Annotated in this window: 40 protein-coding genes and 9 pseudogenes (1 of these 49 running past the window's edge); 31 read left to right on the forward strand and 18 right to left on the reverse strand. The window is 58.9% G+C overall.

Features of this window, described 5'->3' with window-relative positions; all coding sequences use genetic code 11:
* The 4 genes from ACVIIW_RS36030 to ACVIIW_RS36045 all read left to right on the forward strand — a co-directional run.
* On the forward strand, positions 1-563 hold a 563-nt coding region (locus tag ACVIIW_RS36030), incomplete at its 5' end, for a Fic family protein (protein ID WP_456705373.1).
* 515 nt (positions 564-1078) lie between these two features.
* Positions 1079-1636, forward strand: a complete 558-nt coding sequence (locus ACVIIW_RS36035; RefSeq protein ID WP_456705374.1) for a hypothetical protein — start codon at positions 1079-1081, stop codon at positions 1634-1636.
* A 67-nt stretch (positions 1637-1703) separates the two neighbouring features.
* Positions 1704-2828, forward strand: a complete 1125-nt coding sequence (locus ACVIIW_RS36040) for a patatin-like phospholipase family protein (RefSeq protein ID WP_456705375.1) — start codon at positions 1704-1706, stop codon at positions 2826-2828.
* 1102 nt (positions 2829-3930) lie between these two features.
* Positions 3931-4497, forward strand: a complete 567-nt coding sequence (locus ACVIIW_RS36045) for a hypothetical protein (RefSeq protein WP_456705376.1) — start codon at positions 3931-3933, stop codon at positions 4495-4497.
* Between the two features lie 669 nt (positions 4498-5166).
* Here ACVIIW_RS36045 and ACVIIW_RS36050 read toward each other — a convergent pair.
* Together ACVIIW_RS36050 and ACVIIW_RS36055 are read right to left on the reverse strand one after the other, a co-directional pair.
* Positions 5167-8439: an adenylate/guanylate cyclase domain-containing protein gene (locus tag ACVIIW_RS36050; protein ID WP_456705377.1), complete on the reverse strand. Its 3273-nt coding sequence runs from the start codon at positions 8437-8439 to the stop codon at positions 5167-5169.
* Between the two features lie 539 nt (positions 8440-8978).
* Complete coding sequence (locus tag ACVIIW_RS36055; protein ID WP_456705378.1) at positions 8979-9389, reverse strand: hypothetical protein; 411 nt, start codon at positions 9387-9389, stop codon at positions 8979-8981.
* On the opposite strand from ACVIIW_RS36055, the pseudogene ACVIIW_RS36060 reads away from it, so the two are divergent.
* Positions 9376-9675, forward strand: a pseudogene (locus tag ACVIIW_RS36060) (Mu transposase domain-containing protein); the annotation flags it as partial. The gene ACVIIW_RS36055 and the pseudogene ACVIIW_RS36060 overlap by 14 nt on opposite strands.
* Positions 9675-10535 (forward strand): IS21-like element helper ATPase IstB, encoded by an 861-nt coding sequence (gene istB / locus ACVIIW_RS36065; protein WP_456701697.1) that lies wholly within the window; start codon positions 9675-9677, stop codon positions 10533-10535. The pseudogene ACVIIW_RS36060 and the gene istB (ACVIIW_RS36065), both read left to right, overlap by 1 nt.
* A gap of 1007 nt (positions 10536-11542) precedes the next feature.
* Here istB (ACVIIW_RS36065) and ACVIIW_RS36070 read toward each other — a convergent pair.
* The 3 genes from ACVIIW_RS36070 to ACVIIW_RS36080 all read right to left on the reverse strand — a co-directional run bounded on the left by ACVIIW_RS36070 (position 11543) and on the right by ACVIIW_RS36080 (position 15240).
* Positions 11543-12007: a lipocalin-like domain-containing protein gene (locus ACVIIW_RS36070; RefSeq protein WP_456705379.1), complete on the reverse strand. Its 465-nt coding sequence runs from the start codon at positions 12005-12007 to the stop codon at positions 11543-11545.
* A gap of 211 nt (positions 12008-12218) precedes the next feature.
* Entirely contained in the window at positions 12219-14762 is a 2544-nt protein-coding gene (locus tag ACVIIW_RS36075) for an ATP-binding protein (protein ID WP_456705380.1), read from the reverse strand.
* 340 nt (positions 14763-15102) lie between these two features.
* Positions 15103-15240 carry a hypothetical protein gene (locus tag ACVIIW_RS36080; protein WP_456705381.1) on the reverse strand — a complete coding sequence of 46 codons (138 nt, stop codon included), beginning with the start codon at positions 15238-15240 and terminating at the stop codon, positions 15103-15105.
* Between the two features lie 686 nt (positions 15241-15926).
* On the opposite strand from ACVIIW_RS36080, the gene ACVIIW_RS36085 reads away from it, so the two are divergent.
* On the forward strand, positions 15927-16391 hold the full coding sequence (locus ACVIIW_RS36085) for a hypothetical protein (protein ID WP_456705382.1): 465 nt from the start codon (positions 15927-15929) through the stop codon (positions 16389-16391).
* A 646-nt stretch (positions 16392-17037) separates the two neighbouring features.
* Here ACVIIW_RS36085 and ACVIIW_RS36090 read toward each other — a convergent pair.
* Positions 17038-18195, reverse strand: coding sequence for a winged helix-turn-helix domain-containing protein (locus ACVIIW_RS36090; protein WP_456705383.1), 1158 nt, complete (start codon positions 18193-18195; stop codon positions 17038-17040).
* 164 nt (positions 18196-18359) lie between these two features.
* Here ACVIIW_RS36090 and ACVIIW_RS36095 point away from each other — a divergent pair, with 164 nt between their 5' ends.
* The 5 genes from ACVIIW_RS36095 to ACVIIW_RS36115 all read left to right on the forward strand — a co-directional run bounded on the left by ACVIIW_RS36095 (position 18360) and on the right by ACVIIW_RS36115 (position 28013).
* Positions 18360-18572 carry a DUF1127 domain-containing protein gene (locus ACVIIW_RS36095; protein ID WP_456705384.1) on the forward strand — a complete coding sequence of 71 codons (213 nt, stop codon included), beginning with the start codon at positions 18360-18362 and terminating at the stop codon, positions 18570-18572.
* A gap of 836 nt (positions 18573-19408) precedes the next feature.
* A complete protein-coding gene (locus ACVIIW_RS36100) occupies positions 19409-19873 on the forward strand; it encodes a hypothetical protein (RefSeq protein WP_456705385.1) in 465 nt (154 codons plus the stop codon).
* A gap of 206 nt (positions 19874-20079) precedes the next feature.
* Positions 20080-23301 carry a CHAT domain-containing protein gene (locus tag ACVIIW_RS36105; protein ID WP_456705386.1) on the forward strand — a complete coding sequence of 1074 codons (3222 nt, stop codon included), beginning with the start codon at positions 20080-20082 and terminating at the stop codon, positions 23299-23301.
* Positions 23302-23849: 548 nt separating this feature from the next.
* Entirely contained in the window at positions 23850-27086 is a 3237-nt protein-coding gene (locus tag ACVIIW_RS36110) for an adenylate/guanylate cyclase domain-containing protein (protein WP_456705387.1), read from the forward strand.
* A gap of 669 nt (positions 27087-27755) precedes the next feature.
* A complete protein-coding gene (locus ACVIIW_RS36115; RefSeq protein ID WP_456705388.1) occupies positions 27756-28013 on the forward strand; it encodes a PilZ domain-containing protein in 258 nt (85 codons plus the stop codon).
* Between the two features lie 452 nt (positions 28014-28465).
* On the opposite strand, the pseudogene ACVIIW_RS36120 reads toward ACVIIW_RS36115, so the two are convergent.
* Together ACVIIW_RS36120 and ACVIIW_RS36125 are read right to left on the reverse strand one after the other, a co-directional pair.
* A pseudogene (locus ACVIIW_RS36120) lies at positions 28466-28633 on the reverse strand (transposase); the annotation flags it as partial.
* 31 nt (positions 28634-28664) lie between these two features.
* Complete coding sequence (locus ACVIIW_RS36125) at positions 28665-28949, reverse strand: hypothetical protein (RefSeq protein ID WP_456705389.1); 285 nt, start codon at positions 28947-28949, stop codon at positions 28665-28667.
* A gap of 250 nt (positions 28950-29199) precedes the next feature.
* Here ACVIIW_RS36125 and ACVIIW_RS36130 point away from each other — a divergent pair, with 250 nt between their 5' ends.
* From ACVIIW_RS36130 to ACVIIW_RS36150, 5 genes are all read left to right on the forward strand, one after another.
* Positions 29200-29388, forward strand: coding sequence for a hypothetical protein (locus ACVIIW_RS36130; RefSeq protein WP_456705390.1), 189 nt, complete (start codon positions 29200-29202; stop codon positions 29386-29388).
* 584 nt (positions 29389-29972) lie between these two features.
* Positions 29973-30356: a CidA/LrgA family protein gene (locus tag ACVIIW_RS36135; protein WP_456705391.1), complete on the forward strand. Its 384-nt coding sequence runs from the start codon at positions 29973-29975 to the stop codon at positions 30354-30356.
* Positions 30357-30369: 13 nt separating this feature from the next.
* Positions 30370-31068 carry an LrgB family protein gene (locus tag ACVIIW_RS36140; protein WP_456705392.1) on the forward strand — a complete coding sequence of 233 codons (699 nt, stop codon included), beginning with the start codon at positions 30370-30372 and terminating at the stop codon, positions 31066-31068.
* Positions 31069-31581: 513 nt separating this feature from the next.
* Positions 31582-32361, forward strand: coding sequence for an SDR family oxidoreductase (locus ACVIIW_RS36145; protein WP_456705393.1), 780 nt, complete (start codon positions 31582-31584; stop codon positions 32359-32361).
* A 330-nt stretch (positions 32362-32691) separates the two neighbouring features.
* Positions 32692-33666: an ABC transporter substrate-binding protein gene (locus ACVIIW_RS36150; RefSeq protein WP_456705394.1), complete on the forward strand. Its 975-nt coding sequence runs from the start codon at positions 32692-32694 to the stop codon at positions 33664-33666.
* Between the two features lie 571 nt (positions 33667-34237).
* On the opposite strand, the pseudogene ACVIIW_RS36155 reads toward ACVIIW_RS36150, so the two are convergent.
* The 3 genes and pseudogenes from ACVIIW_RS36155 to ACVIIW_RS36165 all read right to left on the reverse strand — a co-directional run bounded on the left by ACVIIW_RS36155 (position 34238) and on the right by ACVIIW_RS36165 (position 37004).
* Positions 34238-35290: pseudogene (locus ACVIIW_RS36155) on the reverse strand (IS110 family RNA-guided transposase).
* A 400-nt stretch (positions 35291-35690) separates the two neighbouring features.
* A complete protein-coding gene (locus ACVIIW_RS36160) occupies positions 35691-36098 on the reverse strand; it encodes an ester cyclase (protein WP_456705395.1) in 408 nt (135 codons plus the stop codon).
* 141 nt (positions 36099-36239) lie between these two features.
* Positions 36240-37004 carry a helix-turn-helix domain-containing protein gene (locus ACVIIW_RS36165; protein ID WP_456705396.1) on the reverse strand — a complete coding sequence of 255 codons (765 nt, stop codon included), beginning with the start codon at positions 37002-37004 and terminating at the stop codon, positions 36240-36242.
* 807 nt (positions 37005-37811) lie between these two features.
* On the opposite strand from ACVIIW_RS36165, the gene ACVIIW_RS36170 reads away from it, so the two are divergent.
* The 3 genes and pseudogenes from ACVIIW_RS36170 to istB (ACVIIW_RS36180) all read left to right on the forward strand — a co-directional run.
* Positions 37812-38318 carry a lipocalin-like domain-containing protein gene (locus tag ACVIIW_RS36170; RefSeq protein WP_456705397.1) on the forward strand — a complete coding sequence of 169 codons (507 nt, stop codon included), beginning with the start codon at positions 37812-37814 and terminating at the stop codon, positions 38316-38318.
* A 204-nt stretch (positions 38319-38522) separates the two neighbouring features.
* Positions 38523-40119, forward strand: a pseudogene (istA, locus tag ACVIIW_RS36175) (IS21 family transposase).
* A pseudogene (gene istB, locus ACVIIW_RS36180) lies at positions 40016-40731 on the forward strand (IS21-like element helper ATPase IstB); the annotation flags it as partial. The pseudogenes istA and istB (ACVIIW_RS36180), both read left to right, overlap by 104 nt.
* Positions 40732-41047: 316 nt before the next feature.
* Here the strand turns inward: istB (ACVIIW_RS36180) and ACVIIW_RS36185 are convergent.
* On the reverse strand, positions 41048-41266 hold the full coding sequence (locus ACVIIW_RS36185) for a hypothetical protein (protein ID WP_456705398.1): 219 nt from the start codon (positions 41264-41266) through the stop codon (positions 41048-41050).
* 201 nt (positions 41267-41467) lie between these two features.
* On the opposite strand from ACVIIW_RS36185, the gene ACVIIW_RS36190 reads away from it, so the two are divergent.
* Complete coding sequence (locus ACVIIW_RS36190) at positions 41468-41695, forward strand: hypothetical protein (protein WP_456705399.1); 228 nt, start codon at positions 41468-41470, stop codon at positions 41693-41695.
* A gap of 288 nt (positions 41696-41983) precedes the next feature.
* Here ACVIIW_RS36190 and ACVIIW_RS36195 read toward each other — a convergent pair whose 3' ends face one another.
* The 5 genes and pseudogenes from ACVIIW_RS36195 to ACVIIW_RS36215 all read right to left on the reverse strand — a co-directional run bounded on the left by ACVIIW_RS36195 (position 41984) and on the right by ACVIIW_RS36215 (position 45366).
* Positions 41984-42592, reverse strand: coding sequence for a hypothetical protein (locus ACVIIW_RS36195; protein ID WP_456705400.1), 609 nt, complete (start codon positions 42590-42592; stop codon positions 41984-41986).
* A gap of 114 nt (positions 42593-42706) precedes the next feature.
* Entirely contained in the window at positions 42707-42970 is a 264-nt protein-coding gene (locus ACVIIW_RS36200) for a hypothetical protein (RefSeq protein ID WP_456705401.1), read from the reverse strand.
* Positions 42971-43961: 991 nt separating this feature from the next.
* A pseudogene (locus ACVIIW_RS36205) lies at positions 43962-44374 on the reverse strand (IS110 family transposase); the annotation flags it as partial.
* A 442-nt stretch (positions 44375-44816) separates the two neighbouring features.
* Complete coding sequence (locus tag ACVIIW_RS36210) at positions 44817-45035, reverse strand: PRC-barrel domain containing protein (RefSeq protein WP_456705402.1); 219 nt, start codon at positions 45033-45035, stop codon at positions 44817-44819.
* 22 nt (positions 45036-45057) lie between these two features.
* Positions 45058-45366 (reverse strand): hypothetical protein, encoded by a 309-nt coding sequence (locus tag ACVIIW_RS36215; protein ID WP_456705403.1) that lies wholly within the window; start codon positions 45364-45366, stop codon positions 45058-45060.
* A 416-nt stretch (positions 45367-45782) separates the two neighbouring features.
* Between ACVIIW_RS36215 and kaiC the strand changes: the two genes are divergently transcribed.
* The 10 genes and pseudogenes from kaiC (at position 45783) to ACVIIW_RS36265 (ending at position 57247) form a co-directional block, all read left to right on the forward strand.
* Positions 45783-47477, forward strand: a complete 1695-nt coding sequence (gene kaiC / locus ACVIIW_RS36220) for a circadian clock protein KaiC (protein ID WP_456705404.1) — start codon at positions 45783-45785, stop codon at positions 47475-47477.
* A 3-nt stretch (positions 47478-47480) separates the two neighbouring features.
* Positions 47481-47768: a circadian clock KaiB family protein gene (locus ACVIIW_RS36225; RefSeq protein ID WP_456705405.1), complete on the forward strand. Its 288-nt coding sequence runs from the start codon at positions 47481-47483 to the stop codon at positions 47766-47768.
* Positions 47768-49255, forward strand: a complete 1488-nt coding sequence (locus ACVIIW_RS36230; protein ID WP_456705406.1) for a sensor histidine kinase — start codon at positions 47768-47770, stop codon at positions 49253-49255. The genes ACVIIW_RS36225 and ACVIIW_RS36230 overlap by 1 nt, the downstream gene beginning before the upstream one ends.
* A 280-nt stretch (positions 49256-49535) precedes the next feature.
* Positions 49536-52103, forward strand: coding sequence for a PAS domain-containing protein (locus ACVIIW_RS36235; RefSeq protein WP_456705407.1), 2568 nt, complete (start codon positions 49536-49538; stop codon positions 52101-52103).
* A gap of 179 nt (positions 52104-52282) precedes the next feature.
* A complete protein-coding gene (locus tag ACVIIW_RS36240) occupies positions 52283-52684 on the forward strand; it encodes an amidohydrolase family protein (protein WP_456705408.1) in 402 nt (133 codons plus the stop codon).
* A gap of 697 nt (positions 52685-53381) precedes the next feature.
* On the forward strand, positions 53382-55253 hold the full coding sequence (gene ligD, locus ACVIIW_RS36245) for a DNA ligase D (RefSeq protein ID WP_456705409.1): 1872 nt from the start codon (positions 53382-53384) through the stop codon (positions 55251-55253).
* A gap of 35 nt (positions 55254-55288) precedes the next feature.
* Positions 55289-55471 (forward strand): annotated as a pseudogene (locus ACVIIW_RS36250) (IS630 family transposase); the annotation flags it as partial.
* 782 nt (positions 55472-56253) lie between these two features.
* Positions 56254-56565: a DUF736 domain-containing protein gene (locus tag ACVIIW_RS36255; protein ID WP_456705410.1), complete on the forward strand. Its 312-nt coding sequence runs from the start codon at positions 56254-56256 to the stop codon at positions 56563-56565.
* A gap of 134 nt (positions 56566-56699) precedes the next feature.
* Positions 56700-57006: pseudogene (locus tag ACVIIW_RS36260) on the forward strand (type II toxin-antitoxin system RelB/DinJ family antitoxin).
* Positions 57003-57247, forward strand: a pseudogene (locus ACVIIW_RS36265) (type II toxin-antitoxin system RelE/ParE family toxin). The pseudogenes ACVIIW_RS36260 and ACVIIW_RS36265 overlap by 4 nt, the downstream one beginning before the upstream one ends.
* 222 nt (positions 57248-57469) lie before the next feature.
* Here ACVIIW_RS36265 and ACVIIW_RS36270 read toward each other — a convergent pair.
* Positions 57470-57671, reverse strand: the 3' portion of a protein-coding gene (locus ACVIIW_RS36270) for an RHE_PE00001 family protein (RefSeq protein WP_456705411.1). It continues 935 nt past the right edge of the window; 202 of the gene's 1137 nt are visible here — the last part of the coding sequence; the start codon falls outside the window, past its right edge; the stop codon is at positions 57470-57472.

Raw genomic sequence — 57671 nt, forward strand, 5'->3', positions numbered from 1 at the left:
TCTGGTTTGTGACCATCCACCCATTCGAGGACGGCAATGGACGTATCGCGCGTGCCATCGCCGACATATCGCTTGCCCGCTCCGAAGGAATACCGCAACGCTTCTACAGCATGTCGGCTCAGATACGGCGCGAGCGCAAGACCTACTACGACTTGCTGGAGACCACGCAGAAAGGCGATCTCAACATCACACCCTGGCTTGAGTGGTTCCTGGGCTGTCTCGACCGCGCCTTCAGTGGCGCCGAGAGTACCCTCGCAGCCGTGCTCGAAAAAGCCGACTTCTGGAAGCGGCACTCCACGGCTCAAGTCAACGAGCGGCAGCGCGATATGCTGAACCGTCTGCTGGACGGGTTCGAAGGCAAACTGACATCGAGCAAATGGGCAACGATTGAAAAGTGCTCGCCCGATACGGCCCTGCGCGACATCCAAGGTCTCGTAAATCAAGGTATCCTCGTGAAGGACGAGGGCGGCGGGAGGAGTACGAGCTATTCCCTCATGCCCCTAAGCGCCGTTGCGCCGGGACGTGCAGCACATCGTCCTACTGGCGACGACGACCCATCATGACCCCTACCCAGCCATAAGCTGGATAGGAAGTGCCTACCTGATCAGGTACCCCTCCCACCGATCAGATGTAGCGCGCTCGCCCGGGTTCTAGGGACAAGTTGTATTTATCTATAAACGCAACTTTAAGGTTTGACAATATAACGGAATTGCATTCAGAGCTGGGAACAGAACCGTCCGTCAGAAAGTGACGTAGTTCTGCATCACGGGCGAGTGCTTCGATCTCGAGAAGTGATTTCTAACAGGGGCCATATTTGTGCGAACAATCCTCGTTCTGTTCGGACTCACCGGCGAACTCTTCGAGACTCTTCACGGTCGTCTCATCGGTTATGAGCGCGACTGCCCGACGAGCCAATCGAAGCTGATGTTCAAGCTGCGCAAGTTCGGAGAGGTGATCGATCAACGCACTTTGTCATTCGGCTTGCAATATTGACCCCGCATTGCCTCACCCAGAATGTTACTGGACAACTTCTCGCCGATGATTGGGTCGGTGCCATCGAAAACGTTCGGTGGCGTCTATGGCGGGAAAGATCAGCATGGGCGCGCGGCGCGAGGTGGTGTCGGCGGTAACGGAGCGTTACCGGTCGGCCGAACGAGCGGAGAAGGGACGGATCCTCGACGAGACGTGCGCGACGACGGGCTGGCATCGCAAACATGCGGTGCGCGCGCTCCGGCGACGCGAGACGGTTCGACCGGGCGAGGTCGAGGCAACAAGAAAGCGAAGACGCAGATATGGCGCGACGATCAAGGACGCGCTGACGGCGCTGTGGGAGGCGTCGGATCGGGTGTGCGGCAAGCGGCTCAAGGTGATGATCCCGACCTTGCTGCCTGCCCTTGAGCAACATGGCCGATTGCAGCTTGGCCAGTCGGACCGTGATCGTGTTCTGGCTATCAGCGCCGCCACCATCGATCGCCTGCTCGTCGATGTGAAGATCGCGGCGATGAAGGTCACTGGTATAGCGAAGGGCGCATTTCGAGGCATCGCCACCAGCCGCGGCGCCGGGATCGCCTGTCGCCTTCCGACTCTGAAAAATATGGGCGAGCGTCGCGTCAGCTGCCGTCTATTTGTGGTATGAACGCTCATGTGACTCACATCGATCGACGTAAGTTTCCGCACCTGCAATCTTTGTTATTGAATGCTTTGTGCATGCGCGCGATCAGGGCGACGGTTCGGCAATGGAAGAAACATCGGAGCACAAGTCGGCGGAAACGCCTGGGGCCCCTGGGAGAGCCGGTCACGAACCGGCATTCTCCAACCTGGTCCGGACCACCAATCTGGCCCTCCAGGGCGGCGGAGCGCATGGTGCGTTTACCTGGGGTGTACTCGACCGATTCCTGGACGAGAAAGACCTAGCGTTCGAGGGGCTCAGTGCAACCAGCGCCGGAGCAATGAACGCGGCGGTCTTTGCCTATGGGCTTGCGATCGGGGGTCGCGAAGGGGCACGCAAAGCGCTTACGGACTATTGGAAGCGCGTCAGCGACGCGGCCAAGTTGGGACCGTTGCAGCCAAGTTTCATCGATCAAATTCTGGGGGATCACAAGCTGGCCTGGTCGCCTGCTTTCTCCCTTATGGGGTTCGTGACGCGCGTCCTATCGCCATATGAGTTCAACCCTTCAGACTATAACCCGCTTCGTGAAGTGGTCGAGCAATCGATCGATTTTGACGTGTTGGGGCGTCCGGACTGTCCGGTCAAGCTCTTCCTCTCTGCGACAAACGTTCGTACCGGCAAGGTAAAGGTCTTCGCCGGAAAGGAAATTTCAATCTCTGCCGTGATGGCTTCAGCATGTCTTCCCACGATGTTTCACGCGGTAGAGATCGACGGCGAAGCTTATTGGGACGGCGGCTATATGGGAAACCCGGCGCTCTTCCCGTTGATCTACAACTGCAACAGTACCGACATTGTCATCGTCCATATCAATCCGCTGATTCGTACTGAGGTGCCGCGCGCCGCTGTCGATATTTTGAACCGCATCAACGAGATCAGCTTCAATTCGTCGCTAATGCGGGAGATGCGGGCGGTCAGTTTCGTCACCAAGCTTGTCACACAAAAACGAGTCGATGGAGGGCTCAAGCGTGTGCTGATCCACAGCATCGCCGACGATGAATTCATGGGTGCACTTAGTCCCACAAGCAAATATAACGCCGATTGGAACTTTCTCATTTTTCTTCGCGACCAGGGGCGAAAATGTGCGGGCGACTGGCTTGCGAAAAACTTCGCCAAACTGGGCGTAGAGTCGACGGTAGACATCGATAAATTCTACCTCTGAATCCGATTATCGACCCCGAGGGGGGTCTCGGTCTACCACGGCCGGGATTGTCAGTATCCCCGAATTGGGAGCGAGAGGCTTCCTTCCAAGAGTAGCGGCCGAGATGACGGCCCCCGTCCTAGCCTATGATCTGACGCCGGTTATGAACATGTCGGATCTCGCCGCACGGCGCGGTAGGAACGATCGCTGCGCCTCGACAGAATGCCCCATGTTGTAGCCGGCGGGGCTAGGACCCCCCCCCGCTCCGATGCAAGAAGAACCCGGCCAACGATGTTGACCGAGTTAGTCATGGGGAGGGACCACTATGTCATCGATGTCCGGCAACTAGACGTATTCTCAGCCGTTCCTTGCGAACTGCTGCTCTCGCTGAGTTCTTGAAGATTTGCTGATGCAGGTTAAGGGCTAAGCTGGCGAGGAACGGTCATTGCGTCAGTGGCTTGGTTCTGTCGAAGACCACGCAACGCACCGCCGACCTGGTGAGCGTTGCAAGGTCGCAACGGCTGCGGTCGCGTTCCCTATGCTGCCCGGAGACAGGCAGATGATTGACGCTTTGATGCACTACCTTGAAAGAGCAGTTGCCTTCGAGCGACTTGCTGCCGGTGAGAACAATAGTGCCTTGAGAGCCGATCTTGAGCGTCAGGCAAGTGCGTACCGACAACTTGCTGCGATGCGGGCGAAAGGCATGGGCCTCCCCGCACCTAGTCAGCCATCCCAGCCGCCACATCCCTGACCGCCATGCGGATCAAGAGACCCATGCCGTCATCGCGTTCTGAGGCTCCTAGCCGTCCCAAACCAGTTCCCCGCACTGGCATTTGTAGACGCGAGCAAAGCGTTTGGTCGTTTGGTCTCCATGTTCCAAGTCTTGTCAGCCTGACTTAGCGGCTGACGACACTTAGGACAGCGATAGAGGGCGGGTGGCGCAGTCCTAAAAAACAATCAACAGGGTCGAACCGTTCCTAGTTCGTGCGACTGCATGAGCCTCGCACGATGGGAGTGCCAGAAGGACCGACCAAAGCGACACGCGGCCGGCAGAAAAGTATCTCCGGGAGAAGAACGAAGGCTGAGGTCCGCTGTTAGACAGCAAACCCTGCGAGGTATGACCATGCGTCGTTCAGATTTCGTCCTTCCGCTGCTCCTGGTTGCGAGCCTGTATCCCATCACTGCATCTGCTCAGCAGAGCGGAAGGGACACAAACCAGTCTCAAACCGAAATCAAAGGGCAGCTTAATCCGCAACCAAACCAAGCTCAAATTCAGAACACTCCGGTCGATACTGATCGGATGCAGCGGCGTTCCGATCAAAATCAAGCTCAGAACAAGCCCGTTCAGCCTGAACGATCACCACAGCAATCAGACCAAGCTCGCGAGCGCGATCGTCAAAGCGCTGAGGACACCCGGATTAATCGGGATTGGACTACGCGGCAGCGCGGCGAGGACCGGATGGACAGTGACCGAATGCGCCAACGCCAGATGGGCCCTATGATGGATCGAGATGAGGACCATCGAACCATTGGGCGCAACTGGCATCGGGACGACGATGACATGGATCGCGGCCGTGGGTATGCGGAGCAGAACGAAGGACGCTACTACTATGAGGTACGTCCCCGTCCTCGCGTGAAGACCTGCGTCGAGTACGAGAACGGGGATGAGTTCTGCCGGTATCGGGATTGACTGGCTGCGACGGCAAGGGACGCTCCACTCCCTACATGCGTCACAGCACTATCGACAGGATCGCGATCAGGCCGACGACGGTCAATCCCCACGTCAAAGTGTGCAACATCCAAGGCTGCATCATAGCGCCCACTCGGTGTCCTGCCGTTGGCAAGCAACACCGATGCGCGTCATTCAATAATTAAGATAGATCAAAAGCCGAAAAGGAGAGCGACGGATGCTGCCACAGTGAAGACACCGGCCCCGACCACCAGAACCTGCAAAGTTAGCTCTCTGCCCATACCCCAAAATATAACTTGGGTTAATGCCGAGAGCATCTGCAAATTATGACAGACGGATAATTTGCGGCCCGGCAAACGCTAATGGCACCCACGAACATAGGGTCAATTGGGAATCGGCAGAGCTGCCGCATGAGCGTGGACCAGCTGCTGTATCTCGTCCTCGAGCATTTCGGCCGCCGGGCCCCGCTGCGGGATAAGTTCGAGATCAACGGAACGCCCTTCTTCGGTGAGGAGAATTGGCGCGCTATGTTGTCGATCAAGTTGTGCTCCATGGGTACTGCTGGAGGGTCTTGGGTGCGAATATTTCTTATCAACTATGGGGATGCACTACAGCAGCGGACATCGGAATGGGCCACTAAGACCTTCCGCTTTGGCCCAAGAGCTGTCGTCAGCAGAGTGGGTCTGCCCGCGTGCGTCCTTCTCGTTGAGAAAGTGTTGCCAGGCTCTCGGCCGCCATCAGTTCGAAGGATTTCGCCATTTGTTGTTTCGCAACGAAGAGTGACCGCTCGAAATGAGCCTGCGCTTGCTGGACGTTCGGCGGTTCGAACGCCAGCGCCACCTCTCCGGCGATGCGATGTGCTTCAGCCTCCTGCCAGCACTCGCCACTTTCGCGGATACTCAGCAACGCGTCTTGACTACAGCGTTGCGCATCACCAAGCCGTCCAACCCGAGCGTATGTCGCTCCCAAAGTGCTGAGATACCACGGCGCATAGGCTGTCGCGCCGGTCGATCGCATGACCGAAATCCCGGCCTCGATCATCTCAGCGGAAGCGCAGTCATGCCCCTCGAGCGCGAGTACTCGGCCGCGCAGCAGCTTTCCGTAAGCGTTCCAGAAGCGTGATCCCTTTCCGTCCGCGAGCTGCATAAGCTCGTCGGCGAACTCGGCCGCGGAGTCTAGCTTGCCCATGTAGATCAACGTGAGCGACACATGCGCGAGCGCATACATCAGCGTGGCAGCGTGACCAAACTCGCGCGCTTCGCGGATCGCGCGCTCCACATCGGCCGTCACGACATCGGTGCGACCCAATGCCCATTGTGAAAAGGCGCGCCACGCCAAGGCGGAGACGAGAATATCGTGGCCAAACCGCATCGCCAGCGGGCGGTGTTCGGCTTGATGATACAGCGCCACGGCGCGATCGAGCTCGTGCGCGCCGGCCGTCAGGTCCCCGGCGAGCACAAGGGAAATTCCCATCAAGAGGTGCCCGATCATCATTGGTGTACCTGCCTGACGCTCGTCGGCGAGGGCCTGGAATTGGGCGGCCAGCTCCCGCGTCACATCGGCGTGGAACGACATACGGCTCGCCACCCAGAAGCCATAGAGTACCGAAAAGAGCATGATGGGATCGTCCGTCGTATCCCCAAGCTTCTCCGCGTGTTCGATCAAGGCGCGCGCGTGATTGAAGGCCGCTCTTGTCTCGGGGGCAGCGTGCCCTTTGGTGTGGATCAGGGCGTTGGCGAGCTCGATCTGTAACGCGATTCGCTCATGGCGCAACGAAGCAGTCTCGGGCGACGCGGCGATCAGGTCGAGGGCGCGGGCGAGCTGTTCCGCCGCTTCGACGAGCGCCGATCGGGAAAGCGAGCGCTTTCCGGCCTTGCTCCACAGGTGTGCGGCCTTTTCGAGGAGGCCGGCTTCCGTGCAATGCCGGGCCAGCACTTCCGGCTGGCTCTCGGCGATGTCGCCGAAATCGGTTTCTATGGTCTCGGCGATTACAAGATGGAGCTCGCGGCGCTTCTCACGCAGGAGCGTGCCGTAGGCAGCCTCCTGGATCAGCGCGTGATTGAAGACATAGTTCAAATCTTGTGGCTCGCCCTGGCGAAACAGCAACCCCGCATCGACGAGACGGTCGAGTCCGCGGTTCAGCTCGGACTCCGCTAGTGGCACGATGGCGGCGAGCAGCGCATGGCTGAAGTCGCGACCGATTGCGGCCGCCATCTGTGCAACCTCCTTGGCGGGACCGAGCCGGTCCAAGCGGGCCATCAGGGACGCGTGAAGGGTGGCCGGCACCGGGCTTGCAGCGGCAGGGATTGCTCCGAGGAAATGCGTTTCGGAGCCTGCCTCCAGCACAGCCTTGGTCATCTCCTGGACAAACAGGGGTATTCCGTCGGCGCGATCGATGATCTCCTTGCGCATGTGTGCCGGAACGGGGTGCTCTCCGATCACCTCATCGAGGAGAGCTTCGGTTTCGCGCGCACCAAGGCGGGCGATCATCATTGCCGTGATATGAGGCCGATCGGCCCAGGGCAGTACAAACTCGGGCCGGAACGTCGCAACCATCAGCACGGGCAGTGTGGCAATCGCCTCGATGAGCTGGCCAAGCAGTTCGAGGCTGGTCGGATCGATCCAATGCAGGTCCTCGAATATCATGAGAACAGGATTGGAGCGAGCCTGGCTCTCGATGTCCAGCACGATCGCTTCGAGCATTCGTTGGCGGCGCTGCGCCGGCGTCAGGTCGTCGGTTGAATACCGGCCGTCATTGGCGAGTTGGAGCAGGTCGGCAAGCGCTGCCCTGTGTGCGATAGGTGTGGATGAACCGCCGAGCGTCGTGTCAAACTTGTCAAGCCTCGTTTTCGGATCATCCTCGCGCGTAAAATTCGCGCGCCGTTCCATCTGCTTGGCGATCGGATAAAGCGCCGAATTGGTGTGCTGCGGAGAGCAGTAGTAACGCAGCTGCGTCGGCGCATCCGCGGCCACCCGCTCCAGAATGGCAGCCACCAGGCGCGATTTGCCGATGCCCGCCTCTCCGGCAATGAGAACGACTTGCCCGTCGTTCGTTCGAGCTTTGGACCAGCTCTGCTCCAGCACGGCACATTCGCCCTCGCGTCCGACGAGGCCTCCCAATCCGCGACGATAAAGGGCTTCGAATCGGCCATCGATGGCGTTGGCGCCTTGGACGGCCCAGGCCTGAACCGGTCCAGTGAGGCCCTTGAGCTGTTGTGGCCCAAGACTCGTCAGCACAAATAGATCGCCGAGCAGCCGTCGCGTTGCGTCCGCGATCACGACCATTCCGGGCCCTGCGACGGCCTGCAGACGGGCCGCCAGGTTCGGCGTTTCGCCGACAACGCCGCGTTCCTGCGCCTCTCCAGAGCCGACGATGTCTCCGACAACGACCAGTCCCGTTGCAATCCCGACACGCACTTCCAATCGGCCGGGGGCCGCCGTTTCGAGTTTTCCGACTGCAGCAACGAGCCCCAGCGCTGCCTGCACAGCGTGCTCCGCATCGTGCTCGTGGGCCCGCGGGTAGCCGAAATACACCAGCACGCCGTCGCCCATATATTTTGCAACGAAGCCGCCGTTCTGTTCGACAACTCCTGCGCAGGTCCGATGGTACGCACCGATAATCTTCCGCAAGTCCTCTGGATCGAGCTGCGTTGATAGGGCCGTGGAGCCGACGAGATCGCAGAACATGACTGTCAACTGGCGCCGTTCGGCCGCATCTGGGACCGATTCGGGAGACGTCGCGGAGCGTGCGATGTTGTCGGAGGCGTGCAACTCACGAATTGCACGCATGAGCTTCTTGCGATCGCCGAGGACGATTCCCAGTTCCCGGAGGTCTTGGTCGTTAAGTTCACCCAGGACGGTGGTATCGATCCGATTTTCGAGGAACAGCTGGGCATAGCCAGACATGCCTAGTTTCTCGAGCCACTGTTCGATCTGCTGCATTTCGATCCTCAATCGCGCGGCAATCTGGCGTAGGGTTGTCGCAGGATCAAGCCGGAAATCTTCCAGAACTAGCATCGACCTACTGGATTTCCTTGGGGCGATGACGGCCCTATTGCCTCAAAAAGCAGTCGGTTAACGAATTCACCTACCAAGTCCGCCTCGGCCTTAGATCCGGACGTGGTTTAGGTCATCTCTCCGGAGGTCAAGCCTCCACATGATTTTCTTATCAGTCGGTGAGCTTCCTCCGTTTGCGACCAAACCTTATAAGCTCGCAGATTGCCGCCATTTGCCCATTTCTCGAAAGCTTGTCAGTGGAGGACTGACTCCATTTGGGACCAAAACCTTATCATTCCAGCTACTTCACTCGGCGCCATCTGACGTTTTCGAATGTTCGCCGAAGGTGAAGGCAATCCCGCGAGGCGACTTCTGCGGGTCAACCAGGAAGATAAGAGGCAAACGTTACCGCCCACTGGTCCATATCGTTGCGCGCATGAGCTTCCAAGATGGAGTGATATTGAAGTCGCTCACAATCGCGAACTTCACATCGTAAGAGAAAGAATGCCTCCAGACCCCAGCGCTGGACCTTTCCCGTTCGGGTTGCTTCTTGAGGACTTCAGATAGGCGCTAGTCTCCGTGGCGGCGGCGGCAATCTCAAGGGTGCGATAGGCGGCGAAGATGGATCCATTGTCGGTCAGCCATTGCACCTTGCGCGGAGCGCGGATGTCGGCGAACCGCTGTTCGACACAGTGGACCATCATGTCCCGGATCATCTCGCCGGAGATCCCAGCCGTTGTGGCCACCCAGCTGATGACCTCGCGGTCGTGGGTGGCGACCACCGGATCAGCGAACACCGTACCCCATTCGGCAACGCTGCGGTTCGAGGTAATCAGCAGTGCTGCTCGGCCCTCCAGGCGTAGGTAAGACGCACTTGTCGGCGTCGAGATCGACACGAACAGCTACTCAGTGCCGTGGCGCCTGATTGGCGAGCGCGTGGCGGTAACGATCGCGGCCGGGGAAGTGCGGATCCGCCATGGATTGCACCAAGTTGCGATCCACAAGCAATCGGATGGACGCCGGCTGCGGATCATCGACACCGCTCATCTCGATGGTGTTGCTGGTCGCAATGGCGCGGTCCGCCGGGCTGAGATCGCGGCGGCGGTGCTGGCGCCGTCCTCACCCCCGTCGTTGTTGCGCCCTCTTGCCGAATACGAAGCCGTGGTCGGAGGAAGCTTCTGATGGCACGGGCAAAGAAGATAATGGAAGCAACGGCCGATCCGCTCGATGCCATGCTGGCGCGACTGCAGCTCTCGGGTATCCGCGATCAGCTCGACACCCTGCTCGACGAGGCGGCGCGCGCGAACCTGTCGGCGCGTGAGACGCTGATCCTGCTGTGCGAGCGCGAGATCGCACGCAAGGACCATCGCCGCATAGAGATGGCGCTGAAGCTCGCACACTTCCCGGCGGTGAAGGAGCTTGCTGGCTTCGACTTCGAGGCGCAGCCGTCAATCGATCCAAAGCAGATCCGTGATCTTGCCGCATCACGTTGGATAGCCAACGGAGAAAACGTGCTGCTGCTCGGGCCGCCAGGCGTAGGTAAGACGCACTTGTCGATCGCGCTCGGGCGAGAGGCGATCCTGGCCGGATACACGGTGCAGTTCACCACGGCGACGACGCTGGTCGCTGGCCTTGCCAAGGCGCACGGCGAGCGACGCCTGGACGAGAAACTTCTCGCGCTGTCGAAGCCAAAGCTGCTCATCGTCGACGAACTCGGCTACTTGCCTCTTGAACCTGACGCGGCCCATCTGTTCTTCCAACTGGTCAGCCGGCGATACGAAACTGGCGCGATGCTGATCACGTCGAACCGCAGCGTTGCCGAATGGGGTACGGTGTTCGCCGATCCCGTGGTCGCCACCGCGATCCTTGACCGGCTCCTGCATCACAGCCACGTGCTGACCATCCGCGGCGACAGCTACCGACTTCGCGCCAAGCGCAAAAGCGGCCTCATCAAGACGCCGACCGCCGGTGACGGCCCTCCGGTCGGCTCCGCCTCCCTCCGGCCCGTCACCGGCGGAAACAACCTTCAACCGAGATCATAATCCGATGGTGGGGGCAGTTCTTCGTGACGCAAAGGGGGCAGTTCCGGAAGGCGTTTGACAGAATTTGCAATCGGCTGCCAACTATCTTTTGGCGAAAGACATACCCACTCACGACCGGGCCGCATTGAGTGGCCGCATCTCCCTCGCGTAATATGTAATTGCCGTCAGCGAACTGCTTCAACTTAATGGGTAGTCCAACAGTTGATCGCGCTCGATTGGGGACAAGCCATTAACAGCCTGCAAGCGGCCGATCAGCCTTCCGAGTGACATCTTGTAGCCCTACCTGAAGTTCAGGGGATTACCGTCTTGCTCCGCTAAAGCAAGGAAGCACTAGCAGCCGCGTGACTCCAATTGCGCCCAAAATTGTTCCGACCTGGAGGCATTGCCGGGATCGCCTGGGCGGTTCTCAACAAGGGACGCGCCTTCGAGTGCGTCAAGACTGAGGAGACGGCGTCCTGATGGCCCGACCCTCGCGCCGTGCTCGGGGCCCTCAAGGCGCAGCCTGGCAGCGTAGAGCAAGACGTCAGGACACCACGACGGCCGGCCTTGACGGCCTCTTGCGCGCGGCGCGTCTGCGCGCGCAGGCCCGGACGAAGGAACGACCGCCAGACACGAACAAAGGAGCAGCGCGAAGTGAGCAGCTATCGAGATGACGTAACCAACATCCCTCACCCGTCGAGGTCTGCGAGAGGATGACACGACGATGGAAGATCGGTCTTCCCGGCGCATGCGAACACTGGTGACCGAATGGCCCGTTCGAGGCCTGTCCGCCAATCAGCTCGAATGCGCCCTGATATCCATGATGGCCCGGGGCGTAGCTCGCTCCAATCAGAGGCGGGATACATTGATGCAAGACCGCCATCTGACAGGTTGACGAAATCTCTTGCAACGCGGGGCCGGACCAGTTGGGTCAAAACCGACGATCGAGGCTCCTGCGAGCCTCTCCGGTTTCCCCGACGGCCCGCCCCGGGCCAATCGCGGACCTTGTGTTGAGTTGAAGAGAAGACCTAGCGTGCACGCTTTGCCCGCTCGAAGATCGTTGTCGCCACCCCACCGCCCGATGAGTGCGGGTCTGTGAAGTGCAGCTCATCACCCCTGATAACAAACGAACGTTTCGTGTTCTTGCCGTCCCAGTTGGGAAATGTCGCACGCTCGACTTGAAACGTGAAGCTCTTGTCCACCTCGTCCACGACGTAAGTGCCGCAATGGGCGAAGCTTCCCGAAACAACAGCATTGCTTTCATCTGCCGTCGGGCTGGAACGGCTGTCCGACGCAAAATTCGGGAGGCCACTGGAAATAAAGATGATTGAATATCGCCCGATCGGATCGAACACCAGATGCCCCTTAGCGTTTGGGCCATAAGTATCCAATCTTTCGCCGTCCCGCTTGGTTACGACGGAAACGAGCGTCCACGTGCCTTCCAAATCCTTCGGATCGTGGCTAACTAAAGGGGTGGGTTCCGAATTGCGCATGGGCAATCCTCCTTCCTTGTTCTGGAAAAGCATTCCAGTCAGGCACGATTTTGATTTAAGGGAACGCCTTGCGGCAGCAAAGGCACCGACAATCTAAGGCATCAAATAGATCGAAAGTTGAACTAGCGCATAGGCCGGTCAAAGCGGGCTGATGTCCGAAGTAGGTCAATCGCGGCGGTTGGCCCGATCGACGCCGCGTATGCTTTACCACTCATCGTCGACATCGATGCACCGCGCCCAATTTGTCATGGGCAGACATAGTGCGTGCCTCCGAGAACCTTCCGATTGCTTTCGTAGTTCCGGACGGGATTTGCGTCATATGGTGCAGAAGCTCGGCAGCCTGAAACGGCTTGATCAGCACCGAAATATCCTGTGCGATTATCGCCTCGACGGTCTCCGACCTCATGTCGCCCGTCATGATAATGGCTGGAACGTTCCAGCCGAGCGCGGCCCGCAGCGCCCCGATGCTCTCGACGCCGTCGATCGAGCCACGCAAATTGTAGTCGGACAGCACCAGATCCGGGCGGACGCTCTCGCTGTTCACGAGCGTCAGCGCTTCATCCCCCGTCGCCGTGACGACCGCCTCGATCCCCTTGGCTTTCAGGAATCTGGCGACCGCCGTTCGCACCGACGTCTCATCCTCGATGATGAGGACCTCACGTGCCGGCAGCAAATCAACTTCATTTGCCGCACTCCGCGGCACCTCGGGTACATCGCTGCGCGCTTGCACACGCGGGACTTCGATGGAGAAGCGCGTACCCTTGCCGACTGTGGAGCTCACATGGATTCGATGGTCCAGCAAAGTCGCCAGTCTCCTGACGATCGCAAGACCCAGTCCGAAACCGCCACGCTGCAGGCCCTCCGCACCCTGATAATATTCCGCAAAGATGTCTGGCAGTTGATCAGGCCCGATTCCGACGCCACTGTCCCAGACTTCAATGCGAATATTATCGCCGCTGCGGCGGCACCCCAGCAGGATCCTGCCTGCATCGGTATACCGGGTCGCGTTCGACAGCAGGTTGCGCAGCATTTCCTCGAGCATGCGTTTGTCGCTGCGGACCATCGCTCCAGAACGCACCAGGCACCATCGCAGACCTTTTTCCTCGACCGAGCGGGCAAAGTCGACGGCAATCGAATCGAATATGTCGTTGAGCGTAAACTCGCTCAGCGATGGCCGCACGCTGCCGGATTCGAGCTGATTGACGTCGAGCAAACTCGACAGCATGCTGGACATGGTGTCGAGCGAACGGCCCATATCGGTGACGAGCTTGCGCCCTTCGCCATTGGAATGATGCTGCTCGAGCAAGCCTTGCAGGAATCTAAGGGTTTGCAGCGGCTGCCGCAAATCGTGGCTTGCCGCAGCGAGAAAGCTGGACTTGGCGCGGTCGGCCAACTCCGCCGATTTACGCGCGAACGAAATCTCCTGCTCGGATCGTTTACGAGCGGTAATATCAGCCGCGAGACCATGAATGTGCGCAAGCTTTCCGGCTGCATTGAATTGGGCGACGGCAATTTGCTCTAGCCACACTTCGCCGGCGCCGTCGGGACGCCGATAACGGAACGTCACCGCAAGCGATGGCGCATCGGGACGCGCGCCATCCGCGCATTCGATCATCCTCGGACGATCATCGGGATGGATCTGTTCGAGCCAGACTGAGCTATCGAGGGACTGCCTCGATAGAACACCGAGAATTTGTTCGGCATTCGAGCTGTACCGAACCTCGCCTGCGGCTACGTTCCAGTCGAATGTCATGACTCCGCCGGCGCGAAGCGCTTCCTGCAGCCGAAGCTCTCGTTCCAGAATGCTGGTCTCGTGAAGCCGCCGTTCGCTGAAGAGCGCCGCCAAAACCAGCGCGCCGAACGACGCTGCCAGAATCGTCGCCTGGGCGGACAGGATGCGTTCTTCGACCGGCAAACGCGGATCGCCAAACACACCGACCGCAAAGGTCGTTGTCCAGACGATCGTGATCGCACACATGAACGTTGCCGCAGCGGTGAAGGCGGGCCGAAGGCGAGCCGCGATCCAGACAACAAGCGGGCTGAGGGTGGCAATTGCCAGCTCAAACGTCCACGGCTGGTTCGGCAGAAAGACCATGCCCGCGCACAACATCGCGGCCAATGTCAATGCCACGCCTCCTTCCGTGACTTCGCGGCGCGGTGGAAAGTCGCGTATCAGCGACGCGACCCCGATCGCAAGTGGTGCAACGGTCACGGCGCCCAGCGCGTCGGACGTAAACCAGTGAAGCCAGATGGTCGGGATCGATGCGTTCGAGGTGTGAAACAGCACAAAGCCGAGCGTGCCGACGAACCCGGAGAGCGCCGTTGCGGCGATCGTGGCCGCGAACAATCCAATAACGCGCTGCAGCCGATCGAGCTCGAATCGCGAGCCGTGGAAGTGCTCGACGAGGGCGGCGATAATGACGGCCTCTATGGCGTTCGCGAATGCGAAGAAGATGGAGCTCGACAAATTGCGATCGCCCGACAGATTAGCGACGAGCGTCGCCGCCACCACGCCGATGACAACCGGCCACCGCGCGGCCGAACCCGCCCCGATCAGGATACCGGAAGCAACCCCTGCGGCCGGCCAGAACACGGCAACGCCGTCAGGTTCGGCGAGCAGGAAGAGGCTCAGGCGCGCAGCAAGAAAATAGGCAGCAGCCACGACAAAGATGACAGCCACGTAGACTGCCCATGCCGGCTGCTTGCCCGGCGGCCATACTGGCTCAACCAACAACGCCACGCTCGATCCGCCCATCGCCGAGGATGGGCAATCCTACCAACCAGGTCGCGCCGGTGGCAACCGAGCCATGTGCGACGTCGGCTCGCCGCACTGCAAAAGACAGACGTGGCGCGCGTGATCCTATGGGGGCAAAACCCGCACTCACCGGGCGACCTAAGCTCGTCCACTATGTCCTGAAAACCGGAAGTCGGCGTAACAGCGAACAACCAACTCACGGCGGAGAGACAGACATTTAGACGGTCGCAGCAAACCAGTCCCATCGCCCGGCCTTGCCCTTAAACTCTTGAGAACTGTGATATCGTTCATCCGAGATCGTTCACTGCTCGTCTGGCGGGATCTCGCCGCCTTAAATCATTCAAACGCGCTCTTCGGAAAGTAAGTGATAGCGGAAAGCAAGATCTGCGTAGCGCCGTTTGAGGGAATGCTGCTGCGCTTCGTGCACCAGACGCACGAACTCAGCAGCGCGATTGTGGGACTCAGTAACACTTTTCATGACCAGCCCTCCGAACGAACGGCATTTATGTCGACGTCACCCGCGAGGCCAGACTGGATCTTCAGGTTGATTATCCATGCGGGCTCAAATTGGAGCTGTTGGGCCAGCCTCGTCCCGCCATGCTCGCTCGCCGCAAGCGCACGAGAAGAGTCGAACGGAGCGGCCGTTGGTCGGGTCAAGCAGATGTTGCACCAACCAGGCTCAGAGCGGAGCCGCATCTGGAGCAGAGTGGTTGCCGATCCTTATCTGCGGAGACGTTTGCTGACATGCGACGCTAGTAGCATACCGGAGTGGCGAGGGAGCCCTCCGGGCGAGTACGGCGTTACCGCTCTTGAGCCTAGCCGTTCGTTCCTCTCGGCGCAGTTGCTTACCGTGCTGGCTAGTTTGCATCGACGAGATTTTGCCGATGTCGGCAATGGGTCAATCAAAATGCGAAGAACTCTGGTTGAGCAGATCTGGTCCGTTCTGCCGCAATAAGCGGACCTCCGTCCCGCGCGGGGCACTTCGCTGATGGGCCAATGCACAAGTCGCTGCGCTCCAGCCCGCTGCGCGGGAGCAAGAGCCGACAGGGCTGTAGCCGATGGAGAGGACAGCGATGCCGCGGCGGCAGGTCAACACGATTAACGGGCGGGATCAAGCGCGGTCCAGCACCCCGGTGTGGCAGCCACACCGGCCCACTATATGGAATGACAAAAATTGCCTTGACGAAAGCGCCAACCAGTTTGCTTGAATGTGCGGTCGATATCCCTGCTCGCAAGAAATTGATTCAAACCATGCCACTGGATATTGATCGACCGATTAATCGCGCAGTGGTTCTCGGATGCGCCATTTCTGCCACGCGCAACTATTTGAAATTACACAGGTCGCAAACATTAAAAATACTCTTTTGCAACACTCGTGCCGAAACGCGGAAGTTGTGGAAGCGTTCTGCCTGGTTGCCGCCTCTCGAAGCAATGCCCGTCGATCGATTCACCGGCTGCCCGTTGCTGCACTTCACCCACCTGCCGAGATACCCACTGCACTCTCCTCGGTTCCCTGGCATGCAGAGATACACGCCACCTCGTGCTCGCGTCGCGCTTGCCATCGAACGCGGCACCCGACATGCGATCCTCACAGCGCTCGCTGCTGCGCCGGCGCCCTACCTCCCGTGACTTCGTGCCTTGGCGCTTTTTGGACGCCGGCCAGTGGAGCCCTGAGGAGCCTCCTCGTTGCCGGCCTCCAAAAACCTGCACATTTCCGGATTCATGCATTGCAGCAAAGGCGAACTCTATTCGACAACCCCGTCGTGAGTGCCGTAAGCATGCGGCGTAGGCCGCGGGCGGGACGATCGGGCGGCGGCATAACTACTGCTTGTCCCGACGCTGGCCTATGAACTTTAGCCCTCCGGCACCCCGGCCATTCGCATGCCCTGACAAAGGCGCTCAAGCGTGGAAATGTAGGTCGTGTTGTCGCTTACTCTGTGGGCGAGCACGCGACGGATGGTAAATTCGGGGCTGAGCGCAAGTCCGGCCCGTACAGCCGCTCGCGCCTCATCTACAGCGCCGAGTGCGCTTAGAGCACCCGCTAACATAAAATGGGCGAGAGGAAAGTTACGGTTAGTATCAATGCTTCGCCGAAACCAATCGACGGCTTCGGCATCCGCGCCCAATTGTATCTTGGCCCGGCCTATAGAGTACATCCAGTAATGGGCATTCTTATCGCGAGGGGAGAGCCGAAAAGCTTCAAGTACATGGGCTTCGGTCTCGGCAGCTCGACCCAAAAAATATTTGCCCGAACCAATAGAGTTATATGCGCCGGCTAAATTGCGGTTAAGCGCCAATGCCTGCTACCGATTCCTTCAGCGGCGCGTTTTGTAAAAATGTAGGCGCCGCCCAATATCCAGTGTGCCACCGCATAGTTTGGGACCAGTGAAAGCGCCTTAATCGCATTTGTTTCAGCTTCTGAATAGCGCGAGGCGCGGTCGTCGGTGAGTAAGCTGCTAGCCATACCCAGATCGACGGATGCCATTCCCGCAAGCGCCACGAAATTTCGGTTATTGATGCTCAAGGCACGTTCAAAAAAGGCGCGCGCTCGGGTGAAGTCGTCGGACGTGAATGCCTTGTTCAAGCAAGCCAAGCCTTGAAAGTTGAGGTCCATTGCATCGGGATGAAGCGAGCCCTCCGCCCTCCGTGCCTCGACCTCAACTAGCTGGGTATTCAGTGTGTTAGCGAGCCGCGATACGATCTCGTCCTGCATTTCGAACAGGTCGGCAATGGGCTTGTCAAAACGCTCGGCCCAGAGGTGATTGCCCGTTTCCGCATCAACCAACTGCACATTCACCCGGATGCGGTTGCCACCACGCTGCACCGAGCCCTCAAGCACATAGCGGATGTTCAGCTCACGTCCTACCTGCCTTAGATCAACCGCTTCGCGCTTGTAGGTAAACGCTGTGTGTCGACCGATGACAAACGAGCCGCTGATCCGTGACAAATCCGTGATTAGGCTCTCAGTTACGCCATCGACGAAATATTCTTGTTCGGGGTCGCCACCGATATTCGCAAACGGCAAAACGATAATTGACAGACGTGGCGGGCCTTCCGGACGGGCGAGATTGCTTTGGCTCTGCTGGTCCTGAATAGTGGCTACCGAACTAGCAGGTGATTTCTCTGTTTCCCGCACCGCACCTACGAAGCGGAAACCCTTGCGCGGCAGCGTTTTGATCAGGCGCTGTTCTTCGCCGGAATCCCCGATTGCGCCCCGGACGGCATTCAGGCGGGTTGTCAGCGCCGCGTCCGATACGCTGCGCTCATTCCAAACGGCTTTGATGAGGTCGTCCTTGCTGACAACCCGCTCCCTGTTGCGGATCAGGTAATCGAGCAGATCGAACACCTGTGGCGCGATGGCGACGACATCGCTTCTGCGGTGCAGTTCGCGACGGACCGTGTCAAATGTGTAGTCCTCGAAGATATAGCGCAAAGCACCATTCTCCCTGGCATCTTTCGGATATTGAAAAGCGCTCCTGATGTGGATTGGACCACAAAGAATAAGCGTGTGGTAAGGGAAATGTAAGCCATTCATTAAGCGCGCCGACCCGTTTTTCGGCAGACTTCGGTCGAAAGCGGATTTGAAGAGGTGCAGCTATGAAGACGATCGAGTCGGGACAGACCATCGCTTCGACACAGCATGTCTTCCGCGTCTTCGAAGCATATTGGTTTGCGTTTCAGGCGTGGCGGGAACGAGAGAAGGCGCGAGCCCAGTTGTACGCTCTAAGTGATAGTGACCTGAGGGATATGGGCATTACCCGGGGCGAGATCTACAATGTCACCGCGAACTATAGCGAACCGGGGCGTTGATACAGGTTACTGGGCCGCCGGTTGGCATAGCGAACGAAGTGAAGGACTTCGATAGATCCTTCGTTGGTGCGTGCCAGAGCTCCGGCCCGAATGCCTCTTCTCGGCCGTTCTCTTGAAAAAGGGCGGCAGTATTTCATTGTAATAGCTTCGTCGCGAGGAGGCCGAACTGCTCTATCGCCCTATGCGAACCTCGGGGCGGGCATCGGGATGAGCTTGATCATCTTTCGAAGGTTCTGGGCGGATGCCCGACCGTGGCTTGCGACCGTAGCTTTTGGCGCTACATGCGAAATGCCCCGTAGTTTTAGCGGGGTTTGGAGGAGCGGATATCCTCTGATATCGTTGTTGAAAAAATCATTAGCGGCAGGCGCCTAACCTACGCTCGGAGAAATGTCTCTCTTCGCTGCTGCCAGGCGAGCAGAACAACTTGACGCATTTTTCAGGGCAGGCTTCGCCCGAGGCTGACATCACGTCGCTTATTGCTCAGTCGCAACGTTGAGATGCAAATTGCGGGCTACTGCTCACAGAGGGTAATCGCGCTGCAATGCGGTTTCCAGTGGCAGGCCGGACTCCCGCGCCCGCTTGGTCTGCGGTTGTGGCCGAAGCTGATGTTAGTCGCGCATTTTCGCAGACGGACGGCCGGCGACCTCGTTCCGAATGTGGAACGAGGAAAAGCCTTTTCGGCGGATATTGACCGCAACGATCTAATCAAATTATGCTCTGGAGAGTATTAGATTCTAATGTTTTATCACTAGATCGCCCCCCACGGTGACAGGCCCTTATGCCTGTCGTGCCCACCACACAATTTCAACTCGCTCCATGTCTGCAAGGAATTCTTCATGCTGAGCAAGCTCAACTATTACGTCGCGAAGAAAATCAGGACCCCTCAAAATCTGGCGATCTTAGTACTGTTAGTCATGTCATCGACAGCATGTTGCTGGGATGTAGCCCGTGCTCAGGACTCATCGTCCCGCTACGGGATGGGTGGTCGTATCAGGGATTTTAAGGAATATCGTCAGCAAGCGTCGCAGACGGGTCAGCCCTTCCGAATTGAAGGTCATTGTCAGTCGGCTTGTACAATGTTCCTGCGGCTCAGAAATGCGTGCGTCGATCCGAATGCGGAGCTTTTATTTCATGCGGGAAGCGATCAAAAGGCAACCCAGAGCATGCTGAATTCCTATAATGGAGCATTGCGCAGCTATCTTCTAGCCAATCACATCATGGACACTACCTCATTCACGACAATCTCCGGCCGTGACATAATTCATCGATTTGGCTATCGGGCGTGCTCACCGAAGACGTAAGTTCAAGGCTTCTCTGGCTGCGAACTCTGCCTATTCGTAAGAATGATCTTCGTCGTGCCTGTCCAAAATTGGCGCTTGAAAGCACTTCTGTCATAGGCGTGTCCGAGCCGATCTAACCCGTCAACCTCGATGTCCGCGAAACGACTTGTTCTGTGCGGATGGCGCAGTTGGCTGCGAGGTGGGGACTTCGAATGATAAGCCGGTCGATGTTAGCGTTCGCGCTAAGCCTTTCATCGGCATTTGCTGCATCAGGTGCGTTTAGCCAAGAAGCTGACAAGTGCCAGTTTAACCTCGCAGCCGAACGGCACGACTGCAGCTCGTCGTCGATTGGCGCGACTTCGATCATTAAAGAAAGCTCAGCAGAGGGTTCATCCTCCCCGAGCTTTCTTCCTCCGCCGCCATCGATTGCGGACATCACAGCTATTCTCGACAGCGAGAAACCTGATCCCATACTGTTGGCAAAGATCAAATCTGCCGCCGATGTAGAACCTGCGAGTGATAGCTCTGAGAATGCCTTGGCTATATTCTACTACGAGCGATCCGAGGCTAGACAAATCCTGGGCCGGATGACCGAGGCATTTGCCGATGGTCAGCGAGCACTTTTTGCCGCAAGACAAGCAGGAAACAAGGGACTCACGATACGAATCGGGATGCTGAACCAAGCCTATTATGACTCAGTCGGGGACTTAAAGAGCGGCATGGCAGCATTAGAGGGTTCGATTGCAGAGGCCAGTCACCCTCAAACAACGGGCAACCTATTTCCCCTGCACCATACGGCGGTCGGCGTCGCGATCCGAATGGGAGACATGGAGAAAGCTGAAGAGCACCTCCGAAAAGGCCTTGCGCTCATCCAGGAGGCTCGGCGTAGCTGGCGCGGCTACGCTGTCAGAGGAGCGTCGTGGGAATGCTCCATCGCATTGATGCAAGCGCGCATATTTGCCGCACGCGGCCGGTTCAGCGATGCCGAGAGTGCGTTTCGGGAAGCGCGCGAACTGAGACTGAAATCAATAGAAGCTTTCAAGAAACTCAAAGAGACAAATCCAGATGTGCCGCTGGTTTCCGAGCAGCAACGGCAAGCGGACGCTTTTTTATTGAATATCGCCGAGATGAAATCCCGGCAAGGACGGCTCGCAGAAGCCGAGCTGGACGCTCGCACTGTATTGCTTTCTCGCCTTAAGGCCGACGGTAAATACAATCCTCTGATAACCAAATATGTGACCGGCCTAGCGGGCATTCTACGACTGCAAAGCCGCTTTCCAGAAGCCGAAAAGCTGGTGCGGACAAGCCTTGATATCCAGCGGACGCTCGGTATCGGAGACGATCAATTCAATAGCGCCGCTGCATTGTCCTTGCTAGGTGTAATCTTGACCGGTGAGAAAAGGTACGCCGACGCGAACGAGGCGTTCGACATGCTCCTAGAAGCAACCGCGAAATGGGAGCCGGGTCAGCGTGAAGCCCTGCTGTCGAAAGTCTCGCGGGTCCATGCACTGTTGATGGTCGGCCGAATTGAAGAAGCTTTGACCGCTGCTCAGGCGCTGGTTGATTATCAGGTGGCAAGGGTCGGTGAAGGTCACTACGACAGCGCTTCCGCTCGTGGATTCTACGGGATTGCGTTGATGCGCGCTGGCAAAGACCCCGAAGCTGCCCGCGAATTTAGAATTGCATTGCCAGTCTTGCTGGCTATCGTGCAAGAGAATGTTGCCGATGGGGATGAAGAGGTTAGGGCCGAGGCCCAGGCGCGACTTAAGTCGATCGTTGAAAACTATCTTGTGCTGATGGCACGAACGCCGGTCGCCGAGGACGGCCTTGCAGCCAGGACATTTGCATGGGCTGACGCGATCCGTGGCCGCGCGGTACAGAGAGCATTCGCAGAATCAAGTGCACGGGCCGCTGCGACGGAGCCAGCGCTCACCGAACTTGTGCGCAATGAGCAAGACCTCAGCAAACAGGCGCGAGCACAACTCGGCTTGCTCAACAACCTCTTGAGTGTGCCATCCAGCCAACGGGATGAGCATGTGCTGCAAAACGTCGAGAAATCGATTGCGCAATTGCGTTCTGATCGCGACGCGGCTCGTACCGAGATCAAGGAGCGCTTTCCGTCATACGCCGATCTAGTAAATCCCAAGCCGCCGAGCATCGATCAGATTCAGGACGCTCTACACGACGACGAGGCGGTGTTGTCTTTCTACTTCGGAGACGACGCAAGCTTTGTCTGGGCCGTACCAAAGGCCGGTCCCGTCGCTTTTGCTTCCATCGCAATTGGACCTGCGGAAATCAAGAGCAAGATAAAGCAGCTGAGAAAGGCATTGGACACTGAAGCGGCACTTGTTTCCGATATTCCTCCATTCGATGTCGATCTCGGCTATCAACTTTACTCTCTGCTTCTGAAGCCGGTCGAGAGTAGCTGGAAACGGTCCAGGACGTTAATCGTGGTGACGAACGGAGAGCTTGGCCTTTTACCGCTTTCACTGCTGCCTACCGTCCCCGCTCAAATTGACGCCGGCGAGGACGTACTGTTTTCCAGCTACAGGCAGGTACCATGGCTCGCGCGAACACATGCCGTGACGATGGTGCCCTCTCTATCTGCTCTTCGCACCCTCCGTAACCTGCCGCCTGGCAAACCGACGCGCAGTGAGCTGATTGCCTTCGGCGATCCCTACTTCTCGACCGAGCAGATGGAGGCGACGAAACTCGCTGAGGGCTCCGATAACGCCGCAGCGCCGCTTGCGACGCGCGGACTTCCGCTCAAACGACGTAACTTACCCAAGCTCGGCGTCGATAGCGCTGAGTTGGCAATATTACCGCGTCTCCCAGACACGGCTGACGAACTAAAGTCGATTGCGCTTGCGCTTCGGGCCGATCCCGCCAAAGTGCTCTTTCTCGGGGCGGATGCCAATGAGGCAAGGGTGAAGGCGGCCAATCTTTCAGAGTTCAAGGTACTCGCGTTTGCAACCCACGGCCTGCTACCAGGCGAGCTCAACGGCTTGAACCAGCCAGCCTTAGCGCTGTCGGCACCAACCGTTTGGGGCGGCGACGGTGATGGCCTTCTCACGATGGAGGAAATTCTCGCGCTGAAACTCGACGCCGATTGGGTTGTACTCTCAGCTTGCAATACCGGCTTGGGCGACGGCGCTGGCGCCGAAGCAGCTTCCGGCCTCGGTCGCGCCTTCTTCTACGCAGGGACCCGTGCGCTTCTCGTGACGAATTGGTCAGTCCATTCGCAGTCGGCGCGCGAACTCGTCGCCGACTTGTTCAAGCGTCAGTCGGACGACAAGAAACTAGCGCGCGGCGAAGCGTTACGGCAGGCGATGATCGCAATGATCGATGGGCCAGGTTACACTGATTCAGCTGGAAGAACCGAGTTCGCTTACGCGCATCCGCTGTTTTGGGCGCCCTACTCCGTTATAGGTGACGGCGGACGTCGTTGATCAATAGAATAGTAAGCGATTCGGGCCTCGCAGACATTGGAAGCCATTCGCCAGCTTTAGTGAGCCCTGCCCTTCGAGTCTGCTCGCGCGCAAACTTGTAGATTATTACCGTAGTTTATCGCGTGAAGCCGGTAGCGCCAGCCAAAAACTCGCGAGCACTCAATGCGTTGAATGCCCATGTTCGTCGGAGCGGTGATCCGCCGTAGAAGCTCAGTAGCGGACGCCTCCCGGTTCGTCACGACTATCCCGCGGGGGTTAATCTCCGGCTCACGGCCTCTTGGCAACCATGGAGGCGTCCGCCCCTGCTGGGCGCAGCAGTTCCGACCACCCACTGCCTGGTATCAGGCCGTTGCCGCCGCAGAACCACATACACCTCACTTCAACTCGCACTAACTCGCACTGCTCTACTTAGTTACTCAGCAGGCTCAATAATTTAGCAGGCCCCCTAGCTGTCCCAAATCGCCTTACGCGAGGACGCAAAGGCGTCTCCGGTTTTACCTTGCGGTGCTTGCGATGTGGGCTCATCTTGAGCGTCACGGAGGGTCGTCGTGCGCTGTAATGACTGTGGACATGACAACCGGGTAGAACGCAAATTCTGCGCGTCGTGCGGCTCCGCACTTTCGCTCGACTGTCCCGCCTGCGGTTTTGCCAACGAGCATGGCGCACGATTTTGCGGCGAGTGTGGCCGCGCGCTTGGAGCGAACGCTGCCGCAGCTAAACCAGCCGCCACCGTCGACGAGGACGAAGGCGATCGCCGTCCCGTCACGGTGCTTTTCTGCGATCTCATCGGTTTTACGCCTCTGTCCTCGACACTGGACCCCGAGGACGTGCGCGCGGTGCTTAAGCGCTTCTTCGCGATGGTCGACGCGATTGTTGACCGCTTCGGCGGCACGATTGACAAGCACATCGGAGACGCCACCATGGCTCTATTTGGAGCACCGCGGGCGCGCGGCAATGATGCGGAACGAGCGATCCGCGCAGCTCTTGAAATACAAGCCAGCGTGCCGGCCCTAGCATCCGGTCTACCCTCCTCCCTAGCGATTCACATCGGGATCGCAACCGGCGAGGTTGTCGCCAGCGCGTTGGGCAGCAGCCACCACCGCGAATACACGGTCACCGGTGAAGCCGCCAATATCGCCGCGCGGCTGCTCGACCGCGCCGGAGCCGGCGAAATCCTGGTGTCCGATCTCGTCTATCAGGCGACAAAACAAGTCGTTGTATTCGAGTCCACGGGTTTGCTGACGCTCAAAGGTGTGGCGCGTCCGATGGAGGCATGGCGGCCACTTGAAATGAAATCGTTGGCTCCGGACGCGCAGAGCTTGGTCGGCCGGCGCTCCGAGCTCGCGCAGCTTCGCGCCATCCTCAACGCCTGTGTCGACGGCACATCCGGAACTGCGGTGCTGATCCGCGGCGAGGCTGGGATCGGCAAGACGCGGCTGCTGGACGAGCTGAAATCGATTTCTGTAGCGATTGGGATGACCTGCGCCGCTGGTTTTGTGCTCGATTTCGGGACAGCGCGTGGCCATGGTGCGGTGCGCACCCTGGTGTCCAGGCTCCTGGAACTCGCCCCGGGCGCTGAGGCGGTCGCCGTCGAGGCCGCGATCGAGTCAGTGGTGGAACGGGCACAATTGCAGACGGATGACACGCTTTATTTTCGTGATCTTCTGGAAATACCGCACAGCGACGCCGCTCGAAAGTTCTACGAGGCGATGGATAACGCGGCGCGCAACAGCGGCAAAGAGCGCGTGATTGCCGCGCTCGTAAGATGGGTGGCAAGGCAAAATCCTCTGCTCATCACCATCGAGGACGTACACTGGGCCGACGCCGAAACGCTCAGCCTGCTCGCGGCGGTGAGCCGTGCGACGGTGTTGAGCCGCACCGTGCTCGTCATGACCACGCGGCTCGACGGCGACAAGCTCGACGCACAATGGCGCGGCATGACCGGCGAGGTAGGCATCGCGACTATCGATCTATCGCCATTGTCGGTGCGGGACGGGCTGGCGATTGCCAGACGTTTCATCGACGCCTCTGCATTCGCCGATCAGTGCGTCGAACGCGCGGGCGGTAATCCGCTGTTCCTCGAGCAGCTGCTGCGAGGCGCCGGCGATTTGACGGATGGGCGCCTGCCCGCCTCGATCCAGAGCGTGGTGCTGGCGCGCACCGATCTGCTTTCGGCGCCTGACCGCCGTGCCATCCAAGCAGCGTCCGTGCTCGGCCAGCGCTTCACTCTCGCCCAGCTCCGGACGTTGCTTCATGACCCGAATTTCGTCTGTGATACCCTGGTTGGCAACGTGTTGCTGCGTCCGACGGCCGACGGCTTTTTGTTTGCGCATGCGCTGGTTCGCGAGGGTATCTACGGTTCGATCACAAACGCTCGCAAACGCGAACTCCACGCCGCAGCCGCTGCGATATTCGTCGACGATCCGGTGCTGCGCGCCGAACATCTGGATTGCGCCGGCAGTGCGGAGGCGCCGCGTGCCTATATCGCGGCGGCAAAGATGCAGGCCGGCCTGTTTCGGCAGGATCAGGCCATCACCCTGGCGTCACGCGGCCTTGCGCTCGCAACCGGCGGCGGGGAGGCAGTTGAACTTGCCACCCTGCTCGGCGACCTCCAGCAGGATGCCGGACGCGGCACGGAATCACTCGAAGCGTACGTTCGCGCGCTGGCGGAGGCCAGCGATGCCGCGGCCCGCTGCCGCGCCCTGATTGGATGCGCCGCGGCAAACCGATTGACGGCTCGTTTGGAGGACGCATCTGCATCGCTATCCGATGCCGAACCTCTTGCCCAGGCGCTCGATGACAGCCGCTCGCTTGCGGAGATCCACTACATCAGGGGAAACTTGCATTTCGTGCGTGGTCAGCTCAATGAGTGCCGCACCCAGCATCAGTCCGCGCTCGAAGCGGCCCGACGGGTGGCATCGCTGGAGTGGCAAGCCCGTGCTTTGAGCGGTCTCGCTGACGCACTCTACATGGATTGTCGAATGGCGACGGCGCTGCAGCATTTCACAGCCTGCGTCGAGCTCTGCGAGGCCGACGGACTAGCAAAGATCATAGCGCCCAATCGCGTCATGATGGGACATTGCAGAATCTATACCTGCGACTTCGATCGCGGCCTTGATGATATGCGCGCAGGCAAGGATGCTGCCATAAGGATTGGCAACCGACACGCCGAAATGTTTGCGGTGCACTCGATTGGCTTCTGCCTGACCGCGGCGGGGCGATATACTGAGGCAGTACGAGAGCAATCGCAAGCACTGGAGCTTGCGCGCTCACTCAATGCTCGGCGTTACGAGGCGGTCATCCTCAGTCATTGCGCGGAGGTGATGCTGGCCACAGGTCGCCGCCAGGACGCGCTGGCACTGGCACGTCAAGGGCGAGATATCTCGGAGCAGACCGGCCACGGTTTTGTCGGCCCGATCTTTTTTGGACTTCTTGCCCTGCTAGAAGACCGGCAGGAAGATCAGGAGGCTGCGCTTGATGCCGCCGAGGCGCTGCTCGAGCGCGGTGCCGTCGGCCACAACCATTTTTGGTTCCGCCGTTACGCCATCGAGCGCGCGATTTTGCTCGGAGACTGGGATGAGGCCGACCGCCAGGCCGACGCGTTGTTACGTCGGACTGCTGATGAGCCGCTCCCGTATGCTTCCTGGGTCGCCCAACGCGGTAAGGCCTTGGCGCGGTGCGGGAGAGGCAAGGATGGTGACGAAGAACTTAGGCTAGTCCTCGAACCCGCGGCGGAAGCCAACATGCGCATCGACGCGCTCGGTGAATCATTGCGCACGCTCTAATTCAAGGCGTGCCTTATCTGCTCAGGCACTCCGGATTCGGTCAATCGCGACGGTTTTGGTCCAGTAAGGTTCGGTCGCCCCCCTAACAGCCGACATTTCTCCGGCCGTGGGATGCGGCGGCTCCGGGCCAAAGGACTAAACCGCTCGCGCGGTAAGTTCGGCAGCCCGCAGCACGGCTGAGAGATAGCGCAACGGGGCGTCCTGTCTTGAGACTGAGGGGTTCGCAACCTTCACCCAGAACAGGAGCATCCCATGACCGACGAGGCAGTGAGCCCGTTGCGCCGGCGCATGATCAAGACATGACGATCCGGAAGTTCGCGCCCAAAACCCAACATGACTATGTGTAGCGGGTCAAGCACTTGGGCTGTTCTCTATCGGGTTGGCCGAAATTTCGGGCGCCTTCCAGATCACCAGACGTTTCGACATGGCTATTCTTCACCTGTTCATCGGCTTTAACCGATAATTCAGTCAAATCCTCTCGCACGCCCATGTAGTTGGTTCTGGTGGTGCTCGCGCTCGGTGCGATCGGTGCCGCCTTAGATGGCGCGATGTGCTAGCAAAGCCGGGCGTGATCGATTAACGGACCCCTAATTGCTCCCCACAAATCGGGCGGGACTTTCCCTGACAAGTTTCAACAATTTCTCACCTGTCGCCTGTAGTCTCGCGATCATGGAAAAACGCTACGTACGCCGGCGGCGCGTCTTCAAAGCCGCGAGGATCGAATTTCCTGGGGGCGCCCTCAGCTGCGTCGTCCGTGACCTGTCGGACGGCGGTGCCAACTTGGATGTACCAAGTCAGATTGGTATTCCGCACGAATTCATGCTGAGCATCCCGACGGCGGAATTGCGCCGGCCGTGTCGAGCGGTGTGGCGTTCGGCCAAGCGGATCGGAATAGCCTTTGCTTCCCGAGACAAAGTGGGGTCGTAAGCCTCAATTCGAGCTCTGAGCTGACTACTGATCGTTGGCCAAACGACATCAGGATCTCGCAACTTCGAGCCGCGTTTCCTCTGCCAGGGCTGCGGCAAGCTGCGGCGCCGATCTCCGGCCCGTTTTGAGCGAGGTGACCAGCGTCGAGCGATAAAGGCGAAAGAGGCCGCCAACTGAGGCGGCCTTACTCTTACTCTTACTCTCTTACTCTTGCTTTTGCTTGGAGTGCATCGCGGCGAGTTCGGCCTCGAACTCGACAACAGCGGCAGCAATGGCGGCCGTCATTTGCGCGTCTGGGAACCGCCCACCAATGCGCCTATAGCGCTGGATCTTCTCTCTCAGCTCTTCGCACTTCTCACACATGGTCACCCCGGCACGGGTATCTGCGGGGGCTTAATTAACAAATGATGTACGTGTTCCAAAACGAAATTGGGCCACTGCAAAATTCAACTTAGGCAACTAGCCTCCGAGACCTCCATCCCGCCAACTTTGGCTTTCCATTTGTAGATACTGGCATCGCTGACGCCGTGCTTCCGACACAGATCGGCAACCGACACGCCAGCCTCGTGCTCCTTCAAAATCCCGATGATCTGCTCTTCCGTAAAGCGGTTGCGCTTCATGCTCTGGTCCTCATATGGGCCAGAGCGAACTTCAATCTGGATTAAGTCCAGTCACGGCATTGACCTCCGGCGCGGGCTCCTGCTGGGTCCAATGACCGCAGCCGGGCCAGGGGCCCAGCATTAGGCGCCGCCGGGACACGAATTTTCGAGCCGGACGGCGTATTTTTTTGGCTCTGTTTTCAACTAAATGAGCAGACGGTTCACTGGTATCCCAGCCACCAACACCGAGCCGCAACCATTTTTGATGATCGGCGAAGCAGTCCCGAAACAAACCTAGCGTAGCCTTCTGGAACTCACTCACGGAGATTTCGGTCATGTGGGCACTCATTGAAGGTCTGTACCGAGATTATTGCCTGACGCGATTGCAGGAGATTCGGAAATACGAGCAGTCGCATTAAGCCATGGCTCGCGCCCCACGATCTCCGGTGACGTCCACTTTTCTCACTGCTTTAGCGATAGCTGTTGCTGTGTGGGCGACGATCGGGGCACCCCCCGAGCCGTCGCATCCGAAGAAGCAAGTCGCCCACGTCTTAGAGCACCCCTGATTAACTCTTGGGAGCAAGACAATGCGGAACGACAAAAACGTTCAATTCCGTGATCTCGACGAGATCTTGTACAACGCGCAACTTCGCCGCTCTGCTGATCTTGGTCGCTGGCTGCGACAATATCTTGAGGAACGTCGTGGCGCCCGCATGAAAAATGAACGGGTGCGAAACCACAAACAATCGTCACGACCCGTTCACCGGCCCGTCTAAAGCTTTGCGCCGAGCCCATCGACAGGTCTTTCGGGCGCGCTCACAATAGGATCAACACCGACTGGGTAGATTCAAGCTTCCTGCCGAGCGGCCATGCTATTTCGCTTGTTCATGAGCGAGTTTCGACATCCGATAGCACGTAGGAGACGTCCAGATCAGCGAGCGTCAATTATCTTTTTCTAAGGCAGATGTGAGCAGTCTTACACCACTCTTGGAGTTTCTGTCACAGGATCGTCCCGCTTCTTCAAACTCAGCATGGGAAATGTTGCCATGAACATTGCAGAACGCGCGGTCATTCGACCACACCTTACTATTCAAAGCCACTGGATCACATATTCGTATGTGGCATTCACGCTCGTCGCGCTCGCTGTGATCTACCTCGCATCTGCGGGGCCGGGATTCACAGAAGCAGAGCTGGCGAGGACCATCGCATGGCCATGATAAATTGCTGATTGCCACGAGCCAGGTTCTGCTCTGTCGCGGCGTTCAACATGTACTTAGTCGCTACCCGCGAACCAAGGGCAGGGCTTTTGACGCCTGCTCCTGTAGCGGCTGGCGATACATTGCTTTTGGAGGCTGTCGCCATGCTTGAACAGATTGCGCGCGTTATGGGTTGGCTTTGCATCGGAGAAATAGCTTCAAGATCGGGTTTGTTGCCCCTTCCCGCGCCCGTCACGGGCTTGATTTTACTTTATGCCGAACTCTCCGTTCGCGGAAAGCTTCCGAACGACTTGGGTGTCCTTGCGGATCGGCTACTCCAATTTCTGGGTATGCTGTTTGTACCGGCTGGTGTCGGCGTGATCGCCTATCTCGGTGTCTTGAAGACCGAAGCGCTTCCGATCTTGGCGGCCGTGATTGGTGGCACTGCGATAACGCTGTTCGTAACCATGGTCGTTGTGAGTTGGCTCGGGTCCACAGCGACGAAAGCTCAGCAGCACGAAGGAACAGCTCGCGATGTCCAGCCTTAGTCATCTCACCAGTATGACCTGGGCCGGCCTGGCGGAAAGGCCGATCCTAGAGACCGCCGCAACGGTTTTTGCATTTCTCGCAGCGAGCCGCATATCGCGCTTCTGTGGCAATCACCCCGTTCTTAATCCAACCCTGATCGCGATTATCCTGATCTCACTCGGGCTCGAAACGACACACATTCCTTACGAAACGTATTTGCGAGGCGCTGACGTTATCCAGTTTATGCTGGCGCCTGCTGTCGTTCTGCTCGCAGTTCCCCTGTTTCGGCAGAGGGCCATCATCCGTGCGTCCGCGCGCTTGATCGCAGTCGGCCTCGCGGTTGGATTGCCCGTTGGCGTCCTGAGCGCTGTCGGAATCGCCTGGATGTTTGGGGCGGATTCTCAGACCATCCTCTCGCTTGCGCCCAAGTCGGTGACGGCGGGAATTGCCGTCGGCATTTCCGAGCAAATCGGCGGCCTCCAGACGCTTACGGTCGTCCTGGTCATCATGACAGGCATCACAGGCGCTATTCTCGGACCGATCATTGCGCGGATTGCACGGATCGATGACCCGCGCGTGGTGGGTCTAACGATGGGCATTGCCTCGCACGGCATTGGCACCGCACGCGCGCTTCAGATCAACGAGGTTGCTGGCGCCTTTTCCGGACTTGGCATGGGGCTGAATGGAGTGCTCACGGCGATCCTCCTGCCTTTGATATGCCGGCTGCTCTGAGCTACTCGCCCGGTGCGATCACCGAGGTGGGCACATTGAGAATTCGGGCTTTTCGTGGCATTCACAAATGATCTAGTACTGCCTCGTTTTCGACGCTGACCGTGCTCCCAAGTTCTATCCAGTTCTGAATTCGCCCCGATCGTTGAATGCGCCCGGTTGGGCCGTCCAGAGCGCAAGACCCAGAAAGGTGCCATTGAGGACACGCGTCGTTCACCCGAGGAAAACACGCGGCTTGGGCGGCAACATAGGCTTGATGGCAATCCATTCATGATCGGGTCGGCATCGAACTTGTGCACATGACAGAAAAAGCTCTAGTTGGCCAGCGCCGCTACCGCAGTGGCCGGGCCAATCAGCGGCCGCGCCAGGTTCTGCTCGGCGCAAGCAGCGGCTTCAATGCGCGGCTGACGCGGCTTCGCAGCGATCGCAGCCGGAGTACGAGGAAATGGGCGCGAATGTGCCTGCGAGCTTCCCAGCGGTAAGCATACGAAGCAAGGCGAGGGATGGGAGTGCTTCATGAAAAGGTCAGGGAACACGATCCTTGTCACGGGAGGCGGATCGGGCATCGGGCGTGCGCTGGCTGAGCAGTTCTCAATTCGCGGAAACCGGGTGATAATCGCCGGTCGCCGACGCGAGGCCCTCGACGAGGTCGTCTACAGTCATTCCGGAATCGAAGGCGCAGTTCTAGATATCAATAACGGTGAAGCAATCGGCAAATTTGTTAACGACGTTCTCGTCCGCCGCCCGACGCTCAATGTTGTAGTCCACTGCGCCGGGATCATGCGGTATGAGCGGGTCACCCGGGCCGGTTTCTCGACGGACATCGCCGAAGCCACGATTTCCACCAACCTTCTCGGCACGATTCGGCTCACGACCGCCTTGCTCCCTCATTTTTTGTCGCGCCCGGACGCCACAATCGTGACCATCTCCTCCGGCCTAGCATTCGTGCCGCTTGCGATGACGCCGACATACTGCGCGACAAAAGCGGCCGTTCATTCCTACTCGCAATCGCTGCGCTATCAATTGAAAGAAACGAATGTCCGGGTCGTTGAAATCGCTCCCCCGTACGTACAAACAGAGTTGATGGGCGCCCAGCAAGCATCTGACCAGATAGCGATGCCACTGAAAGACTATATCAATGAGACAATGGCCATTCTCGACGCCAATCCCGACGTAACCGAGGTGCTTGTCGAGCGGGTGAAGTCTCAGCGGTTCGCAGAGGCGCGCGGCGATTACGATGCCTTTTTCAATGCCTACAACAGTCGAGCCATGGCTGCGCGCGCCGATGAGTGGTGACGATTGAAGAACGAGAGACGACGTCACGGGGATACCCCGCGCCCAAACACCTCTACCAACTATGCCTTCACTGCTGCGGTTCCTGAGCCGTTCACGTGGGCCTATGATGATCTTGGGCTTTTTGTTGCGTATCGGCGCAAGAGCAGCGCACTGATCATCGCTTTATCCCAGGTCGCTATGATCGCAATCGATAGCCGCCTTCGGGCGGCTTTTTTTCTGTGTGAGATGTCGCATAGTGGCCCTAAGCCGAGGTAGCGGAACGAAGTTATCCCCTTCCAGTAAGTCGGCTTAAGCGACTATAATGGGTCGTCGTGACCCTTGGGGCGATGCGTGAAGCGGCGAGAATTTCTCGGCTTGGTTGGTGGATCTGCGGTGTGGCCGCTAGCTGCATCGGCGGTGGAGTCAGTGCCCATCGTTGGATTTCTCAGTGCCCGCTCGCTGTCGGAATCGGCACCTTTGGTCGAATCATTTCGCCGCGGCCTGCGGCAGATGGGGCTGGTCGAAGGCAAGAACGTGAACATCGTATTCGGGTGGGCCGAAGGCCAGTACTCACGATTGCCAGACCTTGCGAAAGAGCTCGTGAACCTTCCCGTCAGCGTCATCTTTGCGGCGGGCGGCTCTCCTGCTGCGCTCGCGGCAAAGGCCTCAACGTCTTCCGTTCCCATCGTTTTCGTGATGAGTGATCCAGTCAATCTTGGACTGGTGGCCAGCCTTAGCCATCCAGGTGGGAATACGACCGGCATCAGCAACCTGGCGTCTGACCTGCCGAGCAAGTCCACACAGCTTCTCAAACAATTGCGACCAGATGCGAAAGCGATAGCCTATCTCGTCAATCCCGCGAACCCGACCGCCTCGCCTAACACCACGCAGGCTTCAGAAGCCGCCAGTGTCTTGGGGGTGGAGCTTCGCATGGCGCACGCAGGGACGCTGCAGGAGATCGACGATGCATTTGCTGACATGGCAAGGCTTGGCGTCGTCGCGCTCCAGGTGATGGCGGACGCATTCCTGGATACCCGGCTCGAACGCATTATCGAGCTGTCGGCAAAATACCGAATAGCCGGATGCTATCCTTGGCGGGACTATGTCGTGGCAGGCGGCATGATGAGCTACGGCACGAACCTCACCGATTCCTATCGACAGGCCGGTATCTATGCCGGCCGGATCATCAAGGGCGAAAGGCCGGCAGACCTCCCGGTCTTGCAACCTACCAAGATCGAACTCGTTCTGAACCTCAAGACCGCCGCCACGCTCGGCATCGCCGTGCCGCCGCAGCTTCTCGCCGTCGCGGACGAAGTGATTGAATGAGGAGGCGTTTGCTGCGGAGCATGACTCGGCTTTTGGCCCATCGCTGCCGCATCCCACGGCCGGGGATATGTCGGCTGTCACTGGTGGACGGAACCTGACTTAGACCGGGCCAAAACGTCGCGATTGACCCTGATGTATGGCCCGGCCGTGCGTTGCAAGTGGTTTTGCCGAGCTGGCGGTGAGCGGTCTTGCATCAATGTATCCGGCCTTTGATTGGAGCATTTGCTCCGGGCCATCATGGATATCAGCGCGCGTGCGTTCTCGTTAGCGGACAGTCCTCGATTGGGCCATTAGGGTCACCAGAGTTCGCATGCGCCGGGAAGACCGAACCTCCATCTCGTCTCATCCTCTCGCAGACCTCGTCTGGAAATTGTCGATAGGGCTACGTCATCGCTTGCTCCTCATATCGCTCAGTTCCTTTGTTCGAGCCAGGGCCGTTCCTTCGTCCCGGCCCGCAGAACGTCGATCGCGTCGCGCGCAGGGGCGGTCAAGGCCAGCCGTCGCGCTTGGCTCGCGGTTGGCTCGGGCGTTGCCAGGCTGCGCCTTGACCGCCCCGAGCACGGCGCGAGGATCAAGCGGGTCGGACGCCTGCCTCGTCGGTCCTCGTCAGCTCGAAGGCGCGTTCTTTAGCCAGCACCGCCCAGGCGATGCGGGCAAGCTTGTTGGCGAGCGCGATCGCGAGCACGTTGTGGTGCAACCGCCTTTTGGCGGCTTCGATCCAGGACTTGAGTCCATAACGTTCCCAGTTCTTTATCCTGACGAGTACAACCCACGCCGCCTGCACGAACAGAACGCGCAGGTAGCGATTGCCGCGCCTCGAGATTTTGCCGAGGATCGTGCGGTCTCCCGTCGAGATCTGCTTGGGCACCAGTCCGAGCCAAGCGCCGAAGTCGCGGCCTTTGGAGAATACGTCTCCAGTGCCGATCGCGGCCACCATGGCGCTCGAAATGATCTGCCCGATGCCTGGCACCGTCATCAGGCGCGAACATGCCTGATCTTGACGGGCTAGTGCTTGGATCTCGCCGGACAGGCCATCGATGCGCTGGTCCAGCCGGCGCCAGTCGCCTGCCACCTCCTCGATGACACGCAACATGCGTGCCGACAGGGCATCGGTGCGCATCGCAAGGATAGTGGGCAGTTCCGTGCGCAAGAAGCCGCTGGCGCACGGCGATCCCGCGTTCCAGCATGAAGGCGCGAATCTGGTTGATGATGCCGGTGCGTTGCGACACCAGCCGCTCGCGCACCCGGTGCAGCGCCTGCAGATCCAGTTGCTCCGCAGTCTTGGTCGCAACAAACTTCATCGTCGGGCGCTGCACGGCTTCGGCAATCGCTTCGGCATCATAAGTCGTTCTTACTTGCTATAGGGTCGGACATATTTGGCCGGCATCAACCTGAAATCGTGACCAAGCGATGCGAGTTTGCGGCTCAGGTGATGGGCGCCGACACAGGCTTCCATGCCGATCAGGCAACGCGGCAGATTTGCGAGCCGCGCCTCCACTTGGCCGCGCGACCACTTTTGCCGCAGCACGATGGCGCCGCGCTCGTCCTGGTCCACGACGTGGAACGAGTTCTTGCCGATATCGATGCCGATCACCGCGATGGCGGTATTGGGTGTCTGAGACATGGTGTGCTCCTTTGGCGCCCCTTGCCAGCTTCGCTTGCTGGCGGGGCAGGAGCACGGCCGGACCATCCCATTAGCGGACGTATCGCACTCAAGTTGCTAAGCTTCGCTGATCAGGGTGCAACTTACACCGTATCGCACGGGCATAAAGAAACCCGTCGGCTTAGATTTGCGGATCTTTCGTCGCATTAGGCCCAGATTCCTTGCGTGCCAAAGAGCACGGCTATGAGCGAAACTAGCAGGCCAATTCCCGAGAAGATGGCGACGGCAATCAAATGATCGGAGTCATTGTTCGACGAGGCGAATTTTCGAGCATAAATGGATGGCTCTGAAATCGACGTTGGCATTATTGTTCCCAAGGATGGTCGGATATCATCGCTCTGTAAGCATCATGATGGTTGCCCTACCTTCGGTTAGGGAGAGGCGGCAACGCTCCGATTTGATGTAACAGCGCAAAGCGGTCGGGCACGCCCCAGTGTTCGACAAGTTTGCCGTCTGCAAAGCGGCAGATGTCGATGACGTCGATCGCGACCGGCTTTCCCGAACGCGGATCGAAGCCTGTCGCCCTGCTGCGCGCCCACACCGTGTCGCCGGCCTCCACGATTGCCTCAATCGTAAGCTTCAAACCCTTAATGCTATGCCTTGCATCTTCGATCTGGGCTTTGAGGATTTGCGGGCCGGGAATGGCTGTTTTTGCTAAATATTCATGCTCCACGATCTGGTCTGCGCAGAACTCATCGGCAACGCTCAAGTCACCTTGAGAAAAGCCGCGGTCGATGATCGCCTTGAAGCTTTCGATATTCGGCGACATGTCCTTCGCTCCGCTTTTCCGGTCGACCGCTGAGGCCATGGTGGCCACTGTCATGATGGCGAATGTACGCCGTGTCAGTCCCATAGCCAGCCCCCCGTCTGGTCGATCTAGCGGAGCAGGAGTAAGAGGCGCTTGTAAAATTCAGTCATCCGCTGGAAAGAAAATATTATTCCAGTCACCGACGAGGCGGCCGGGTGGCAAACCAGCGAATGAGCGGCACTCGCGGATGAAATGCGCCTGATCAAAATATCCGAGTTCGTGAACTATATCGGTCCAGGATCTGGTTGGCTCTTTGCGACGAGCGGCCAAGGCCCGATCGAAGCGAACGGTTCGCGCGAAGAGCTTTGGCGGCAGCCCCGTTTGGGTCGCAAAACGCCGCTGGAATTGCCGGGCGCTAAGACCAGACCCGGCGACAAGACCCTCGATCCGAAAACAGCCTCGCGTTGCGATCAGGCGACGTGAAGCGAGTGCAATTGCGCAGTCTGGCCCGCACTCTTGGAGGATGCCTTCGGCCCAGCGTTCGACCGCAGCGACGCGGTGCGGGAAGTCCGGCGCCATACGCACCGCGTCGCCAAGCTCAATGGCGGACTTTCCAAGAACGTCGGAGGCCGCGGGGTCCTGGTTAACCAAGGATGTCATGTCGATTCCGACCAGCCGGTTCAGCCCGGCCGGTTGAAACAAAATGTTGAAGACGTGGATCGTACCCGACAAGAAGATGTGCGCCCGGCGATAGGTTTGCGGTCCAACGACGCTCATATCCGGCGTCGGGTTCGCTTTGCCACCGTCGATGCGCACCCGATAAGGCTCAGCCAGGTGGATATTGAGGATCTGGTGCGGCCGGGCGGGAACAGGCCATGCCAACACTGAACTTCCCAGCTCGATCCGTCGCTCCTCGAACGCCCGCAAGACGCCTCTCAGCTGAGAGCGGGGTAATGTCCGCTTGATTTCCATCGAGCACCTTGGCGCGACGCAGCTTAGAGCGCGTCGATACCGGCAGCAAGAGCCGAGATTGGCAAGCAGCGCCTTGTATGGTCCATCGCTCTTGTTGAAGCACGGCAAGATGAGTCAGGGCTCTGGTTCTGCGCTGTGCATCATCGCCACTCGCACTATCGAGAGGAACGATATCACACCCTTGTCGTTCCGCTGGTCAGCGCCGACCCGAGGAGCAAGGGTGTGTCGGTGTCGTTCTTGAATGGAGCTTTGATGCCTCGTTACTTCTTTCACCAGCATGTGCGCGGGCCAAAAGACCGAAGATACCCGTGGAAAACGATTCCCGACCCATGCCGAAGCGTGCCACCGGGCCGCACAGCAGATGCCTGCCCACCTGAAAAAGGCTGCGGTGCGTTCCCCAACACCTATGTCGCCACCGAAGTATGTGACGGCAAACGGACCCTGCGTGGTGAGGGGAACAGTCGTTGTCGAACGGCGGTAAGGCTGCCTCGGCGGCGGGCGCTCTCGGCATCACCGTGCCGCCCCTCGCTGCGGTGCATGAGTCCGGAAATGGCCCATCGCGACAAAGTCGGCGCGGCCCGTCTATGTCGGCGATCAGCGGTAAAGCAGACGCGGCATCTGTCCATCGTAGACGACGCGATTGACCCCGAACAGACATCGCTTCGAGCGTTCGGCTATCGTGTGAGCGGTTGACCTGCTAGCATACAGGCGGCCGGCCAAAACCATGTCCGTCGATCGCACATCCGCCGTTGAGAGGGCACAATGCGCAGCCGCCGCATGATGATGATGGTTGTAGTCCTGGGAATGATTGCCACGACGGACAACGCTCTCAGTCAGCAGAAGACACTGACGGAGCAACTGTTAGGCGCCTGGGACCTAGTCTCATTCAATTCCGTGCACGCGGACGGCAGCAGGCTCACGGTGTTTGGCGACGATCCAAATGGGATTGCGTTTTTCGATGGGACGGGCCACTACATTATTACGGTAATGCGTTCCGACCGTGCCAAATTTGCCGCCAACGATCGAACGAAGGGCACGGCCGACGAATACAAGGCAACGGCCCAAGGCACGATCACCTACTTTGGCACGTACACCGTCAGCGAGCCAGATCGCGCCCTCAACATTCATGTTGTGGGCAGTTCATTTCCGAACTGGAACGGGACGGACCAGAAGCGAACGTTCGCAGTCTCGACGGACGAGCTTAGGCTGACGAACGCCGTTGCATCGACCGGAGGGACGACCGAGGTCGTTTGGAAGCGAGCCAAGTGAGCCACGCCATTCTGCTTCGTTATTTGGAAGTCCGGTCCTGGCCCTTCGGCGACCTCGGGATACGTCCGGTTTTCCGCCGCTGTCGGGCCTTGTGTGTTTCGGCATGGAATAAGGACCCCGTTTTCGGGGTGATCGGCATCCAATCGGGACCCCGGGATAAGGGTCCACAGTGGCTTCCATCGAGTCATGGAAGCCGAGGTTGGGATGCTGGTGGTGGAGACGATTGGTAGGATCCGTCGCGCCTACTTTGTTGATGGTCGTCCGATCAAGGCGATCTGCCGAGAACTCGGCGTATCGCGGAAGGTGGTTCGCAAGGTCATTCGTTCTCAGGCGACGGAGTTCCGGTATGAGCGCGAGACGCAGCCGCTCCCGAAGATGGGTGCCTGGAGTGCCGAGCTTGACCGATTGCTGGCAGGGAATGCGAGCAAGTCGGCGCGGGAACGGCTGATGCATCCGGCTATTCGAAGAGCTTCGCGGCCTGGGTTACGCCGGCGGCTATGATGCGGTTCGTCGATATGCACGACGATGGAGCAAGGAACGCGGCACCTCGACAGCGTCGGCTATGTGCCGCTCAGCTTTGCACCAGGCGAAGCCTACCAGTTCGACTGGAGCCACGAAGTCGTCCTGCTGAGCGGCACCACGGTGATGGTGAAGGCTGCTCATGTCCGGCTCTGTCACAGCCGCATGCTGTTCGTGCGGGCCTATCCGCGAGAGACGCAGGAGATGGTGTTCGACGCCCACGACCGGGCGTTCGCCCTGTTCAAAGGCGCCTGCACCCGCGGCATCTACGACAACATGAAGTCCGCCGTAGAGACGATCTTGGTCGGTAAAGGCCGTATCTACAATCGCCGCTTCCTGCAGATGTGCAGCCACTATCTGGTCGATCCGGTCGCCTGTACGCCAGCGTCGGGCTGGGAGAAGGGGCAGGTCGAGAACCAGGTCGGGCTGGTCCGCGAACGCTTCTTCACGCCGCGGCTGCGGTTCAAACATCTCGACGAGTTAAAGGCCCGGCTGATCGACAAATGCATCGCCTACGCCAAGGCTCATCGCCATCCGGAGCTGGCCGATCAGACGATCTGGGACGTGTTCGAAGCCGAACGCCCCAAACTCGTCCCCTATGCCGGCCGCTTCGATGGCTTTCATGCGGTGACGGCATCGGTCTCCAAGACCCGCCTGGTGCGCTTTGACAACAACGAGTACTCGGTCGCAGCCGCGGTCGGACGGCCGGTCGAGGTTCAAGCCCATGCCGATCGCATCGTGATCCGTCAGGATGGACGCATCGTTGCCGAGCACCCGCGATCCTTTGGCCGCGGGGATACCGTCTACGACCCCTGGCATTATGTGCCGGTGCTCGCCCGCAAACCCGGCGCCTTGCGCAACGGTGCTCCCTTCAAGGACTGGGTGCTGCCGGCCGCGATCGAGCGAATCCGGCGCAAGCTTGCCAGCACCGATGATGGCAATCGGCAGATGGTCGACATCCTCAACGCGGTGCTGACTGACGGTTTGCCCGCGGTGGAAGCGGCCTGTGCCGAAGCGCTCAGTCACAGCGTCCATTCCGCCGATGTCGTGCTCAATATCCTGGCCCGTCAACGTGAACCCGCCCCACCGGCCAACATCATGACGCCGGCCGCACTGACGCTCCGTCATGCACCAATCGCCGATTGTGCCCGCTACGACAAGCTCCGGAGGACCATCTGATGGAACGAACCCAAATCTTGGATCTCATGGGCGAACTCAAGCTCTACGGCATGAAGGCTGCCTTCGACGAGATCATGGCAACTGCCGTCAAGCGCCAGCATGAGCCTCAGCGCATTGTCGGCGACCTGCTCAACGCCGAGATCAACGAGATGCAGGCCAGGTCGATCAAATACCAGCTCACCATTGCCAAGCTGCCGCTTGCCAAGGACATCGCCGACTTCCAGTTCGACGGTACGCCGATCAATCAGACTCTCGCCAATGATCTCGCTGGCGGCGGCTTTATCGCCCAGCAACGGAACATCGTGCTGGTTGGCGGCACCGGCACAGGCAAGACCTTCTGGCCATCGCCATTGCCAGAAGTTGCATCCGCGATGGTGCCAGAGGACGCTTCTACAACGTCGTCGATCTCGTCAACCGGCTCGAGACCGAGACCCGCAACGGACGGCAGGGACGGCTCGCTGAGCATCTGAGCCGCATGGACTTCATCGTTCTCGACCAGCTGGGCTATCTGCCGTTCGCGCAATCGGGCGGTCAGCTCCTGTTCCAATCATCAGCCGGCTCTACGAGCGCACCTCCATCATTGTCACCACCAATCTTGCGTTCGGCGAATGGCCCAGCGTGTTCGGCGATGCCAAAATGACCACCGCGCTACTCGACCGATTGACCCCATCACTGCGACATCGTTGAGACCGGCAACGACAGTTGGCGATTCAAAGCCGCGACGATGTTCAAACAACCCGCGCTCGCGCCGCCTCCGCAACCCCGACCAGCTCCGACGACCCGAGCGCTACCAACAGAGCGCGCCGATCAAAGGACTCCCTTTTGGATGCCGATAGTGGGTCGCAGCCGAACGCCGATTGACATCCCGGCATTACAGAATCACAACCGCCAGGCAAGAAGCCCTTAAGGCCAAGCTGTAATTAGCTGTCGACGTCCATAGCTCCGGGAAGAGCAAAACAAGGTGCGCTTGGCGCGTCTTGACCATGTCGCAGGACGTCGCTCACCAAAGGCGCAGAACGATCATGAGGTCGTCAGCGCGAGAGCGCAGAAGAAATGTTCGCTGCTTCACCGCGCAATCCCGAAACGGCGATCGGCGAGGACTGCGAAATCCTCTTGCCGATTTGCAGTGTGGCTTGCTCTCGCGTCGTGGTGGCTCGCTCTAAGTACAGCTGGCCCCAGACCAAGGCTATCGCGGTGAAGAAAAGGACCAGCATCGCGGTCGCGAGTTGAGCGTGATCGTTCATGCCCATCAAAGGGAGTTCGCAATGCTTCGTTCCTATTGAAACGCCTGCGAATTTTAACGTAGTTAAGCTGCTCTCACCTGCCGGCTCGCGACAGGAATTGGAGTAACCTTAACAGCACGCGAGCCGCTCCTCGAGCCAATGGATCGGAACGTTGAGCAACGCGGACGGATTGGTTCTTCGTTGCTTGACTAGGAGGAGAACTACCCAATGAAGAAGCTCATTATCTGCGGCGCGTTTGCTGCTCTTGCCTTTGGCACTCAGGTAGCGAAGGCAGAAGGGTTCTACATCGTGCGTGATGCAACCACCAAGAAGTGCACGATCGTCGACACCAAGCCCACGACGACGACCACGACCGTTGTCGGGGACACGACGTTCAAGACCCGGACTGAAGCCGAAGGTGCAGTCAAGACCACGAAGGTTTGTACCGAGCAGTGATCTTGCTGCAGTACCACCCGCAGTCACTTGTTGAGGAGTAAGACCGATGCCTGTTCTTTTGCTGTGGGCAGTTCCCGCCGTTATCGTCGTCGGTGGCGCCGGCTATTGGCTCATTCATATGCATTAAGAGAGTTGGAGGAGTGGTCGCCCAAGAGGACGGCCGCTCCTCCGGTTTCCGAAGTACGACGAGAGCTTCGATCGCCGCGATCCCCGTCGCCGCCTTTCGGGCCCACGCTCCCCTGAAGGTCGACTTTCCTCGAAGCTTTCAAGCACGCAGCGACGCCTTAATCACTCGAATACGAGATCATCCGCCCACGCTGACGAGCGATAGGGCCGCGCGTTAGAGAGCTCGCGGTCGATCACGGCCCGCACGGCCGGGGCAGTTACGATCTCGGTACGCTTCATCAGGTCTCTAAGCTCGAAACGTCCTTCAATGCTGATGGTTTTGAGCGAAGCGATGATGTCAGTCACCGTGCTGCCATGCCCAAACGGCAGGAGTAATCTCTCGTACTCCACCTCGCGACCTTCGTCGTCCTTCAGGTGAGAGACGGTGTATACTGGCCGCCGCCGCTCGATGCATAGGTGATAAACTGGCATCACAGACGCCGCCAACCGGGGGCCAACGTACTCATCTAGTCGGCGGCCTTTACCAATCGCGCCATAAGCACTCGACATACGAGTTCCCTCGCTCCGTATCGTTACCACGGGCGGCGTGCAGGACCCTTCGACAGAATAATAAACGAGATCGTCGGCTTCTTCCTTGAGGCGACCGGGTTCGTACTCGGAAACGGCGGGAAGGTCGTCCTCATTGTGCAAGTACAGACGCAGCCATGTGTTCAGGAGATCACGCTGCCGGATCGCTGCTACAACAGCGGGTGTTACACTCTGAAATTCCATTGCTTGCGGACCCGAACGGCTGCCGAGCCTAAGCCTACTTCAGTCTCGCTAACGGTCCGTTAAGTCCTAGAGCCGCCTTCCGCGGGCGGGCCGACGCCCTCGTCGGTAGCGGCGTCAGATCGGAGAGTGAACCGCTGCACGCCTGCCGAACGGCAGAATCGCGCGAACTTGATGATCGGCGGCGAAGACGACTTCCTGCTCGCAGTCGAGGTCAGCAATCACGCTCTCGATAGCAACGATTGCCTGCTGGAGTTCCGCGAGTAACCTCAATTCAACGCCATCGACCAGATCGATCCGATTTTGAAGTGAGACGACCATTTCTCGACGACGTTCCTTCAGCTGCACAAGAGGTAAGCCATGATCCAACGGATAGTGCATCTTGTCCCTTTCTAATTTTGCTGTTCACCCTCAAACTATCGAAGCGCTCCTGAAGTGCCGTTGCAAGATCCCGTCAAATTTGACGTTTCAGACCTGGAGAACTGTGGGCGAAACAAACCATCAATCATAGGAGTGCTTAGGTTTGGCTCTCAAAGTATTCGAGAACAAGGGTTCACAGATTCCGGAGATTTGCGGTGGAAGACAGGGTTAAGGTTCGGTGTCCCGCTTGCAGACAAGTCTTTCGTGAGAAGGTCGGCAAAGTGCGGGAAGGCTCGCAGATTAACTGCCAGCATTGCAACAAGCTACTGACGTTCAGCCGAGAGAGCGAAGACCCATTCATGCGTCGCGCCCTGAAGGCCGCAAAAGAGATACGGACCGCAATTCAGGAAGGCGTAGTTCAGAAGGCTTATGGCAGATCGGAGGGAGCCGCGGAGCCACAAGTCAAGGTCGTAGATCGGTGGTAAAAGCTGTAGGGAGCGCCTCCTAAGAAACCTCAGGATCCGGTCCGAGCATTGTGTCGCGTCGTCAATTTTAGAATCAAGGAGTCTAGACGGTCCGTTTGGCACTCTTGATAGCCGAATCTTCGCCAAGGGACACGAAGGAAAAAGTATCAGTTCCCAGGAGCAGGCTGACTTGTAAGCCAAGTGAACGTGAACGCCATCGGGCATCGAAAGTGCATGATTGAACCTTGGTTCGTTGCGGCAGCGGACATCAAGCTTCTCAAGGCTCGTTCACAATCTCGTACGCTCGTCGCTAAGTTGACGAAGCTGATGAAGTGGAGCGAAAGGATCTTTAAGACAGAATGCATTGGCGCTCAGCCTCGGTCTGGGACACCAGCGATAAGCGGCAACGAGTGTACGCCGTCGCTCGGCAATCTTGGGAGCTGTCGTTAAGCGGCCGAAGGAGCAACTGGCTCAACGGCGCTCGCCGATCACTAGACCGAGAACGAAAGCGGCAAAGACTGTTGCCAACGGTGCTTCGCGAAAACGCCTCTTGCAATGGCTTGCAACTTATCCCATCGCGCCTCGGGAACCCATACCGCAGTCAGCTCGCCAGCGCGTAGTAGACGCGCGAGAGAAACGGCGTCCCGGCGATTCGTTAATTCGTTATCCCCCCAATCGCCCGCCTTCCTTGGGATCGGCGACGGCGCCACCACCATGCACTCGTGGCCGAGCGACCGGATCAGGCGATAAAGATCATAGCCAGTCGGGCCGGCTTCTTAACAGAAGTGGACGCGGTCAACCCGCTTGGAGATCCGTTCTAAGACGCGGCGCATGTTGGTGGCCGAAGCATCAACCTCACCGAAGAACCGAACTCCCCCTCCCCGCCTGCGTCCGCACTCGCGACGGCATTTCTCAGCTTGGCCACATCGATTCCGACGAATGCTTCCCTATAATTTGCCACGGCTCGTCCTAGGATCGGCTCGGTCCGCCCGAGCAACCCTCGGACGCGCAGTGTAGGGCGAGCCACCTCATCGGCAGACCCGGACATACGGCCTTACACTGGAGGTGGATCCGGTCGAGTTCTTCCGGCGCCCCAGCCAACCGGCCTCCCGCAAGAGGCCGAATAGGCCTCCGTTCCCCTGCCGAGCCTGGTGGTCCATCCAGTCTGTTTCTTATTGGACTTGTCTGGGATGTTGGCCTCGCGTGTCCACCGTCCCGTCCCGGAAAACTCGGGCAATAAAGGAGGCAGCTTAATCACTAAGTGCCGACCGTGTGGTCGCGATGTGCCTGAAAGCGGACGCGCTATGCTCACTTTGAGTTCGTGTCGAGTTTGACCCTAGCGAACTCTCGGCCACCCAAACAACCAGCGGGCTGTTTTGTCGGTGAAGATGGTGCTCCAGCCATCAGTTCTGGATGAGCTTGACGGTTGAAATCGGCCATTCGCCGTCGTGCCCAGCGATTGAAATGCGAAGACCGTGCACTTCGTCGAGATAGACATGATCAATCGTTCCAGCTTTGCCGTCAGTCATGACGACAGTCTTCCCGATCAACTCGTCCTCGGCAGCGTGCAGCTCCCGGAGGATGCTAACGGCTCTTTCCTCACCAGTGCTCGACGTGGTCATGCGCGTAACAATGACATAAGGGTCACGAAGCCGACGTGCTCGGAAACGGACGTGCGAGCTGGTATCGTATGACAATGAGCCAAGCCCAGAGCTTCGCAAACCAATTAAGCTTCAGCAGCTTTGGCTTCACTGCCGCGAACAGTCGTTCCACAATGAGTAGGCTGGCGGCATACGCTGCGATGATCATGGCTGTGCCGGTGATCCAGTGGCCCTCGCTCGCTACCGCTACAGCTATTAGCTTCAAAGGCTCAACCAGACAGACCGGCACGGCTAGCAGCGTGAGTGACTGATACGGACCGAGTTTGTCGATGGCTTGTCGCAAGATAGTCACTGGTCTCGGCCTCCTTCTGGCCTAAGCGAATAGAACTTTTGGGTGCGCAGATGAGTTCCAGTGACGATTCGGATCGGTAAGAAGTGGCTGGGCCGATCGCTCCGCATCCGTGCTTAAGAACGCGAATGGATTGCCGGCTTGAAGCACTCTATTGACCCGAAGGCGAAGACGACGCGGACGAGAGGGAGCCGATCCTGCTCCTGCGGCGCAAACAAATCCCACGAAGACATTGTCGCGTTCGAGAGGGAGATCTTCCGTCTGCTCTGATTGTCCGCAGCCGGGGTAGAGCGCCTCCACGGCCATCTCGTATGTCGAATTTAGTTCCGCCTGGACCGGTGAAATATTCGCACTTTTAGGACTGGGCAGCTCAGTTCCCACGAACTACAACGGGATTGGACAAGTTCTGGAACCGGGGCATGACTGAAGGAATATCCAAGTCTCTTACTGGTATTGACGGCTTCGATGAGTTGACACTAGGTGGCCTTCCCTCCGGGCGCCCGACCTTGGTTTGCGGTTCGGCGGGCTGCGGCAAGACGCTTTTTGCCTCGACATTTCTCTTCAATGGCGCGCGGCAACACGACGAGCCGGGCGTCTTTGTGACCTTCGAGGAGCGACCGGTCGATATCGTCGCGAACGTCGACTCGCTCGGTTTTGACCTGCAGAGCCTAATCGACCAATCCAAGATCGTTATCGAGCACATTGCAATCGACCCGTCAGAAGTCGCCGAGATCGGCGATTACGATCTCGAAGCCCTCTTTCTGCGCCTTGAATTTGCTGTGGACCAGATCGGCGCAAAGCGCATCGTGCTCGATACGATTGAGAGCCTGTTCTCGGCTTTCTCAAACCCGGCCATCTTGCGCGCCGAAATCCGCCGCTTGTTCGACTGGCTCAAGCAGAAAGGTCTGACGGCCGTTATCACTGGTGAACGTGGGGACGGTAGCCTGACCAGGCAAGGTCTGGAAGAATACGTCTCCGACTGTGTGATCCTGCTCGATCACCGCGTCGAGAAGCAGATCTCGACGCGGCGCTTGCGCATCGTCAAATATCGCGGCACGGCACACGGTACAAACGAATATCCGTTCCTGATCGACGAGGATGGCTTCTCGGTCCTGCCGGTCTCCTCCCTCGGCCTCGGCCACCAGGTGTTCGACGAGCGCATCTCAACCGGCGTGCCCGACCTAGACGCCATGCTGACCGGCGGCGGCTTCTACCGCGGCAGCAGCATCCTACTCACCGGCGTCGCCGGCTCCGGCAAAAGCTCGCTCGCCTGCATGATGGCTGACGCTGCCTGCAAGCGCGGCGAGCACGCGCTCTATCTCTCCTTCGAGGAGTCCGAGGCGCAGACCGTCCGCAACATGAGGTCGATCGGCACCAATCTCGACAAATGGCTGAAGAACGGGCAGATGCGCTATATCGCGACGCGACCGACATTCTACTCGCTCGAAATGCACCTTGCGATCATGTTGCGCGAGGTCGGAAAGTTCAAACCACAGCTTGTCGTGCTCGATCCGATCTCCGCCTTCACCGGTTCCGCAGAGATCAGCGAGGTACAGGCGATGCTGCTGCGCATCGTCGATTTTCTCAAGTCCAATGGTATCACGGCCGTGTTCACCCACCTGGCACATGTCCAGCAGGCCGAGACCGATGCCGGGTTGTCGTCTTTAATGGATGGCTGGATCCTGCTGCTCAACCGAGAGGCGAACGGCGAGTTCAACCGCGAACTTTACCTGCTGAAAGCACGAGGCATCTCGCATTCTAATCAGGTGCGCGAGTTCGTCATGTCGAACGACGGCATCCATCTGCTTGAACCCTATCTCGGCGAAGGCGGCGCGTTGACCGGGTCGGCGCGGCGTAACGAGGAGGCTCGCGCGCGACGGGCCGAAGTCGGTCGGCTGGCCGAGGTCGCGCGGGTCCAGGACCAGATCGGCCAGCGACGACGACGCGCGCTCGCCCAGATCGAGGCGCTCAGGGCCGATATCGATGCCGACGAGTCCGAGCTCAAACGAATGACGAAGGCTGAAGACGTTTATCTCAGACAGAGCCGGGAAGACGCGGCAGAAATAGCACGCGGGCGGGGACTGGACCTCCCTGGCAAGACGAAACAGGGCTAAGTCATGACCGCATCAAGCAAAGATCCCGTCAAGCTCGTCCTCTATGTCGCAGGCGAGACACCCAAGTCGCTCGCCGCGATCCGCAACCTCGAAAAGATCTGCTCGGAGCACCTTGCTGGCAAGTACAGGGTTGAGGTCGTTGATCTCAAGAAGCAGCCGCAGCTCGCTCGCGAACACGGAATCGTAGCGATCCCGACCCTGGTTAAAGAGCTTCCAGTCCCCATCCGCAAGATTATCGGGGACCTTTCCGACACTCAGAAGGTTCTAGTTCACCTGTCCGTTGAGGAATAATGACGGTGGTATCGCTCGTATCTGCGTTGACCCGGGACGAACTCGAGGCTCGGCTTTACGAAGCCGAGGAGACGCTCCGGGCCATACGCGAGGGCGAAATCGACGCCGTCGTCATCAAGGGGGGGACTACCGAACAGGTCTTCACTCTTGAAGGCGACGGGCAGTCCTACCGCACCTTCATGGAGGCGATGGACATCGGCGCCGCCGCTTTCGATGCCGAGGGACAATTGCTCTATGCCAACCAGGCGCTGTGCGTGTTGCTAGACCGTCTCGCCGGCGCATTGTCGGGACAAGCACTGCTCGGCATGCTCGACGCCGTCAATCAGACCATGTTCCGCCGCCTTCTCACGCAAGCGCTGAAGGAGCGGCAATCATCTGAAATCCACGTTCGCGTCGGCGACAGCGATCGCAGCTTTCTTCTCACTGGAGCCCCGATCGATTTTGGCATTGTGAGCGGCGTCGCGATTACCTTTACGGATATTAGCGAGCGTGAACAAATCGCTGCAGCCAAGGAATCGGAGCGGTTGGCGCGGTCGGTTCTCGCTTCCGCCAACGAGGCCGTCATCGTCTGCGACCGCGCTGGCCGGGTGACGCACATTAATGCTGCCGCCGAGCGGATCTGCGCCGAGGCTCCGATCGGAAGGCCATTCGGGGAGGCGATCGAGCTGAGTTTTGCCGATGCATCCGAGTTGATGTCGGGTGCCGATATCGTGGCAATGGCGGCGAGCGGCACGCCCGTGCAGGGCCTCGAAGCCGCCGTGAAGACGTCGACAGCCGACGTCACAGACGTCATGATCAGCGCCGCGCCGCTCGTCGTCACCGGCGATCGGACGCAAGGCTGCGTGGTGACGTTGATCGACCTCTCGCAACGCAAAGCCGCCGAGCGCCGCCAGGCCCTTCTGATGGGTGAGCTCGACCACCGCGTTAAAAATACGCTCGCGATGGTGCTGGCGATTTCCGCGCGTACCGCATCCCACGAACGCACGATCGAGGACTTTCAGAAATCCTTCTCGGGCCGCATCCAGGCGCTGGCGGCCACCCACACACTGCTATCCAATGCCTCCTGGGAAAACCTGCAGATCAAAGATGTGCTTCGGGTCGAGCTTGCGCCGTATGCGACGCTATCCGGCGGACGCATCACGATGGAAGGATTGGACATTTCCATCGATTCCAAGACAGCCGTCTCCCTGGGGCTGGTGTTCCACGAATTGACGACTAACGCGGTGAAATACGGCGCGCTTTCGAGCCGATCCGGCAAGCTGTCAGTGCGGCGGATCGGCCTGCTCGACGACGGTGCTTTGCAGATCGAATGGGAGGAGCGCGACGGCCCGTTGGTGACGCCGCCGACCTCATCCGGCTTTGGCCAGACCCTCATCTCCCGCAGCCTCGGCAGTGGACCGAGCGGAGGGACAAAGCTCGAATACCGGCCCAGCGGAGTAGTCTGCCAGATCGTAATCCCGAAGTACGGCCATTTCCATTCGCATTAGCTTTATGTGGTTCAACGTGCGTTTCTAGTGGTCTCGCCGAGCCGGCTGCAAATCGTCTCGCATCGAATCTTTTCGTTGTCTGTGAGATCACGCGTCCCTGTCTCCGGGAACGCCAGAGGAGAAGTACGACCAAACAATCTCAATCGCGTACCTCCGTTGGCTAATTTTGAGTAATTGCTGCAATGCTGCAATCAAAGACCTCTCGCGTTGGGTATGATTTGGATGCATTCTTCCCGTCATCGTTTCCGCGACGGGTCAACTTTTCCGACAGTGAGGGCATATGGCCGATTGGATGTCCGGAACAGCCGACTGGACCGGACAATTCAACTTTCTGAACGGTGGCGGCACCGTCGGGGCGCTTATGCGCGCTCACGACTGGTCGAATTCACCACTTGGTCACCCGGAAAATTGGCCGCAGTCTTTGCGGTCAGTCGTCGGTCTTTTACTCAATTCCAAGTTTCCAATGTTCGTCGCATGGGGCGAACAGCTTGGATTTCTCTACAACGACGCGTACGCGGAAATCCTCGGTGCCAAGCACCCGCGCGCACTTGGCGCTCGTTTCTTCGACATTTGGTCAGAAATCTGGCCTGACATTTCGCCGTTAATCGACGCCGCCATGGCGGGTGAGGCGACCTACCGTGAGGACCTGCCCCTCACAATGAACAGGCACGGCCACAACGAGGACACTTGGTTTACCTTTTCTTACTCGCCGGTTCGCGATGAGAGAGGTCACGTCGCCGGGATGTTCTGTGCCGTCGCCGAGACGACGAGCCAGGTCCTGGCAGCGCGTCGGCGCGATGCACTTTTGCAACTCGACGAGCGCCTGCGCAACGTTGCGGACACCGCAGACATCTCGTTTACAGCGTCTGAGCTGTTGGGCAAGGCGTTAGGGGCTTCGCGAGTCGGGTATGGCACGATTGATCATGAAGCCGGAACTACTTTGGTTGAAAGGAACTGGTTCGCCCCTGGATACGATAATCTTGCCGGCCTTCATCAATTTTCAGATTATGGCTCGTATATCGACGATCTACGGCAGGGCCGCGTGGTTACGAACACAGATGTTCAGAAGGATCCGCGCACCGCCGCGAATGCAGATGCATTTCGAGCGCTTGGAATCAGAGCGCATCTCGATTTACCCATTATGGAGAATGGCCGCATCGTCGGCCAAATGTTTATTCATTCGCCGGTACCGCGCGTTTGGAGCGTCGAGGAAGTTACTCTCGTTCGCGACTTTGCAGAGCGCACGCACGCCGCGATAGCCAGGCGCGCAGCAGAGCATGAGCTAAGACTGAGCGAGGGCCGCTTGCGGCAGTTGAACGAAACACTGGCAGCTCAGGTTGCGGCCCGTTCGGCAGAGCGCGACCGCCTCTGGAATCTCTCTCAGGACATGCTCGCGCGCGCCGACTACGCCGGCATGATGTCTGCGGTGAGCCCTGCTTGGACGCAAATACTGGGATGGAGCGAAGCGGAGCTCCTTGCACGTGGCTACTCGACTTTCATGCATCCAGATGACCGGCAATCTACGCTGGCCGCGATTGCTCGGATGGCTAAGACGCGTCAGCCGAGCCGGTTCGAAAATCGTATCGCAACCGTGCAAGGCGGCTGGAAGCATATTGAGTGGACTGTCGCGCCGGAGGCAGACGGTGAAAACTTCATCGCAGTTGGTCGCGATCTCAGCGTCACTAAATCCCGCGAAGCTGAACTCGAAGTTGCCCGAGAAGCATTACGTCAAAGCCAGAAGATGGAGGCGATGGGGCAGCTCACCGGAGGCGTTGCCCACGATTTTAATAATCTGCTTACGCCGATCGTCGGCGCGCTCGATATGCTGCAGCGCCGCGAGGTAGGTGGTGATCGTGAAAAGCGCCTGATCGCCGGTGCCGCGCAATCGGCGGAGCGAGCGAAGGTGCTTGTCCAGCGGCTGCTCGCCTTTGCTCGGCGTCAGCCGCTCCAACCGGTTGCGGTTGACGTCTCCAAGCTGGTTGAGAACATGGCTGAGCTCATGTCGAGCACGACGGGGCCACAGATCAAAGTCGTAGTCGACGTAAAAGATAACCTGCCGCCGGCCAAGGCGGACCAGAACCAGCTGGAAATGGCTCTTCTAAATCTGGCAGTGAATGCTCGCGACGCTATGCCGAATGGAGGCACGCTGCGGATAGCCGCGTCAGCAGATACTCAGTTGGAGGCAGACCGGAAGGTACCGCCCGGCGAATACGTTCGAATTTCCGTGGCTGACACTGGGGTCGGAATGGACGAGGCAACGCTCGCTCGAGCGGTCGAACCGTTCTTCTCTACCAAGGGCCTAGGGAAGGGCACTGGCTTGGGCCTCAGCATGGTCCACGGTCTAGCTTCCCAGCTCGGCGGTGCATTGATAGTCAATAGCAAGCTGGGCCTCGGTACCAACATCGAGCTGTGGCTGCCTCAAACCGAATCTGTGCCAAAAGTACGTAGTATCGCGCGCGATGCCCACTCAGTACGAGGCCGTGGCACGGCATTGCTAGTGGATGATGAGGAGTTCGTTCGCTTAAGCACCTCGGATATGCTCGTCGATCTTGGCTATCGCGTCATCGAGGTGACATCGGCCGAGCAGGCACTCGAAGTGGTGAGAGATAAAACTCCCATCGACTTGATCGTGACGGATCATCTCATGTCTGGCATGAGCGGCGCTGAGTTGGCGCGCACAATTCGCGCGACCTCTCCTGACACTCCGGTCTTGATCATTTCAGGTTATTCAGAAGTGGAAGGAATCGAATCGGACCTGCCTAGGTTGACGAAGCCATTTCGAAGAGACGAACTGATGACCTGCCTTGCAGCTCTGACACCAATTGCGACCAGCAAAAGCAGCAAATAGCTTCCAGCACGCAAACACTTTTTCGAGAACTAGCTTCGCTCGCGCAAGTGCCGGCATGCGCATGCCGGGCTCTTATACCGCTCGGCTACAGCCGTGGCACTAATGACGCGCGGTGGGATGGCTCACGAGACTAAGGGATTGCCCGTTTCGATATACGAACCACTTGGACCCGGCCAATCGTGGTCCCTTGTCGCCCTCCTCTTCCAAGCTCAAGGCCCCGGAGGCCGCCTCGCCATCGTAGTCGGCAGCCGCTTGCATCTGGTGTTCCTCTGTTGGACCCTGCAGCCTACTCCAAATTGCAGGCTCTCGTGCGCATCATGCGAGATTCTGGCGCGTTGCTAACGACCGGAACCGATTTGACCAACCCTTGGATAATTCCGGGCGAAAGCCTTCATCAGGAGTTTGAGTTGCTAGTGGCAGCCGGGCTTTCGCCATCCCAGGTGTCTGGCGAGAACGCCGCCCGCGCACTGCGCTCGAGGGACGTTGGCTTGATCGAGCCGGGAAGAGTGGCTGATCTCGTACTGCTTACGACCAATCCTTTGAACAACATCGCCAACACACGGTCGATCCAATGGTTATGAAAGGCGGAGAAATGGTTTCCCGTGGTCCTCCTCGATAGGCGGAGGCGATCGTAAGTCTGACGCTTGAAAAGAGAGATGGTCAGCGCCGGCATAGGATTATCCCGTCACGACATATTGCGCTGCCGCAAGGCGGCGCACTTATCGGTGGATCGCGCGGCCAGTCTATGAGTAAAGGACTAGCACTACTTTGGCAGATTCTTGATTTTGCCGTGCTTTATAGGATTCCCGAATCAATATTTCTCAAGCGTGTCATCGTCATCGGCACGATTCCCTGATGCTCATGACCGACGCATCGACAGCTGCGTCATCCGGACCCAGACGCCTTTGCGTGCCGAGGACTTCACCGCATCGATGAACTTCACGCCTGCCAGGCCATCCTCAACGGTCGGGAAGATGATCGCCGGATCGGGCTTTATGCGCCCGCAAAGTTCGATACCCGACCAAAATTCATCTCTCCTTGGTGGTTCCAGGGGACATGGCGCGCACTCGTCGGCAAGCGTGTCTCGGGACTGCAAGCGTCAGAACGGACCCTTGTCCCATACAAGCGCATAGGCGAGCCCGACGCCCGGCTTCGCGACAGGCGGCTAGACGCGACAAGGCCCAACGTGCCACCGGCCGACGAGCGGCCCTAGCAACGCGGTTCTGCCAAAACCCTCGAACACCAGGGAACGAATCAGCTTGACGGCGTTGAGTCCGCATGTGTGCCGTGGCGTTGCGTCAGTCTGGTTCGGGAGTATGGCGCGTCGCTGGCGCCCGCAAAGCTGCTATTCCAGGTTACGTAGAGCCGTGTGATCCCACGTTGCGCGAGCATGCGCCACGCGGGAGGGATTGGGCCTACGAGATCAAAGCCGACGGATACCGCGCGCAACTGCATCTTCAGGATCGGGTTGTCACCGTCTATTCTCGCACGGGGCTCGATTGGACCGAGCAGTTTTCCTCGATCGCAGCCGCGGCTCATAAGCTGAAGGCGAAGAGCGCGATCATCGACGGTGAGGCGGTCGTCTACGGCAGCAGCGGCCTGTCCGATTTCCAGCAGCTCCGGCGCGAGCTCGGCCCCAAACGCAGCGAGCGTGTGCGCTATCACGCCTTCGATCTCCTGTACCTCGACGGTTACGATCTGCGCGACGCGGCATATGAGGATCGCAAGCGTCTACTGCAGGAGCTTCTGAAGGACGCTCCGCACACCTTCATCTACGTCGAGGCTCTCGAGGCCGATGGAGACGAGATCTTCGCCAACGGCTGCAAGCTCGGCTTGGAAGGCCTCGTCGCCAAGCGGTTCGGTCGGCCCTACCGCTCGGGCCGGCAGGAGACCTGGATCAAGCTCAAATGTAAGAAGAGCGAGACGTTTCCGATCGTCGCGTTCGTGGAAAAACTGGGAGCACATCCGCGCAAGATCGCCTCGCTCTACGTCGGGCGGCGCCAGAACGGCAGGCTCGTCTACGCGGGCAAGGTTCGGACCGGGTACACGGAAACGAGCGCGCGCGAACTGCGCGAGCGGCTGGATCCGCTAATCCGGCGGACATCGGCCCTCGATGTCCGGATCAAAAAGCCGAAGGCGACTTGGGTCGAACCGGCGATGGATGTCGAAGTGGAGTATGGCGCGATCACAGATGACGGCCTGCTCCGCGAAGCAGTCTTCAAAGGGCTTCGAGACGATCTGGCATTGCGGAAGGTCAAAGCCCCCCGGCTTGTGCCCTCCTCTGTCGGACGGCCAAAGCTCGGCGTGCCCAAGGAAAACATCCTCCAGCTTCTTCCCGACGCGGTCGTGCCCTCCAAGGAACAGTTGACGTATTATTGGAAGCGAGTTTGGAAGAAAGCACTGCCGCATCTCGGCCACCGCCCGCTCAAGCTCGTGCGGCACGTGCACGGCACGACCTTTTACCACAAGGGGCCGCTTCCGAACGAGATTCCGGGGGGCGTGCATCAGCTTCGCATTCGGAAGCGCGAGGGTGGCGAAGGCACGCGCTTGTGGGTCAACACCCTTGATGGCTTTCTCGGACTGGTGCAGATGGGCGTCGTCGAGCTGCACCCGTGGAATTCAACCGTGGAGGACTTCGAGCACGCTGATCGCATCGTCATCGACCTCGACCCTGGCGAGGGCGTTGAATGGAAGGTCCTTACTGAAGCCGCGCTTGAGCTGCGCGCGCTGATGAAGCGCGAAGGGCTTGACACCTGGCCCAAGCTGACCGGGGGCAAGGGTGTTCATCTGATGGCGCCGCTCAATGAGCCAATACTGCACGATCAGGCGCATCGCATCGCGCGCGGACTTTGCTCCGAGTTCGCGGCGCGCAATCCCAATCGCTACACCCTTTCGGCGCAGGCAAATCGCAGCAACCGGATCTTCCTCGATTATCTGCGCAACGGACGCGGCACTACCGCGATCGGCACCTATTCGCCGCGGGCGCGCCACGGATTTCCGATTGCTGCACCTGTAACCTGGACACGCATCGAAAATGGGATCAGGCCGGACGCGTTCACAATGGAGAGCCCGCTCCGGGCGAAGAACGCATCGCCGCGGCTTTCGAGGACGAGATCACTCGCGCAGCGGACCCATTACTTCAAGGACTGATCGCGCACGCTTGTCCAGGCTGCTGGCGCCGGTGCCTGTCGCCATACTCGCCCGACCTCAACCCGACCGAAGAGCCAACTCCAAGATCAAAGTGGATGAGGCAAGCTCAGAAGCGCACCATCGAGGACAGTTGGAGTCGGTCACCTCATCCAAGAAATCCAGCCGTGCGAATGCGCCAATTATTCGCCAACTCCGGTTGTGCTTCAGTCAAAATGTGAAACACTCTAGCCGCGTCGCGTTTTCGTATTCCAGACGTCGACAAACAGCAGTCGCGCGCGATCACCGCCGGCGAGCAAGACGTCTGTCCCGGCCATTTCGCTCACGTTACCGGCTACGGGTTCGCCTGCTCGCAAACATTAAGCAGCCGTAAACGAATAAACGCCGTATGTGACTTTCGACATCTGAACAGAATTAGACCAAATGAGGGACCACTCAGGTGATCAAAATCGTTGACGACTAATCCGGCCTGCATGTCGTTCCTCCTTCGAGGAGGACGTCATTCTGACTTTGCACAGGTCGTCGTCGCTGTGCCGAGCAAATCGCGCTTGCGGCCTGCGGGTTCACTGTCGGGCCGCGTGGCTCTCTTTACGGCAGAGTAGCGCGCTTGCCCGTTTTGGGGTGTCGACCCGCAAGCCTGAGGAATTTAAAGATGTGTGGGGTGAGCGGTGATCGGGTTGTTTCGTCGGTCAAGGTTTCGATGGTCGACATTGTCGTGTTCCTCGGCCATTTCTTGTGGCGCACCCACGCCGTTCTCGATTGGCATGTCTGACCGAAGGGCGTCGTCGCTTGAGCGCCGCCTCGCTCTTACCCCCGCAACAGCCGGTTACGACTTTCTTCCCCTGGCCGCTGCGCGCCCATTCCTCGCGCAAGCCAAGAAAGTCGTGCCCTGGCTGCCCTCTACTGCGTGCCGGCCCCTTCGGCGTGCGGGTCGATCGCCTCCGGTCTGTCGCCAGCCATCGAGGCCGCGATGGGCGGCCCGGGAAACTGAAAGGACACGACAATGGCGACCATCGGCACCTTCACCTCGACCGGTAACGGCTTCTCCGGCACGGTTCGCACCCTCGCTCTCAATGCCAAAGCCAAGCTGGTTCGCGTCGAGAATCCCTCCGACAAGGGACCGCACTTCCGCATCTTCGCCGGCAATGTCGAGCTGGGAGCGGCTTGGCAGAAGAGCGCCAGGGACACCGAGCGCGATTACCTCTCGGTCAAGCTGGACGATCCGAGCTTCCCGGCTCCGATCTATGCCACCCTGATCGAGGTGGAGGGCCAGGACGGCCTACAGCTCATCTGGTCCCGCCCGAATCGGGATTGAGGGCCCACAGCAATGGCTCCGCCGAAAGGCGGGGCCATTTGCCCGCTGTCACAGCCTCGGCTCACGGAGCCGTGATAGTCTCTGGTGCATGTCATTCAAATGTATTTCATCTGGATACGAATAAGGAGGTCGCTATGGCTTCGAATGCCTGTCCAGACCCGCATCGATGCGGACGTGAAGGAAAAGGCCACTGCGGTTCTGGAAAACATGGGTCTCACGGTATCCGACGCCGTGCGGATCCTGCTGACGCGCACGGCCAATGAAGGGATGCTTCCGCTGGAGCTCGTGAGCAACAGCCAAGCTTACGATACCTGGTTTCGTGAGAAGGTGCGCCAGGCGTTGGCCGACACGCGGCCTGATATCGATGATTTCGAGGCCGAAGCGCATTTCGCACAACGCCGTGCCGCTGCGCTTCGAAAAGCGCCGGAGCAGGAACGGTGAAACTAGTCTGGTCGCGCTTCGCGTTGTCCGATCGCGACAGCATTTTCAGCTACATCGAGGCCGAGAATCCTCGTGCCGCGGTCCATGTCGACGAACCGATTGCGAATGCCGCGCGGCTTCCGGATAGCGGTCGGCCGGGGCGTGTCGCTGGGACGCGCGAGTTGGTCATTCCGCGTACTCTTATGTCGCGGCGTACCTGGTCGACGGCGATAAAAGTTTTGATTTCTTGCCTATGTCGTAGCTGGGCTACGATAAGTACGGTCAAACTAAGGCTCAAGCCCTCGTCTCGCGTGCCGGACGAATAAAGGCCTTGGTCAGCGTCTCGAGCCGGAGTTTTCGTCACACCCTCTGGCGCTGGAAACGGCCGCTGCTGGATTTCAACCGCGCGGCTTTTTTGTTGGTGCATTTTTAATTTGGACGAGACGGCCTTTCTGCCGAGCGTTCACAACACGGGCTTTCGCCTCTACAGGACGCCCCACGCCCGGTAGCGTCCGCGCCCGGTCGCCTCGCGCAGGCCGAGCTCGGCGACCAGGTTTTGGGCAGCACGGGGAGTGATCTGGAGTTCCGCCGCGATCATGCCCGCCGAAACGATCGGCCTCGTCAGCACGTAGTCGAGGAGAGCCGGCAGTTTTGAAGTGGTGCGACGGCCGGGGAGTTTTCGGGCG

The sequence above is a fragment of the Bradyrhizobium sp. USDA 4449 genome, from assembly GCF_054056275.1.

Excerpts from the sequence above, each read along its gene's own strand:
- ACVIIW_RS36230 (WP_456705406.1), top strand. The coding sequence starts at position 47,768 with ATGACGGTGGTATCGCTCGTATCTGCGTTGACCCGGGACGAACTCGAG.
- ACVIIW_RS36080 (WP_456705381.1), bottom strand. The coding sequence starts at position 15,240 with ATGAAAAGTGTTACTGAGTCCCACAATCGCGCTGCTGAGTTCGTGCGT.
- ACVIIW_RS36235 (WP_456705407.1), top strand. The coding sequence starts at position 49,536 with ATGGCCGATTGGATGTCCGGAACAGCCGACTGGACCGGACAATTCAAC.
- ACVIIW_RS36145 (WP_456705393.1), top strand. The coding sequence starts at position 31,582 with ATGAAAAGGTCAGGGAACACGATCCTTGTCACGGGAGGCGGATCGGGC.
- ACVIIW_RS36105 (WP_456705386.1), top strand. The coding sequence starts at position 20,080 with ATGTTAGCGTTCGCGCTAAGCCTTTCATCGGCATTTGCTGCATCAGGT.
- ACVIIW_RS36085 (WP_456705382.1), top strand. The coding sequence starts at position 15,927 with ATGACAAAAATTGCCTTGACGAAAGCGCCAACCAGTTTGCTTGAATGT.
- ligD (WP_456705409.1), top strand. The coding sequence starts at position 53,382 with ATGTGTGCCGTGGCGTTGCGTCAGTCTGGTTCGGGAGTATGGCGCGTC.
- ACVIIW_RS36185 (WP_456705398.1), bottom strand. The coding sequence starts at position 41,266 with ATGGGCATGAACGATCACGCTCAACTCGCGACCGCGATGCTGGTCCTT.
- ACVIIW_RS36050 (WP_456705377.1), bottom strand. The coding sequence starts at position 8,439 with ATGCAGCAGATCGAACAGTGGCTCGAGAAACTAGGCATGTCTGGCTAT.
- kaiC (WP_456705404.1), top strand. The coding sequence starts at position 45,783 with ATGACTGAAGGAATATCCAAGTCTCTTACTGGTATTGACGGCTTCGAT.
- ACVIIW_RS36095 (WP_456705384.1), top strand. The coding sequence starts at position 18,360 with ATGAAGACGATCGAGTCGGGACAGACCATCGCTTCGACACAGCATGTC.
- istB (WP_456701697.1), top strand. The coding sequence starts at position 9,675 with ATGGCACGGGCAAAGAAGATAATGGAAGCAACGGCCGATCCGCTCGAT.
- ACVIIW_RS36140 (WP_456705392.1), top strand. The coding sequence starts at position 30,370 with ATGACCTGGGCCGGCCTGGCGGAAAGGCCGATCCTAGAGACCGCCGCA.
- ACVIIW_RS36210 (WP_456705402.1), bottom strand. The coding sequence starts at position 45,035 with ATGACCACGTCGAGCACTGGTGAGGAAAGAGCCGTTAGCATCCTCCGG.
- ACVIIW_RS36125 (WP_456705389.1), bottom strand. The coding sequence starts at position 28,949 with ATGACCGAAATCTCCGTGAGTGAGTTCCAGAAGGCTACGCTAGGTTTG.
- ACVIIW_RS36135 (WP_456705391.1), top strand. The coding sequence starts at position 29,973 with ATGCTTGAACAGATTGCGCGCGTTATGGGTTGGCTTTGCATCGGAGAA.
- ACVIIW_RS36130 (WP_456705390.1), top strand. The coding sequence starts at position 29,200 with ATGCGGAACGACAAAAACGTTCAATTCCGTGATCTCGACGAGATCTTG.
- ACVIIW_RS36200 (WP_456705401.1), bottom strand. The coding sequence starts at position 42,970 with ATGCACTATCCGTTGGATCATGGCTTACCTCTTGTGCAGCTGAAGGAA.
- ACVIIW_RS36075 (WP_456705380.1), bottom strand. The coding sequence starts at position 14,762 with ATGGGCGGATCGAGCGTGGCGTTGTTGGTTGAGCCAGTATGGCCGCCG.
- ACVIIW_RS36225 (WP_456705405.1), top strand. The coding sequence starts at position 47,481 with ATGACCGCATCAAGCAAAGATCCCGTCAAGCTCGTCCTCTATGTCGCA.
- ACVIIW_RS36045 (WP_456705376.1), top strand. The coding sequence starts at position 3,931 with ATGCGTCGTTCAGATTTCGTCCTTCCGCTGCTCCTGGTTGCGAGCCTG.
- ACVIIW_RS36160 (WP_456705395.1), bottom strand. The coding sequence starts at position 36,098 with ATGTCGCCGAATATCGAAAGCTTCAAGGCGATCATCGACCGCGGCTTT.
- ACVIIW_RS36035 (WP_456705374.1), top strand. The coding sequence starts at position 1,079 with ATGGCGGGAAAGATCAGCATGGGCGCGCGGCGCGAGGTGGTGTCGGCG.
- ACVIIW_RS36170 (WP_456705397.1), top strand. The coding sequence starts at position 37,812 with ATGCGCAGCCGCCGCATGATGATGATGGTTGTAGTCCTGGGAATGATT.
- ACVIIW_RS36115 (WP_456705388.1), top strand. The coding sequence starts at position 27,756 with ATGGAAAAACGCTACGTACGCCGGCGGCGCGTCTTCAAAGCCGCGAGG.
- ACVIIW_RS36100 (WP_456705385.1), top strand. The coding sequence starts at position 19,409 with ATGCTGAGCAAGCTCAACTATTACGTCGCGAAGAAAATCAGGACCCCT.
- ACVIIW_RS36190 (WP_456705399.1), top strand. The coding sequence starts at position 41,468 with ATGAAGAAGCTCATTATCTGCGGCGCGTTTGCTGCTCTTGCCTTTGGC.
- ACVIIW_RS36255 (WP_456705410.1), top strand. The coding sequence starts at position 56,254 with ATGGCGACCATCGGCACCTTCACCTCGACCGGTAACGGCTTCTCCGGC.
- ACVIIW_RS36195 (WP_456705400.1), bottom strand. The coding sequence starts at position 42,592 with ATGGAATTTCAGAGTGTAACACCCGCTGTTGTAGCAGCGATCCGGCAG.
- ACVIIW_RS36070 (WP_456705379.1), bottom strand. The coding sequence starts at position 12,007 with ATGCGCAATTCGGAACCCACCCCTTTAGTTAGCCACGATCCGAAGGAT.